Source organism: Streptomyces sp. NPDC007907 (assembly GCF_042959365.1).
In the GTDB taxonomy this organism is placed as follows: Bacteria; Actinomycetota; Actinomycetes; order Streptomycetales; family Streptomycetaceae; genus Streptomyces; species Streptomyces indiaensis.
In genome coordinates this window covers 331,725-389,395 of the sequence record NZ_JBIBKR010000008.1, presented here as the reverse complement: position 1 = coordinate 389,395, position 57,671 = coordinate 331,725, and the positions used below count along the sequence as shown (strand labels likewise).

Annotated in this window: 42 protein-coding genes (1 of these 42 only partly in view); 19 read left to right on the top strand and 23 right to left on the bottom strand. The window is 72.0% G+C overall.

Annotation, left to right across the window (positions count from 1 at the left end; all coding sequences use genetic code 11):
- Nucleotides 1–174: 174 nt before the first annotated feature.
- Nucleotides 175–4,257, bottom strand: a complete 4,083-nt coding sequence (locus ACFZDI_RS31235; protein WP_391255106.1) for a molybdopterin-dependent oxidoreductase — start codon at nucleotides 4,255–4,257, stop codon at nucleotides 175–177.
- 192 nt (nucleotides 4,258–4,449) lie between these two features.
- On the opposite strand from ACFZDI_RS31235, the gene ACFZDI_RS31230 reads away from it, so the two are divergent.
- From ACFZDI_RS31230 to argF, 9 genes are all read left to right on the top strand, one after another.
- A complete protein-coding gene (locus tag ACFZDI_RS31230; RefSeq protein WP_030838486.1) occupies nucleotides 4,450–4,845 on the top strand; it encodes a cell division protein SepF in 396 nt (131 codons plus the stop codon).
- A gap of 73 nt (nucleotides 4,846–4,918) precedes the next feature.
- A complete protein-coding gene (locus ACFZDI_RS31225) occupies nucleotides 4,919–6,094 on the top strand; it encodes an ATP-binding protein (protein ID WP_391255103.1) in 1,176 nt (391 codons plus the stop codon).
- On the top strand, nucleotides 6,087–6,446 hold the full coding sequence (locus ACFZDI_RS31220; protein WP_234847235.1) for a nucleotide pyrophosphohydrolase: 360 nt from the start codon (nucleotides 6,087–6,089) through the stop codon (nucleotides 6,444–6,446). The genes ACFZDI_RS31225 and ACFZDI_RS31220 overlap by 8 nt, the downstream gene beginning before the upstream one ends.
- A gap of 209 nt (nucleotides 6,447–6,655) precedes the next feature.
- A complete protein-coding gene (locus ACFZDI_RS31215; RefSeq protein WP_391255099.1) occupies nucleotides 6,656–7,126 on the top strand; it encodes a DUF6099 family protein in 471 nt (156 codons plus the stop codon).
- 584 nt (nucleotides 7,127–7,710) lie between these two features.
- Entirely contained in the window at nucleotides 7,711–8,634 is a 924-nt protein-coding gene (locus ACFZDI_RS31210; RefSeq protein WP_361109873.1) for an LLM class F420-dependent oxidoreductase, read from the top strand.
- 157 nt (nucleotides 8,635–8,791) lie between these two features.
- On the top strand, nucleotides 8,792–10,255 hold the full coding sequence (locus ACFZDI_RS31205; RefSeq protein ID WP_391255095.1) for a 3' terminal RNA ribose 2'-O-methyltransferase Hen1: 1,464 nt from the start codon (nucleotides 8,792–8,794) through the stop codon (nucleotides 10,253–10,255).
- Complete coding sequence (locus ACFZDI_RS31200; protein ID WP_391255092.1) at nucleotides 10,252–12,795, top strand: polynucleotide kinase-phosphatase; 2,544 nt, start codon at nucleotides 10,252–10,254, stop codon at nucleotides 12,793–12,795. Before ACFZDI_RS31205 ends, ACFZDI_RS31200 begins: the two co-directional genes overlap by 4 nt.
- Nucleotides 12,796–12,989: 194 nt before the next feature.
- On the top strand, nucleotides 12,990–14,213 hold the full coding sequence (locus ACFZDI_RS31195; RefSeq protein ID WP_234847230.1) for an arginine deiminase: 1,224 nt from the start codon (nucleotides 12,990–12,992) through the stop codon (nucleotides 14,211–14,213).
- Between the two features lie 93 nt (nucleotides 14,214–14,306).
- Nucleotides 14,307–15,314 (top strand): ornithine carbamoyltransferase, encoded by a 1,008-nt coding sequence (gene argF, locus ACFZDI_RS31190; protein WP_391255088.1) that lies wholly within the window; start codon nucleotides 14,307–14,309, stop codon nucleotides 15,312–15,314.
- Between the two features lie 65 nt (nucleotides 15,315–15,379).
- On the opposite strand, the gene ACFZDI_RS31185 is transcribed toward argF, so the two are convergent.
- On the bottom strand, nucleotides 15,380–15,835 hold the full coding sequence (locus ACFZDI_RS31185) for an ATP-binding protein (RefSeq protein WP_234847228.1): 456 nt from the start codon (nucleotides 15,833–15,835) through the stop codon (nucleotides 15,380–15,382).
- Between the two features lie 320 nt (nucleotides 15,836–16,155).
- Here ACFZDI_RS31185 and ACFZDI_RS31180 point away from each other — a divergent pair, with 320 nt between their 5' ends.
- The 4 genes from ACFZDI_RS31180 (at nucleotide 16,156) to ACFZDI_RS31165 (ending at nucleotide 21,634) form a co-directional block, all read left to right on the top strand.
- Nucleotides 16,156–16,983, top strand: coding sequence for an enoyl-CoA hydratase family protein (locus tag ACFZDI_RS31180; protein WP_234847227.1), 828 nt, complete (start codon nucleotides 16,156–16,158; stop codon nucleotides 16,981–16,983).
- Nucleotides 16,968–19,343 (top strand): bifunctional salicylyl-CoA 5-hydroxylase/oxidoreductase, encoded by a 2,376-nt coding sequence (locus ACFZDI_RS31175; protein ID WP_391255084.1) that lies wholly within the window; start codon nucleotides 16,968–16,970, stop codon nucleotides 19,341–19,343. Before ACFZDI_RS31180 ends, ACFZDI_RS31175 begins: the two co-directional genes overlap by 16 nt.
- Before the next feature lie 10 nt (nucleotides 19,344–19,353).
- Complete coding sequence (sigJ, locus tag ACFZDI_RS31170; protein WP_391255080.1) at nucleotides 19,354–20,304, top strand: RNA polymerase sigma factor SigJ; 951 nt, start codon at nucleotides 19,354–19,356, stop codon at nucleotides 20,302–20,304.
- A 115-nt stretch (nucleotides 20,305–20,419) separates the two neighbouring features.
- Nucleotides 20,420–21,634: an FAD-dependent oxidoreductase gene (locus ACFZDI_RS31165; protein ID WP_391255077.1), complete on the top strand. Its 1,215-nt coding sequence runs from the start codon at nucleotides 20,420–20,422 to the stop codon at nucleotides 21,632–21,634.
- Between the two features lie 21 nt (nucleotides 21,635–21,655).
- Here the strand turns inward: ACFZDI_RS31165 and ACFZDI_RS31160 are convergent, their stop codons facing one another.
- The 6 genes from ACFZDI_RS31160 to ACFZDI_RS31135 all read right to left on the bottom strand — a co-directional run bounded on the left by ACFZDI_RS31160 (nucleotide 21,656) and on the right by ACFZDI_RS31135 (nucleotide 28,103).
- Nucleotides 21,656–22,738, bottom strand: a complete 1,083-nt coding sequence (locus ACFZDI_RS31160; protein ID WP_391255075.1) for an ATP-binding cassette domain-containing protein — start codon at nucleotides 22,736–22,738, stop codon at nucleotides 21,656–21,658.
- 25 nt (nucleotides 22,739–22,763) lie between these two features.
- On the bottom strand, nucleotides 22,764–23,615 hold the full coding sequence (modB, locus tag ACFZDI_RS31155) for a molybdate ABC transporter permease subunit (protein ID WP_391255071.1): 852 nt from the start codon (nucleotides 23,613–23,615) through the stop codon (nucleotides 22,764–22,766).
- A complete protein-coding gene (gene modA / locus ACFZDI_RS31150; RefSeq protein WP_391255068.1) occupies nucleotides 23,612–24,427 on the bottom strand; it encodes a molybdate ABC transporter substrate-binding protein in 816 nt (271 codons plus the stop codon). Before modA ends, modB begins: the two co-directional genes overlap by 4 nt.
- 161 nt (nucleotides 24,428–24,588) lie before the next feature.
- Nucleotides 24,589–25,380, bottom strand: a complete 792-nt coding sequence (locus ACFZDI_RS31145; RefSeq protein WP_391255065.1) for a ribonuclease BN — start codon at nucleotides 25,378–25,380, stop codon at nucleotides 24,589–24,591.
- A gap of 284 nt (nucleotides 25,381–25,664) precedes the next feature.
- Nucleotides 25,665–26,477: a PaaX family transcriptional regulator C-terminal domain-containing protein gene (locus tag ACFZDI_RS31140; RefSeq protein WP_234847220.1), complete on the bottom strand. Its 813-nt coding sequence runs from the start codon at nucleotides 26,475–26,477 to the stop codon at nucleotides 25,665–25,667.
- Between the two features lie 15 nt (nucleotides 26,478–26,492).
- Nucleotides 26,493–28,103 (bottom strand): AMP-binding protein, encoded by a 1,611-nt coding sequence (locus tag ACFZDI_RS31135; protein WP_391255062.1) that lies wholly within the window; start codon nucleotides 28,101–28,103, stop codon nucleotides 26,493–26,495.
- A 129-nt stretch (nucleotides 28,104–28,232) separates the two neighbouring features.
- On the opposite strand from ACFZDI_RS31135, the gene ACFZDI_RS31130 reads away from it, so the two are divergent.
- Together ACFZDI_RS31130 and ACFZDI_RS31125 are read left to right on the top strand one after the other, a co-directional pair.
- Nucleotides 28,233–29,435, top strand: coding sequence for an acyl-CoA dehydrogenase family protein (locus tag ACFZDI_RS31130; protein WP_391255059.1), 1,203 nt, complete (start codon nucleotides 28,233–28,235; stop codon nucleotides 29,433–29,435).
- Nucleotides 29,432–29,830: a RidA family protein gene (locus ACFZDI_RS31125; protein ID WP_234847217.1), complete on the top strand. Its 399-nt coding sequence runs from the start codon at nucleotides 29,432–29,434 to the stop codon at nucleotides 29,828–29,830. Before ACFZDI_RS31130 ends, ACFZDI_RS31125 begins: the two co-directional genes overlap by 4 nt.
- Nucleotides 29,831–29,860: 30 nt before the next feature.
- Here ACFZDI_RS31125 and ACFZDI_RS31120 read toward each other — a convergent pair whose 3' ends face one another.
- From ACFZDI_RS31120 to ACFZDI_RS31095, 6 genes are all read right to left on the bottom strand, one after another.
- Entirely contained in the window at nucleotides 29,861–30,055 is a 195-nt protein-coding gene (locus tag ACFZDI_RS31120) for a DUF5999 family protein (RefSeq protein WP_391255055.1), read from the bottom strand.
- A 467-nt stretch (nucleotides 30,056–30,522) separates the two neighbouring features.
- Entirely contained in the window at nucleotides 30,523–30,822 is a 300-nt protein-coding gene (locus tag ACFZDI_RS31115; RefSeq protein ID WP_234847214.1) for a hypothetical protein, read from the bottom strand.
- A gap of 146 nt (nucleotides 30,823–30,968) precedes the next feature.
- Entirely contained in the window at nucleotides 30,969–31,730 is a 762-nt protein-coding gene (locus tag ACFZDI_RS31110) for a methyltransferase domain-containing protein (RefSeq protein ID WP_391255052.1), read from the bottom strand.
- An 89-nt stretch (nucleotides 31,731–31,819) separates the two neighbouring features.
- Nucleotides 31,820–33,034, bottom strand: a complete 1,215-nt coding sequence (locus ACFZDI_RS31105) for an aminotransferase class V-fold PLP-dependent enzyme (protein WP_391255049.1) — start codon at nucleotides 33,032–33,034, stop codon at nucleotides 31,820–31,822.
- A gap of 5 nt (nucleotides 33,035–33,039) precedes the next feature.
- A complete protein-coding gene (locus ACFZDI_RS31100) occupies nucleotides 33,040–34,359 on the bottom strand; it encodes a pyridoxal-phosphate dependent enzyme (RefSeq protein ID WP_391255046.1) in 1,320 nt (439 codons plus the stop codon).
- Complete coding sequence (locus ACFZDI_RS31095) at nucleotides 34,356–35,822, bottom strand: alanine racemase (protein WP_391255044.1); 1,467 nt, start codon at nucleotides 35,820–35,822, stop codon at nucleotides 34,356–34,358. The genes ACFZDI_RS31100 and ACFZDI_RS31095 overlap by 4 nt, the downstream gene beginning before the upstream one ends.
- A gap of 289 nt (nucleotides 35,823–36,111) precedes the next feature.
- On the opposite strand from ACFZDI_RS31095, the gene ACFZDI_RS31090 reads away from it, so the two are divergent.
- Nucleotides 36,112–36,660 carry a hypothetical protein gene (locus tag ACFZDI_RS31090; RefSeq protein WP_391255041.1) on the top strand — a complete coding sequence of 183 codons (549 nt, stop codon included), beginning with the start codon at nucleotides 36,112–36,114 and terminating at the stop codon, nucleotides 36,658–36,660.
- On the opposite strand, the gene ACFZDI_RS31085 is transcribed toward ACFZDI_RS31090, so the two are convergent.
- Entirely contained in the window at nucleotides 36,594–38,123 is a 1,530-nt protein-coding gene (locus ACFZDI_RS31085) for a UDP-N-acetylglucosamine 1-carboxyvinyltransferase (protein ID WP_234847207.1), read from the bottom strand. The genes ACFZDI_RS31090 and ACFZDI_RS31085 overlap by 67 nt on opposite strands.
- Before the next feature lie 84 nt (nucleotides 38,124–38,207).
- Nucleotides 38,208–38,408, bottom strand: a complete 201-nt coding sequence (locus ACFZDI_RS31080) for a DUF4236 domain-containing protein (protein WP_033308449.1) — start codon at nucleotides 38,406–38,408, stop codon at nucleotides 38,208–38,210.
- A gap of 302 nt (nucleotides 38,409–38,710) precedes the next feature.
- Here ACFZDI_RS31080 and ACFZDI_RS31075 point away from each other — a divergent pair, with 302 nt between their 5' ends.
- Nucleotides 38,711–41,509, top strand: a complete 2,799-nt coding sequence (locus ACFZDI_RS31075; protein WP_308287410.1) for an aconitate hydratase — start codon at nucleotides 38,711–38,713, stop codon at nucleotides 41,507–41,509.
- A 141-nt stretch (nucleotides 41,510–41,650) separates the two neighbouring features.
- On the opposite strand, the gene ACFZDI_RS31070 is transcribed toward ACFZDI_RS31075, so the two are convergent.
- The 6 genes from ACFZDI_RS31070 to ACFZDI_RS31045 all read right to left on the bottom strand — a co-directional run bounded on the left by ACFZDI_RS31070 (nucleotide 41,651) and on the right by ACFZDI_RS31045 (nucleotide 50,875).
- On the bottom strand, nucleotides 41,651–43,006 hold the full coding sequence (locus tag ACFZDI_RS31070; protein ID WP_391255036.1) for an extracellular solute-binding protein: 1,356 nt from the start codon (nucleotides 43,004–43,006) through the stop codon (nucleotides 41,651–41,653).
- Nucleotides 43,007–43,085: 79 nt separating this feature from the next.
- Nucleotides 43,086–44,387: a sugar ABC transporter permease gene (locus tag ACFZDI_RS31065; RefSeq protein ID WP_234847203.1), complete on the bottom strand. Its 1,302-nt coding sequence runs from the start codon at nucleotides 44,385–44,387 to the stop codon at nucleotides 43,086–43,088.
- Nucleotides 44,384–45,163 (bottom strand): ATP-binding cassette domain-containing protein, encoded by a 780-nt coding sequence (locus tag ACFZDI_RS31060; RefSeq protein WP_234847202.1) that lies wholly within the window; start codon nucleotides 45,161–45,163, stop codon nucleotides 44,384–44,386. The genes ACFZDI_RS31065 and ACFZDI_RS31060 overlap by 4 nt, the downstream gene beginning before the upstream one ends.
- A gap of 14 nt (nucleotides 45,164–45,177) precedes the next feature.
- Nucleotides 45,178–46,260 carry a substrate-binding domain-containing protein gene (locus tag ACFZDI_RS31055; protein WP_391255031.1) on the bottom strand — a complete coding sequence of 361 codons (1,083 nt, stop codon included), beginning with the start codon at nucleotides 46,258–46,260 and terminating at the stop codon, nucleotides 45,178–45,180.
- On the bottom strand, nucleotides 46,260–49,175 hold the full coding sequence (locus ACFZDI_RS31050; protein WP_391255268.1) for a SpoIIE family protein phosphatase: 2,916 nt from the start codon (nucleotides 49,173–49,175) through the stop codon (nucleotides 46,260–46,262). The genes ACFZDI_RS31055 and ACFZDI_RS31050 overlap by 1 nt, the downstream gene beginning before the upstream one ends.
- Nucleotides 49,176–49,798: 623 nt before the next feature.
- On the bottom strand, nucleotides 49,799–50,875 hold the full coding sequence (locus ACFZDI_RS31045; protein WP_234847200.1) for a lytic polysaccharide monooxygenase: 1,077 nt from the start codon (nucleotides 50,873–50,875) through the stop codon (nucleotides 49,799–49,801).
- A gap of 346 nt (nucleotides 50,876–51,221) precedes the next feature.
- Between ACFZDI_RS31045 and ACFZDI_RS31040 the strand changes: the two genes are divergently transcribed.
- Entirely contained in the window at nucleotides 51,222–51,650 is a 429-nt protein-coding gene (locus ACFZDI_RS31040; protein WP_234847237.1) for an MmpS family transport accessory protein, read from the top strand.
- A 514-nt stretch (nucleotides 51,651–52,164) separates the two neighbouring features.
- On the opposite strand, the gene ACFZDI_RS31035 is transcribed toward ACFZDI_RS31040, so the two are convergent.
- Nucleotides 52,165–55,962, bottom strand: a complete 3,798-nt coding sequence (locus ACFZDI_RS31035; RefSeq protein WP_391255027.1) for a GH92 family glycosyl hydrolase — start codon at nucleotides 55,960–55,962, stop codon at nucleotides 52,165–52,167.
- A 367-nt stretch (nucleotides 55,963–56,329) separates the two neighbouring features.
- On the opposite strand from ACFZDI_RS31035, the gene ngcE reads away from it, so the two are divergent.
- Nucleotides 56,330–57,671, top strand: the 5' portion of a protein-coding gene (gene ngcE, locus ACFZDI_RS31030; protein WP_234847198.1) for an N-acetylglucosamine/diacetylchitobiose ABC transporter substrate-binding protein. Its footprint extends 113 nt past the window's final position; 1,342 of the gene's 1,455 nt are visible here — the first part of the coding sequence; it begins with the start codon at nucleotides 56,330–56,332; the stop codon falls past the right edge of the window.

Below are 57,671 nucleotides of genomic sequence, written 5' to 3'. Positions count from 1 at the left end.
TCGCCGCGCACCGGTCCGGCCCCATGAAGCGGGCCAGGGCCTCGGTGACCGTCTCGGCGAGCGGGGCCGAGGCCTCCTAGAGCAGGTGGCGGCCCTTGTCCGTGAGGGCGACCGCGGCCGGACGACGGTCACCGCCAGTCTCCGCTTCAGCCGGGCCGCCGCCTGACACCCGGGTCAGTACACGTCCCGCACGTACCGCTTGTCCGCCGCCAGCTGCTTCACGTACGCGGTGGCCTCGGCCTCGCCCAGCCCTCCGTGCGCCACCACGATGTCCCGCAGCGCCCGGTCCACGTCCTTCGCCATCCGGGAGGCGTCGCCGCAGACGTAGAAGCGGGCCCCGTCGCGCAGCCAGTGCCACAGCTCCGGCCCGTGCTCGCGCATCCGGTCCTGCACGTACACCTTGTTGCGCTGGTCGCGCGAGAAGGCGGTGTCCAGCCGCGTGAGCGTGCCCTCGTCGAGCAGCGCCGTCAGGTCGTCCTCGTAGTAGAAGTCCGTCGCCCGGTGCTGCTCCCCGAAGAACAGCCAGTTCGGCGCCCGGTGACCGAGCGCCCGCCGCTCCTGGAGGAAACCGACGAAGGGCGCCACACCGGTGCCCGGCCCGACCATGATCATCGGGGTCGAGGCGTCGGCGGGCGGCCGGAAGTGCGCAGAGCGCTGCACGAACACCGGTACCTCCGTGTCCGGTTCGGCGTCCGCGAGGTACGGCGAGCAGACCCCGCCGCGCGCCCTGCCGTGCAGGTTCTCGTACCGCACCACGGACACCGTCAGCGCCACCCGGCGGGGGTCGACCAGGGGGCTGGAGGATATGGAGTACAGCCGCGGCTGGAGCCGGCGCAGCACCCCGGCCCACTCCTCGGCGCTGGCCCGCACCGCGTACTCGGCGAGCACGTCCACAGCCTGCCGCCCCCAACTCCACTGCGCCAGGCCGTCCTTGTTGTCCGGCCGCAGCAACCGGCGCAACTCATGCCTGTCCCGGGCGCGTTCGGCGACGAAGCGGAGCAGGTCGGGACTGATCCGGGTGATGTCGAGATGCCGGTGCAGCGCCTCACCGAACGGCACCTCACCGATACCGTCGACCGCCACGGCCGCCTCGGCGTCCACCCCTGTCACCGCGAGCCACTCCGCCACCAGCGAGGGCGCGTTGACCGGCCGCACCCCCAACGCGTCCCCGGCCTCGTACGCCAGGTCCGTCCCACTCGTGTCGAAGGTGAACCGCCGCACCTCCTTGCCCGCCCCGGCCCCGCTGAGCAGCCGGTTGCCGACGAGCCGGGCCGTGGTGACGGGCTTCGCCCTCGTCCGGGGCTCGGCGGCCGGGGCGGCAGCCGAGCCGCCCAGCGCCGACAGCACCTGGTCGAGCCACTGTCCGGCGGACGGCTCGAAGTCCGGTTCGCAGTCCGTGCGCGGGGCCAGCCGCACCCCGCCCAGCTCGTCGAGCCGCGCGTCCAGCCGCCGCCCGTGCCCGCAGAAGTCGTCGTACGAGGAGTCGCCGAAGGCCAGTACGGCGTACCGCACCCCGTCCAGCCGCGGGGCCCGCTCCCCGCGGAGCGCGTCCCAGAAGCCGGAGCCGTTGTCGGGAGCGTCGCCGTCCCCGAACGTGCTGGTGATGAACAGCAGATCGGCCGTGCGGGCGAGTGTGCCGACGTCGGCGTCGTCCATGCCGACCAGGGTCGTACGGTGCCCCGTCGAGGTCAGCCGCTCGGCGGTCGCCGTGGCGAACTCCTCCGCGTTGCCGGTCTGCGAGGCCCACAGCACCACGACCTCACGCCCGGGCCGCTCCGGCGGCGCGTCCGCCCCCGTCCGCGAGTACATGCCGGCCAGGACGCCGTTCACCCACAGCGCGTGCTCGGGGGAGAAGGGCGCGTCGGGCGGCAGCACCGGCACCCCGGGGGCGCCCGAGCCGAGCCCGGCGAGGAAGCCGGTGAGGTACCGGCGCTCCTGGGCGGACAGCACCGGGGGAGGGGACGGTTCGAGGCCGAAGGGATTCGCGGGGCTCGGCGTCACCGTCGTGGGCGTCAGGGCCGGCGCCTCCGGCGCGGACGCCGCTGCCCGAGGTGCGGGCGCGACTGCCTGAGGCGCGGGGGCCGCTGCCGGGGGTGCGGGTGCCGCCACCTTCGTCAGCGACACCGCACACGCTTTGAACTCCGGCTGGAACGACAGTGGATCGACCGCGTCGCTCGTCACGGCGTTGATGCTCAGGTACTCCCCGAACAGGTCGTTCCAGTGGAACGGCGCGAAGCAGCAGCCCTGCCGCACCCGATCGGTCACCACGGCCGGCAGCACGGCCCGCCCGCGCCGCGAGGCCACCTCGACGAGGTCGCCCTCGGCGGCCCCGAGCGCCGCGGCGTCCTCGGGGTGCAGCTCCACGAACGGCCCGGGGTTCAGCTTGGTGAGCTTGGCGACCTTCCCGGTCTTGGTGAGCGTGTGCCACTGGTGCTGCACCCGCCCGGTGTTGAGCACGAACGGATAGTCGTCGTCCGGCAGTTCGGCGGCGGGCAGGTGCGGCCGCGCGAAGAACACGGCCCGCCCGGAAGCCGTGGGGAAACGCAGCCCCTCCTCACCCACGTACCGGACCGGGTTGCGCTCCGGCCCGTCCTCCCGTGCGGCCGGCCACTGCACGGGCGTCTCCCGCAGCCGCTCGTAGGTCACCCCGCGCAGGTCCCAGCCGGTCTTCGGGTTCCGGAACCGCCGGATCTCCTCGAAGACCTGCTCGGCGCTGTCGTACGAGAAGCCCTTCCCGTATCCCATCGCGCGCGCCACCTCGGCGATGATCCGCCAGTCGGCCGTCGCCTCCCCGGGCGGGTCCGCGGCCTGCCGGGTCAGCGTGAGGTTGCGCTCGCTGTTGACGAACACCCCCTCGGCCTCGGTCCACATCGCGCCGGGCAGGACGACGTCGGCGTACGCGTTCGTCTCGGTGTCCGTGAACACGTCCTGCGTGACGACGAACTCGGCGGCCTCGAGACCCTCGATGACGGTACGGCGGTTGGCGACCGAGGCGACCGGGTTGGTGCAGATGATCCAGCAGGCCTTGATCTCCCCGTCGGCCATCCGCCGGAACATATCGACGGTGCCCTGCCCTGCCCCGTCGGCCCGCAGCGTCCCCGGCGGCAGCTCCCACACCTCCTCGGTGAACGCCCGCTCCTCCTCGACGAGCACCGACCGCTGCCCGGGAAGCCCCGGCCCCATGTAGCCCATCTCGCGCCCGCCCATGGCGTTGGGCTGCCCGGTCAGGGAGAACGGACCGGCGCCCGGACGGCAGATCGCACCCGTCGCCAGATGCAGATTGACCAGGGCGTTGGTGTTCCAGGTGCCGTGGGTGGACTGGTTGAGCCCCATGGTCCAGCAGCTCATCCACCGCCGGCCCGCCGCGCCGATGATCCGGGCCGCCTCGCGCAGGTCGTCCTCGGCCAGGCCGGTGATCCCGGCGACGGCGGCCGGGTGGTAGTCGGCGAGGAACCCGGGCAGGTCCTCCCAGCCCTCGGTGTGGGCCTCGACGAACTCGGGGTCGGTGTGCCCGTCCTCGTGCAGCAGGTGCAGCAGACCGTTCAGCAGCGCAAGGTCCGTGCCGGGCCGGACCTGGAGGAACAGATCGGCCTTGGCGGCGGTCGCGGTCCGCCGGGGGTCGACGACGATCAGCCTGGCGCCCGCCTTGACCCGCTCCATCATCCGCAGGAACAGGATCGGATGGCAGTCGGCCATGTTCGACCCGATGACGAGGAAGGCGTCAGCCCGGTCGAAGTCCTCGTACGACCCGGGCGGGCCGTCCGCGCCCAGCGACAGCTTGTATCCGGTGCCCGCGCTCGCCATGCACAGCCGCGAGTTCGACTCGATCCGGTTCGTCCCCACGAACCCCTTGGCCAGCTTGTTCGCCAGATACTGCGCCTCCAGGCTCATCTGCCCGGACACGTAGAAGGCGACCGCGTCCGGCCCGTGCTCGTCGACGACCGCCCGCAGCCGCGCCGCCGTCTCGGCGATCGCGTCGGCCACCGGCACCGGCACCGCCTCCTCGCCCCGGTCGTCCCGCACCAGCGCGCCGGTCAGCCGCCCGGGCGCGGCGAGCAGGTCGGCCGTGGTCGCGCCCTTGGTGCACAGCCGCCCCGCGTTCGCCGGGTGCGCCTTGTCACCGGACGCCTTCAGCACCGTGCGCCGCCCGTCCGGGCCCGTCCCCACGTCGAGCACGAGACCGCAGCCGACACCGCAGTACGAGCAGACGGTGCGCACCTGCCGCGTGTCCGGCCGGTCTCCGGGGGTCTGGGTCATGCCCCGACGGTACGAATCGCCCGTTACGCCTCTGTCACACGGCTTGATCAACGGGAGTTACGCCCGTCACACAGCCGCCTTCCGGCCGTTGTGAGGTGCAATGAGGTCGCGGAGCGTGTCACATTGGGCCGAACGGGTGACTCTGCGCAAGAATTGCCCGATGCAGACAGCGAGCGCGAGCCAGGACGGAGCATGCCGGTGAACAGCCACGATGTCACCGACGAACAGTGGGAGGGGCTCGCCCAGGTCGTGCCGCTGCGGGGCCGGGACGCCTGGCCGTCAGCCGTCGGCCACCGGTCCATACCCGAGGCCGAGACGGAGACCCGCCGCCGCTTCGTCGTCCTGCGCGTGAACGTCTTCGCCGACGCCCGGGACGTCGCCGAGCGGCTGATGGCGGGCGTCCCCGTCCTCCTCGACCTCACCGGCGCGGAGACGGAGGTCGCCAAGCGCGTCCTCGACTTCAGCACGGGCGTGGTCTTCGGCCTGGCCAGCGGAATGCACCGGGTGGACCGCAACGTGTTCCTGCTGACGCCGGCGGGCACCGAGGTGACGGGGTTGATGGAAGGGGCCGGGCTTCCCGGGGTGTAGGCCGTAACCCGATCGTAGGAACCCCTCGAAGACGGAACGGTTCGTCCCCCGCGCGGAACCCTACGGTCCGGACATGACCCAGCCCGCTCCGCCCACCGTGCCCGTACCCCCCGACCACCCCGATCCCGACCGTCCCGACCGCCCCTGCGTCACCGAATTGCGGCTGGCCGCCTTCACCACCCACCGCCGCGCCGCGTTCCCGCTGGGACCCTTCACCCTCCTCGCCGGTCGGAGCGGCTCCGGCAAGACCAGCGCGCTGCGGGCGTACGAGGCCCTCGCCCGGCTCGGGGGCGGCGCCGAGCTCGGTGCGGCCTTCCCCGATCCCGTCGCCTGCGTACCGGAGCGGGCCCGGCCCGACGCCCAGCGCCGGCGGGGCTTCCGCATCGGCTGCACGGCCGACGGCCCCGCCGGCCCCGTCCGCCTCGACGTCGCCGTACAGGCCGAACCCGAACTGCGCGTCGTGGGCGAGCGGTTGACGGCCGACGGCCTGATCCTCCTGGAGACCGCGCTGCGCGACCCGGGCAAGCGCGCCGTGCAGGCCGCCTGGCACACGGCCGGGCCGACGCCCGTGACCCGCGGCCCGCTCCCGGACGACCGGCTCGGCACCGCCCTGCTGCCCCTGCGCGTCGCCGGCACGACGCTCGGGCAGCGCAGGGTGCTGGCCGCGGCCGAGCAGATGGTGGTGGCCCTGCGCTCCGCCTTCGCCTGCGACCCACAGCCCGCCCTCATGCGCGGCCCCGTCCAGGCCGGCTCCGGCCGCCTCCTGGGCGGCTGCGGCAACCTCGCGGACGTGCTGTGGCGCACCCGCACCGAGTGCGGGCGACGGCACGCGCAGTTCGTGGCGGCGGCCCGGTCCGGCTGCGCCGGGCCGGTGACGGACGTGCTCGCCCGGCTGAACGACGACGGAACGGTCGCCGCCGCGGTCGACCGGGGCAACGGCCTCCACACGGACCTGGGCCGGTTGGGGCACGGCGAACTCCGCTACCTCGCCTTCGCGTTGGTCCTCCTCACCGGACCCGGTGTGCTGGAGGTCGATCCGGCTGGCGAGGTGCCCGCCGCACTCCAGACACTCACCATCCTCGCCGACGGCTTCGACCGGGGTCTGGACCCGCGGCAGCAACGGCAGTTGCTGGGCCTCGCGGCGCGGATGTGCCGGCGGGGGCACATCCGGCTCGTCGGCGCGGTCGGCGACGGCTCGTGTGCCGAGGGCACGGAAGGGGTCACGGTGGTACACCTGGACCGTGACTGATCCACTGGACGCATCGCAGCCCGGCCCCAGCGGCGAACCCCCGGACGTGGCGACCCTGCAGCGACGGCTGGCCGAATTCGCCGCCGCCCGGAAGTGGCAGCCGTACCACACGCCCAAGAACCTGGCCTCGGCCCTCAGCGTCGAGGCGTCCGAACTGGTCGAGATCTTCCAGTGGTTGACGCCCGAGGAGTCGGCGCGGGTGATGGCCGACCCGGACACCGCGCACCGCGTCACGGACGAGGTCGCCGACGTGCTCGCGTATCTGCTCCAGCTGTGCGAGGTGCTCGGCATCGACCCGCTGGCGGCACTGGACGCGAAGATCGACCGGAACGAACGGAGGTTTCCGATCTAGCGAGCACGTCCGGGCACGCCCCGGTTGTTTGGAGCAGAACAGTCCACTTGTACTCTCCGTAGTCGAATGACGGCCCGAATCCGAATTGTTGTCCGCAGATTTCCGCCTTCCTCTGGCTTTTCGTCTCACACCCCCTCACGCTGGGTAGTGAACAAGGGAGTGTGGGCGGACGGACGCGCGCAGCGCGTCGGACAAGACGGGGGCAGCGCATGGACGCGGTGCGGCTCATCGTGACAAGCAGGCGGTCCCTGGCGGCGGGCGGCGACGCGCGGGAGACCTTGGCCGAGGTGTGGCAGGCGCAGGCCCTCGCGCAGGCGATAGGCAGCCGCCTGGCGGTCGCCGGACCACCCGAACTGCGCGGCGAGGCACTGGGACTGACGGAGCTGGCGGGCCGGGGCTGCGGTGTCCTCGACCCTCCGGAACTCGCCCCCGGTGAGCTGCGGGCGGGCCAGCTCACCGAGTTGGGCGACGCCCGCCACACCCTGATGTACCTCGGCGGCCTCCTCGGCGAGGTCGGCATCGCCCTCGTCGCCCTGGCCAGCGCCGCCGACGACGAGGGCACGTACTGGCAGTGCATGGAGGCCATCGACGCCGCGGACGAGTCCCGCGACCGCGTCCTGGAGATGCTCCGCAGACTCGCCGACCGGGAACAGGCCCTGCCGGAGAGGGAGGCAGGATAGGGCGCCCGGTCAGGGGGTGCGTGCGGAGGCGGGCCTCCACGGCGCGTCGGTGCGTACGAACGGATACGCGCTGCGCGCGCCGCCGGGTGGGGGTGCCTGGCTCGCGCGCCCCTCCTCTTCGGCCGCGCGCTCGGCGTTCCCCGCCGCCCGGGGCCCATACCCCTCCGCCGTCTGCAAGTCCGCGTCCCTCGCCGCCCGAAGGTCCGCGTCCAGCGCCGACCGGTCGCGTCCTTCGCCGCCTGAAGGTCCGCGTCCAGCGCCGACCGGTCCGCGTTCAGCGCCATTTGCTGCAACAGCCCTTTCGGCTGCCCGGTCCCGCTCTGCTGCGGCACGGTCTCTCGGGCATTGACGGCCCCCTCGGCCCCCGGCCGGTGAAGCCGGCGCGGATGTCGCCCCGGCGATCCACCCCCCGGTGCGGAAGCCGGGGGCTCCGGATCCGCCCGAGCCAACGATCATCGCCGGAGCCGGTCACTGGCCAAGTCGCCCGGACCCCGGGGTAACGACGCAAATCTCCCCCGACCGGTGACCGGCCGGTCCCGGGGACCGACCTGCTGATCGCGCACTCCGGCGTGCAGGATTGAGGCATGGACCTCCGCATCTTCACCGAGCCCCAGCAGGGGGCGACCTACGACACTCTGCTCACCGTCGCCAAGGCCACCGAGGACCTCGGCTTTGACGCCTTCTTCCGTTCCGACCACTACCTGCGCATGGGCAACGTGGACGGCCTGCCCGGACCCACCGACGCCTGGATCACCCTCGCCGGACTTGCCCGCGAGACCAAGCGCATCCGGCTCGGCACCCTGATGACCGCCGGCACCTTCCGGCTGCCCGGCGTGCTCGCCATCCAGGTCGCCCAGGTCGACCAGATGTCCGGCGGCCGCGTCGAACTCGGCCTCGGCGCGGGCTGGTTCGAGGAGGAGCACAAGGCCTACGGCATCCCCTTCCCCAAGGAGAAGTTCGCCCGCCTCGAAGAGCAGCTGGAGATCGTCACCGGTCTGTGGGCGACGGAGGCCGGCAAGACCTTCGACTTCCACGGCTCGTACTACGACCTCACGGACTCTCCCGCCCTGCCCAAGCCGGCCCAGCCGAAGATCCCCGTGCTCGTCGGCGGCCACGGCCCGTCCCGCACCCCGCGGCTGGCCGCGAAGTACGCCGACGAGTTCAACATGCCCTTCGCCTCCGTCGAGGACAGCGAGCGCCAGTTCGGCCGGGTCCGCGCCGCCGCCGAGGAGGCGGGCCGCAGCGGCGACGACCTGACGTACTCCAACGCACTCGTCGTCTGCGTCGGCCGGGACGAGGCGGAGGTGGCCCGCCGGGCCGCCGCGATCGGCCGCGAGGCCGACGAGCTGAAGCGCAACGGCCTGGCCGGCTCCCCGGCCGAGGTCGTCGACAAGATCGGCCGCTACGCCGAGGCCGGTTCCAGCCGCATCTACCTCCAGGTCCTCGACCTGTACGACCTCGACCACCTGGAGCTGATCTCGGCACAGGTGCAGTCGCAGCTGTCGTAGCCGGTCCCGCCGGCCGCCCTCGATAACCGAAGGCGCTGGTGGGCACGGGTGTGCGAAGCTGTGGGACGTCGTCCTGCCGAGCCCCCAGGATCACCCTTCCTGGGGGCTCTCGCGCGTACGGCACCGAAACATCCACCCAGCCGGAGAGGCCCTCCGCATGTTCCTGACGATCACGACCACCGGCACGCCGGAACGTCCCGCCACCGACCTCGGCTATCTGCTGCACAAGCATCCCGACAAGGCGCAGGCGTTCTCCACCTCCTACGGCACGGCCCACGTCCTCTACCCCGAGGCGGAAGCCCAGCGCTGCACGGCGGCGCTGTTGCTGGAGGTGGACGCGGTGGCACTGGTCAGGCGTGGCAAGGGCAAGGGACGCGGCGGCGCCCCGGACGCGGTCCTCGCGCAGTACGTCAACGACCGCCCCTACGCGGCCTCCTCCCTGCTCGCCGTGGCGCTGAGCAACGTCTTCTCCAGTGCGATGAAGGGCGTCTGCAACGCCCGGCCGGAGCTGCCCGGACAGGCCAGGCCGCTGCGTGTCGAGGTGCCCGCGCTGCCCGCCCGCGGCGGCCCCGACCTCGTGCGGGGCCTCTTCGAGCCGCTCGGATGGGCCGTCACGGCGGAACCCGTGCCGCTGGACACCGCGTTCCCCGAGTGGGGCGACTCGCGGTACGTGAGCCTCGTCCTGGAGTCGGACACACTCACTGTCGCCGAGGCCCTGCGCCACCTCTACGTCCTGCTCCCGGTCCTCGACGATGCCAAGCACTACTGGGTCGCCCCCGACGAGGTCGACAAGCTGCTGCGCGTCGGTGAGGGCTGGCTGCCCGGCCACCCGGAGCAGCGGCTGATCACCAGCCGCTACCTCTCGCGCCGCTGGTCGCTGACCCGGCAGGCCACCGAGCGCCTGGAACTGGTGCGGCTCGCCGAGACCGACGACAGCGAGGTCGAGGAGATCGACAACGCCGTCGAGGCGGAGACCGAGGCCGAGGAGAAGCCGACCCCGCTGGCCGTGCAGCGCCGCGAGGCGATCGTCACGGCACTGCGGCAGGCCGGTGCCGCCCGGGTGCTCGATCTGGGCTGCGGTCAGGGCCAGTTGGTGCAGGCCCTGCTCAAGGACCCGGCGTTCACCGAGATCGTCGGCGTGGACGTGTCCATGCGGGCGCTCACCATCGCCTCCCGGCGGCTGAAACTGGACCGCATGGGCGAGCGGCAGGCCTCCCGCGTCCAGCTCTTCCAGGGTTCGCTCGCGTACACCGACGCGCGGCTCAAGGGCTACGACGCCGCCGTGCTCAGCGAAGTGATCGAGCACCTCGACCTGCCCCGGCTGCCCGCCCTGGAGTACGCGGTGTTCGGCTCGGCGCGTCCGAGGACGGTCCTCGTGACCACCCCGAACGTCGAGTACAACGTGCGCTGGGAGTCCCTCCCCGCCGGGCACGTCCGGCACGGCGACCACCGTTTCGAGTGGACCCGCGCCGAGTTCCGCGCGTGGGCCGAGGCGGTGGCGGAACGGCACGGCTACGCAGTGGAGTTCGTCGCCGTGGGCCCCGACGACTCCGAGGTGGGTCCGCCCACCCAGATGGCCGTGTTCACGATGACCACCCCGAAGGAGGCGAAGGCGGCATGACCGACGAGACGCAGGGGCGCGTGCTGCCCGTCACCGACCTGTCCCTGGTGGTGCTGATCGGGGCGTCCGGCTCCGGCAAATCCACCTTCGCCCGCCGGCACTTCAAGCCCACCGAGGTCATCTCCTCCGACTTCTGCCGCGGCCTCGTCTCCGACGACGAGAACGACCAGGGCGCCACCAGGGACGCCTTCGACGTCCTGCACTACATCGCGGGCAAGCGCCTGGCCGCAGGCCGCCGTACGGTCGTGGACGCGACCAGCGTGCAGTCCGACGCCCGCCGTCAGCTGATCGACCTGGCCAGGCAGTACGACGTGCTGCCGATCGCGATCGTGCTCGACGTGCCCGAGGAGGTGTGCGCCGAGCGCAACGCGGCCCGCACCGACCGCGCCGACATGCCCCGCCGGGTCATCCACCGCCACACCCGTGAACTTCGCCGTTCCCTGCGGCACCTGGAGCGCGAGGGCTTCCGCAAGGTGCACGTCCTGCGCGGTGTCGACGAGGTCGAGCACGCCACGGTCGTCACCGAGAAGCGCTTCAACGACCTGACCCACCTGACCGGCCCGTTCGACATCATCGGCGACATCCACGGCTGCTCGGCCGAACTGGAGTCGCTGCTGGCCAAGCTGGGCTACGTCGACGGCGTCCACCCGGAGGGCCGCACGGCCGTCTTCGTCGGCGACCTGGTCGACCGCGGCCCGGACAGCCCCGGCGTGCTGCGCCGCGTGATGGCGATGGTGAAGTCCGGCAGCGCCCTGTGCGTGCCCGGCAACCACGAGAACAAGTACGGCCGTTACCTGCGCGGCCGCAAGGTCCAGCACACCCACGGCCTCGCCGAGACCATCGAGCAGATGGCCGGTGAGAGCGAGGAGTTCCTCGCCGAGGTAAGGGAGTTCCTCGACGGCCTCGTCAGCCACTACGTCCTCGACGGCGGCCGGCTGGTCGTCTGCCACGCCGGTCTGCCCGAGAAGTACCACGGCCGCACCTCCGGCCGGGTCCGCAGCCACGCCCTGTACGGCGACACCACCGGGGAGACCGACGAGTTCGGCCTGCCGGTGCGCTACCCGTGGGCGGAGGACTACCGGGGCCGGGCCGCGGTCGTCTACGGCCACACCCCGGTGCCGGAGGCGACCTGGCTGAACAACACCATCTGCCTGGACACCGGAGCCGTCTTCGGCGGCAAGCTCACCGCGCTGCGCTGGCCGGAGCGCGAGCTGGCCGACGTCCCCGCGGAGCAGGTCTGGTACGAGCCGACGAAGCCGCTGCGCAGCGAGGCGCCCGGCGGGCAGGACGGCCGTCCGCTGGACCTGGCGGACGTGCGGGGCCGCAGGGTCGTGGAGACCCGGCACCAGGGACGCGTGGCGATCCGCGAGGAGAACGCGGCGGCGGCCCTGGAGGTCATGAGCCGCTTCGCGGTGGACCCGCGCCTGCTGCCGTACCTCCCGCCGACCATGGCCCCGACGGCCACGAGCCACGTCGAGGGCTACCTGGAGCACCCGGCGGAGGCGTTCGCCCAGTACAAGGACGACGGTGTCGCGCGGGTCGTGTGCGAGGAGAAGCACATGGGTTCGCGGGCGGTGGCCCTGGTGTGCCGCGACGCCGAGGCCGCACGCAAGCGCTTCGGCGTCGGGGGAGGGACCACCGGGTCCCTCTACACCCGCACCGGCCGCCCCTTCCTCGACGACGCCGCCCTGACCGAGGAGATCCTGGACCGACTGCGCACCGCGATCGGCGAGGCCGGCCTCTGGGACGAACTGGAGACGGACTGGCTGCTGCTGGACGCCGAGTTGATGCCCTGGTCGCTGAAGGCGTCCGGGCTCCTGCGGTCCCAGTACGCCGCCGTGGGCGCCGCGTCCGGCGCGGTGCTCCCGCAGGCGCTGAGCGCGCTGCGGAGCGCGGCGGACCGGGGCGTGGACGTGGCCGGCCTGCTCACCCGCACCGGTGAACGCGCCACGGACGCCGCCGCGTTCACCGAGGCGTACCGCCGCTACTGCTGGACCACGGACGGGCTCGAGGGCGTGCGTCTGGCGCCGTTCCAGATCCTCGCGGTCCAGGGGCGCAGCCTCGCCGGCCTGCCGCACGACGAGCAGCTCGCGCTGCTCGACCGGCTCGTCGAGCACGACGGCAGCGGCCTGCTGCAGACCACCCGCAGGCTCTACGTCGACACCGCCGACCCGGAGTCGGTGCGGGCCGGTGTCGACTGGTGGCTGGAGATGACCGGCCGCGGCGGTGAGGGCATGGTCGTCAAGCCGGTCGGCGCGGTGGTCCGCGACGGGCAGGGCCGCCTGGTGCAGCCCGGCATCAAGTGCCGCGGCCGCGAGTACCTGCGGATCATCTACGGCCCCGAGTACACGCGGCCGGAGAACCTCGCCCGGCTGCGGTCGCGCTTCCTCAACCACAAGCGGTCCCTGGCGATCCGCGAGTACGCCCTGGGCCTGGAGGCCCTGGACCGGCTGGCCGAGGGCGAGCCGCTGTGGCGGGTGCACGAGGCGGTGTTCGGGGTGCTGGCACTGGAGTCGGAGCCGGTGGACCCGAGGCTGTAGCCAAAGCCCGGCCGAGCACCCGGACACCGGGTGCTCGGCCGGGTGGGGTGGAGGAGGACCGTGGCGTCTTCACCGTGCGCCACCTGCGGAGCCGCGTCGCCGCGGCCCCATTGTCGTCACCCTGACGCGAACAGAAGCGCGTCGAAACGTGCGGGACGCGCGTCAACCCGGGCCTTGGCGGTCAGGATGGAGGCATGGCATACCACGTCCACTCCGAGGCCGGGCGCCTGCGCCGTGTCATCCTGCACCGGCCCGATCTCGAGCTCAAAAGGCTCACCCCCAGCAACAAGACCTCGCTGCTCTTCGACGACGTGCTGTGGGTGCGCAGGGCCCGCGCCGAGCACGACGGGTTCGCCGACGTGCTGCGCGACCGCGGTGTCGCCGTCCACCTCTTCGGCGACCTGCTGGCCGAGACGCTCGAGGTCCCGGCGGCCAGATCCCTCGTCCTGGACCGGGTCTTCGACGAGAAGGAGTACGGCCCGCTGGCGACCGACCCGCTCAGAGCCGCCTTCGAGAACATGCCCGCCCGGGAGCTGGCCGAGGTCCTGGTCGGCGGCATGACCAAACGCGAGTTCCTCGACGTGAACCCGGAGCCCTCCTCGGTGCGCTTCCACGTCATGGAGCTGGACGACTTCCTGCTGGGCCCGCTGCCCAACCACCTCTTCACCCGCGACACCTCCGCCTGGATCTACGACGGCGTGTCCATCAACGCCATGCGCTGGCCGGCCCGGCAGCGCGAGACCGTGCACTTCGAGGCGATCTACCGGCACCATCCGCTGTTCCGCGACGAGACCTTCCACGAGTGGTCCGAGGGGCAGGCCGACTACCCGTCGACCATCGAGGGCGGGGACGTGCTGGTCATCGGCAACGGGGCGGTGCTCATCGGCATGAGCGAGCGCACCACCCCGCAGGCCGTGGAGATGCTCGCGCACAAGCTGTTCGCCGCCGGTTCCGCCGAGACGATCGTGGCCCTCGACATGCCCAAGCGGCGGGCCTTCATGCACCTCGACACCGTGATGACGATGGTCGACGGCGACACCTTCACCCAGTACGCGGGCCTCGGCATGCTCCGCTCGTACACCATCGAGCCGGGCGTCGGCGAGAAGGAGCTGAAGGTCACCGACCATCCGCCGGAGCACATGCACCGCGCGATCGCCGCCGCCCTCGGCCTGGACAGGATCCGTGTGCTGACCGCCACCCAGGACGTGCACGCGGCCGAGCGCGAGCAGTGGGACGACGGCTGCAACGTCCTCGCCGTCGAACCGGGGGTCGTGGTCGCCTACGAGCGGAATTCCACCACCAACACCCACCTGCGCAAACAGGGCATCGAGGTGATAGAGATCCCGGGGAGCGAGCTGGGCCGCGGCCGGGGCGGGCCGCGGTGCATGAGCTGCCCGGTCGAACGTGATCCGGTCTAGGAGGCAGCCCCGGCCCCGAGAAGCTCGTATAGGCATGCTGTCTTTCGTATAGTATTCCAGCAGTCTGTGTCCCCCGTATCCCTGGAGCGCCCCATGGCGACTGTCCCGACCGCCCTCGCGGGCCGCCATCTGCTCAAAGAGCTGGACTTCACTGCGGAGGAGTTCCGCGGACTGGTCGAGCTGGCCGCCGACCTCAAGGCCGCCAAGAAGGGCGGGATCGAGCCCCGGTACCTCCAGGGCCGGAACATCGCGTTGATCTTCGAGAAGACCTCCACCCGCACCCGCTGCGCGTTCGAGGTCGCGGCCGCCGACCAGGGCGCCTCGACCACGTACCTCGACCCCTTCGGCTCCCAGATCGGGCACAAGGAGTCGGTCAAGGACACCGCGCGGGTGCTGGGCCGGATGTACGACGCCATCGAGTACCGGGGTGACAGCCAGCAGAAGGTGGAGGAGCTGGCGGCGCACGCGGGTGTCCCCGTCTACAACGGGCTCACCGACGACTGGCATCCCACCCAGATGCTCGCCGACGTGCTGACCATGACCGAGCACTGCGCCAAGCCGCTGCACGAGGTCTCCTTCGCCTACCTCGGTGACGCCCGCTTCAACATGGGCAACTCCTACCTGGTCACCGGCGCCCTGCTCGGCATGGACGTGCGGCTGGTCGCACCGAAGGAGTACTGGCCGGCCGAGGAGATCGTCGACCGGGCCCGCGCGCTCGCCGAGGCCAGCGGTGCCCGCATCACGCTCACCGAGACCGTGGACGAGGGCGTCCGCGGCGCCGACTTCGTCGCCACGGACGTCTGGGTCTCCATGGGCGAGCCGAAGGAGGTCTGGGCCGAGCGCATCACGGCCCTCACGCCGTACGCGGTGACCATGGACGTCCTGCGCGCCACCGGCAACCCGGACGTGAAGTTCCTGCACTGCCTCCCGGCCTTCCACGACCTCGGCACCAGGGTCGGCCAGGAGATCCACGCGGCCTACGGCCTGGAGTACCTGGAGGTCTCCGACGAGGTCTTCGAGTCGGCCCACTCGGTCGTCTTCGACGAGGCGGAGAACCGGATGCACACCATCAAGGCGGTCATGGTGGCGACCCTGGCCTGAAAACGGGCCGCGCACCGACGCTCACCCCGACCGGCGCCCGGCCTGAACGGGCCCCGGGCCGGCCCTCACGCCGACCGGCGCCGTTGAGCCGGTACCGCGGCCAGCCGGAACCAGACCGCCTTGCCGGACTCGGTCGGCCGGTGCCCGCAGGAGGAGCTCAGGGTGCGGATCAGTAGCAGCCCCCGCCCGTGCTCCTGCCAGGGGTCGGGCGGACCGCCGAGCGGACAGGTGAGGTCACCGGGCGGGGAGGGGTCGGTGTCGTGCACCTCCACCTGGCAGCCCGACGGCATCAGCTCCACGACCAGCTCTATCGGCGTCTCGCCCGTGGTGTGCTCCACGGCGTTCGCCACCAGCTCGGCCGTCAGCAGCTCCGCGGTGTCGCAGTCCGCCCCGTGCTCCAGCTCGGCCAGCGCCGTACGGACCAGGGCGCGGGCCACGGGCACCGCCGCTGTGGTGTGCGGCAGCGCGATGCGCCACGAGGCGGGGGCGGAGGGGAGTTCGTACAAGGCGGGTCCGTTCATGGAGCAGGAGATCCTGCTTTCAACCTGATGAATGGTACGGCGCCGCTCTTCGCAGACGTCCGAGGGGCACCGTCGGAGGCGCCCTTGCCTCCATGCCGGACGGCTTACCCAGGTGAACGCGCCGCCGCGCACCGCTGCTCCCGCCGTTACGCCGGTGTGGACGATCTGTGACGAATGTGACCGGGCCGGGTCGCGCCTGGCCCTCACCGAAGTCCTACCCGTACGGTCTATCGCGCACTCATGACGACAGTCACGGATGAGTGATAGCTTCGAGGGGTAGAGCTCAGTGAGGCAGTGCCCGCCCGAGGAGGCCGCACGTCATGAGTCCCTTCACCGGCTCCGCCGCCCGCACCCCCGGCTGGGAGCATCTGCGCGTCGACGTCGCCGACGGCGTCGCGACCGTCACCCTGGCCCGGCCCGAGAAACTCAACGCGCTCACCTTCGGCGCCTACGCCGATCTGCGCGACCTGCTCGCGGAGCTGTCCCGGGAGCGGTCCGTACGGGCCCTGGTGCTGGCCGGCGAGGGCCGCGGCTTCTGCTCCGGCGGCGACGTCGACGAGATCATCGGCGCCACCCTCGGCATGGACACCGCCCGGCTACTGGACTTCAACCGGATGACCGGGCAGGTGGTCCGCGCCGTCCGGGAGTGCCCGTTCCCGGTGATCGCGTCGCTGCACGGCGTGGCGGCGGGTGCCGGAGCTGTCCTCGCCCTGGCCGCGGACTTCCGCGTCGCCGACCCGACGACCCGCTTCGCCTTCCTCTTCACCCGCGTCGGCCTCTCCGGCGGTGACATGGGCGCGGCCTACCTCCTGCCCCGGGTCGTCGGCCTGGGCCACGCGACCCGCCTGCTGATGCTGGGCGACCCCGTCCGCGCCCTGGAGGCCGAGCGCATCGGCCTGATCAGCGAACTGACGGAGGAGGGCCGGGCGGACGAGACGTCCCGGCAACTGGCCCACCGCCTGGCAGAAGGCCCGGCCTTGGCGTACGCCCAGACCAAGGCACTCCTGACGGCTGAGCTGGACATGCCCTTGGCGGCCTCGATCGAACTCGACGCCTCGACCCAGGCCCTGCTGATGACGGGAGAGGACTACGCCGAGTTCCACGCGGCGTTCACGGAGAAGCGCCCCCCGAAATGGAGCGGACGATAGTGGACGCCCCCACAGGGGCGCGGGAAACTGCGCGACAGGCCGCAACGCACCCGCGCCCGCACCACGACACGAGCCACCCCCTGCGCGTCGCGATCGTCGGCGGCGGCCCCGGCGGCCTCTACGCCGCCGCCCTCCTCAAACGCCTCGACCCGAACCGGCACATCACCGTCTGGGAACGCAACGCCCCCGACGACACCTTCGGCTTCGGCGTCGTCCTCTCCGACGAAACCCTCGGCGGCATCGAACACGCCGACCCGGAGGTCTACCAGGCCCTCCAGCAGCACTTCACCCGCTGGGACGACATCGACATCGTCCACCGCGGCAGCCGGCACACCTCCGGCGGACACGGTTTCGCGGCCCTGGGCCGCAAGCGGCTGCTCGAAATCCTCCACACCCGCTGCCGCGACCTCGGCGTCGACCTGCGCTTCCACACCGAGGCCCCGGACGACCTCCCGCACACCCACGACCTGGTCATCGCCGCCGACGGTGTCCACAGCACCACCCGCGAGACCCATGCGGACGTCTTCCGCCCCCGGGTGACGTCCCACCGCTGCCGCTACATCTGGCTCGCCGCCGACTTCCCCTTCGACTCCTTCCGCTTCGAGATCGCCGAGACCGAACACGGCGTCATGCAGCTCCACGGCTACCCCTACGCCCCGGACGCCTCGACGGTGATCGTCGAGATGCGCGAAGAGGTCTGGCACGCCGCCGGTTTCGACGAGCTGGGCACGGCGGAGTCGATCGAGCGCTGCGCCAAGATCTTCGCGGAGGCGCTCCGCGGTCGCCCCCTGCAGTCGAACAACTCCACGTGGACGACGTTCCGCACGGTGGTCAACGACCGCTGGTCGCACGGCAATCTCGTCCTCCTCGGGGACGCCGCCCACACCGCCCACTTCTCCATCGGCTCCGGCACCAAGCTCGCCGTGGAGGACGCGCTGGCCCTGGCCGCATGCCTGGAGGAGCAGGGCTCGCTGTCCGAGGCCCTGGCCGCCTACGAGACGGAGCGGCGCCCCGTCGTCGCCTCCACGCAGCGCGCGGCCCGGGCCAGCCTGGAGTGGTTCGAGAACCTCCCCCTGTACGTGGACCAGCCGCCCCGCCAGTTCGCCTTCAACCTGCTCACCCGCAGCCGCCGCGTCACGCACGACAACCTGCGGCTGCGCGACGCCCGCTTCACGCAGCGGGTGGAGCGCGAGTTCGGCTGCCCGCCCGGCACGCCCCCGATGTTCACGCCGTTCCGGCTGCGCGGACTGACCCTGCGCAACCGGGTCGTCGTCTCGCCCATGGACATGTACTCGGCGGTCGACGGCGTCCCGGGCGACTTCCACCTCGTCCACCTGGGCGCCCGGGCGCTGGGCGGGGCCGGGCTGGTGATGACCGAGATGGTGTGCGTCAGCGAGCAGGGCCGGATCACGCCCGGCTGCGCCGGCCTCTACACCGGCCGGCAGGCCGAGGCCTGGAAGCGGATCACGAACTTCGTGCACGCCCAGGCACCCGGCACCGCCATCGGCGTGCAGCTCGGCCACAGCGGCCGCAAGGGCTCCACGAAACTGATGTGGGAGGGCATGGACGAGCCGCTGGAGGAGGGCAACTGGCCGCTCGTGGCTCCCTCCGCGCTGCCGTACAAGGAGTTCAGCCAGACGCCGCGTGAGCTGTCCCGTGCCCAGCTGACCGACGTCCGGGAGCAGTTCACGGCGTCCGCGGTGCGCGCCGCCCGGGCCGGCTTCGACCTGCTGGAACTGCACTGCGCGCACGGCTACCTGCTGTCCGGCTTCCTCTCCCCGCTGACGAACCGGCGCACCGACGCCTACGGCGGCTCCCTGGAGAAGCGGCTGCGCTTCCCGCTGGAGGTCTTCGACGCCGTACGGAACGTGTGGCCGGGGGAGCGGCCCATGACCGTCCGCATCTCCGCCGCCGACTGGGCCGAGGGCGGGACGACCCCGGAGGAGGCCGTCGAGATCGCCCGGGCCTTCGCCGCGCACGGCGCGGACGCGATCGACGTGTCGACGGGCCAGGTCGTGGCCGACGAGCGGCCGGAGTTCGGGCGGTCGTACCAGACGCCGTTCGCGGACCGGATCCGCCACACCACCGGCGTCCCGGTGATCGCGGTCGGCGCGATCTCCTCCTGGGACGACGTCAACTCCCTGATCCTGGCGGGCCGCACCGACCTCTGCGCCCTCGCCCGCCCCCACCTCTACGACCCCCACTGGACCCTGCACGCGGCGGCCGAGCAGGGCTACTCGGGGCCGGGCGCGCCCTGGCCGGCCCCGTACCGCGCGGGCAGCCGGCGCCCCCAGACGGGCCGCCTGGACGCCCCGAAGCCGCGACTGGATCTCGGAGGCGGTGACGCCCGCGGACGTTAGGATCCGTGGCATGCCCCTGACGCTGGACGACGTGGACCGGTTCGAAGCCTCCCGACCTCGCCTGGAGGCCGTGGCCTACCGGATGCTCGGGTCGGCGAGTGAGGCCGAGGACGCCGTCCAGGAGACGTTCCTGCGCTGGCAGGCCGCCGACACCGGCCGCATCGAGGTCCCCGAGGCCTGGCTGACGAAGGTGCTCACCAACCTGTGCCTCAACCAGCTCACCTCGGCCCGTGCCCGGCGTGAGACCTACGTGGGGCAGTGGCTGCCCGAGCCGCTGCTCGCCGGGGACCCGATGCTGGGGCCGGCCGACACCGCCGAGCAGCGCGAGTCGGTCTCGTACGCGGTGCTCGTCCTGCTGGCGCGCCTCTCCCCGAACGAGCGGGCCGTGTACGTCCTGCGCGAGGCCTTCGACTATCCGCACCGGGAGATCGCGGAGATCCTCGACATCACCGAGGCCTCCAGCCAGCAGATCTTCCACCGCGCGAAGAAGCACGTCGCGGACGGCAGGGCCCGTACCCGCACCGAGATCGACGAGGCCGCCGCCCGGCGGATCATCGGCGAGTTCCTCGCTGCCGCCTCCAGCGGCAAGACCGAGCCGCTCGTGCAGCTGCTCACCGGGGACGCCGTCGCGGTCGGCGACGGCGGCGGGAAGGTCCCCGCGCGCGCCCGGGCGTTCGAGGGAGCCCTCGCGGTCGCGAAGTTCATGCGGGGTCTGTTCAAGCCCAGCGCGGCCAAGCGTGCCCTGGTCGGCGGCTCGCCCGACGTGTACGCCTGGAGCGCCAACGGCGACCCCGCCCTCGTGGTGGTCCTCGACGGCCGGGTCATCGGCGTCATGTGCCTGGAGGTCGCCGACGACGGCATCATGGCGTTCCGCAACCAGGTCAATCCCGACAAGCTCGAACGCGCGACCCGCCTGTGGGCCGCGGACGACCGCGGAGAGCCCCTGCTCAGGGTCTTCTGACCCGACTCACCGCCATGTGACGTGGATCACATCGCGCTCCTGTCAGGAAACGGCGGGCCGCCCGGTTCAAGAGGCGAAACCCGCTGAAGACAGCCGTCATGACAGGAGCCACGCCATGCAGCACCGCATCGTCGTCCTCGGAGCCGGCTACACCGGAGCCACCGCCGCCGGGCGCCTCGCCCGGCGACTGCACCGAGAAGACGTCGCCATCACCCTGGTCAACGCCGAGCCCGACTTCGTCGAGCGCGTCCGGATGCATCAGCTCGCAGCCGGCCAGGACCTCGCGCCCCGGCCCTTCGACGAGATGTTCGAGGGCACCGGCGTCGCGCTGAAGCAGGGGAAGGTCACCGCCGTCGACGTGGACCGCAGGACCGTCACCGTCGCTGCCCCGGACAGCGCGGAAGGGCGGGAGGACGAGGTCCTGCCGTACGACACGCTCGTGTACGCCCTCGGCAGCGGCTGGAATGACCAGGGCGTGCCCGGCAGCGCCGAGCACGCCCACGACATCGCCGGCCGCCCCGGAGCGCTCCGGCTGCGCGAGCGCCTTTCCGGCCTGGCCGCCGGGGAGTCCGTGGTCGTGGTCGGCGGCGGCCTCACCGGGGTGGAGGCGGCGACCGAGATCGCCGAGGCCCGGCCGGACCTCGACGTCGCCCTGGCCGTCCGCGGCGGATTCGGCGACTGGCTCTCGCCCAAGGGCGGCGCGCACCTGCGCAAGACCTTCGACCGGCTCGGCATCACCGTCCACGAGCACACCGCTGTCACCGCCGTCGACGCCGACCGCGTCACCACCGCCGACGGCACGGCCCTCCCGGCCGCGGTCACCGTGTGGACCACGGGCTTCGCCGTCCACCCGATCGCCCGGGCCACCACCCTGGAGGTCTCCGGCACCGGGCAGATCGTGGTCGACCGGACCATGCGCTCCGTGTCGCACCCGGACGTGTACGCCGTCGGCGACGCGGCCCTGGCGATGGGCCCGGGAAACAAGCCGCTGCGGATGTCGTGCGCCTCGGGCGTCCCCACCGCCTGGCAGGCCGCCGACGCCATCGCGGCCCGGCTGACCGGCGGCAAGGTCCCGAACGTGCCGGTGCGCTACTTCAACCAGTGCATCTCGCTGGGCCGCAAGGACGGCCTGATCCAGTACGTCACCGCCGACGACCGTGCGAAGTCCGCGGCCCTGACCGGCCGGCTCGCCGCCCTCTACAAGGAGATCATCTGCAAGGGCGCGGCCTGGGGTGTCGCCCACCCGACGGTGCTGCCGGTGCGGCGCCGCCGCGTCGTGCGGGAGACCGCCGTCGTCCCGGAGGGCGCGCCCGTCAGGACGGCGGCCTGACCCGTGGGGACGCCGGCCGTCTCAGACCGGGTAGGCGTGGGTCTGCACCGCCTTCACGGTGGCCCAGACCTCCGCGCCCGGGTGCAGGCCGAGTTCGGCCGCGGCGACCGTCGTCAGGTCGGCGGCGAGGGGCAGTTCACCGGTGAGGTCGGCCCGGATCTGGTCGCCGTGGGTCTCCAGACCGGCCACCTCGCAGCGCCACAGGTTGCGGGCGCTGGAGCCGGTGGGCCGCTCGCGGTGCAGGGTGACCGCGCTCGGCGGGAACGCCACGTGGACCGGGCCGGACAAAACCTCGGTGGTGGTGAGGGCCGGGCCGTCGGCGAGCCGTACGGTGTGCCCGTCGGCCTCGCCCCGGTAGAGGTTCAGGCCGACCAGCCGGGCGATGTAGTCCGTGCGGGGGTGACGGGCGATGTCGGCCGGGGTGCCCTCCTGGACGACCCGGCCGTGCTCCACGACCACCAGCCGGTCGGCCAGCACCATGGCGTCGAGCGGATCATGGGTGACGAGCACGGCCACCGCCTCGAAGTCGGCCAGATGGCGCCGAAGCCCGGCGCGCACCTCCAGGCGGGTACGGGCGTCCAGGGCCGCCAGCGGCTCGTCGAGCAGCAGCAGCCGGGGCCGGGTCGCCAGGGCGCGGGCGAGGGCGACGCGCTGGGCCTGCCCGCCGGAGAGCCTGCGCGGCCTGGCAGCGGCGTGCTCCGTGAGGCCCAGCCGGTCGAGCCACTCCGCGGCCTGCGCACGGGCCTCGGCCTTGGTCGCGCCCTGGCAGCGGGGGCCGAAGGCGACATTGTCGAGGGCCGTGAGGTGGGGGAAGAGCAGGTAGTCCTGGAAGACGACCCCGACCGGCCGGGCCTCCGGCGGTGTACGGTCCAGCTCTGTGCCGTCCAGCCGCAGATGGCCGTCGGTGAGTGGGGTCAGACCGGCCAGCGCCCGCAACGCCGTGGTCTTGCCGGCGCCGTTCGGCCCGAGCAGGGCGACGACCTCGCCGGGTGCGACGGTCAGCGCCACGTCGAGGCGGAAGCCGCCGCGGTCCACGACGAGGCGGGCGTCGAGCCCGTCACCGGCGGTACGGGTGTGCGCGTCCTGCTCGTGGGTCTCGGTCATCCGGCACGCATCCAGTGGGTCTCGGTCATCCGGCACGCAGCCAGCGGTCGCGCAACCCCGCCAGCACCGCGATCGACACGGCCAGCAGCACCAGGCTGAGGGCGATCGCGGCCTCCGGGTCGCTCTGCAGGGCCAGGTAGACGGCCAGGGGCATCGTCTGGGTGCGGCCGGGGAAGTTGCCGGCGAAGGTGATCGTCGCACCGAACTCGCCGAGCGCACGCGCCCAGGCGAGAACCGCGCCCGCGGCGATGCCCGGCGCGATCAGCGGCAATGTGACCCGGCGGAACGCCGTGAAGCGGGACGCGCCCAAAGTGGTGGCCGCCTCCTCGTAGCGCGGGTCGGCGGCCCGCAGGGTGCCCTCGACACTGATGACGAGGAACGGCATCGCCACGAACGCCTCCGCGATCACGACCCCGGTCGTGGTGAAGGGCAGCGTGATCCCGAACCACGCGTCCAGCCACCGCCCGACGATGCCGTTGCGGCCGAGCGCCATCAGCAGCGCGACACCGCCGACGACCGGCGGCAGGACGAGCGGCAGGGTGACGAGGGCACGCACCAGGCCGCGGCCGGGGAAGTCGACGCGAGCCAGCAGCCACGCCAGCGGCACGCCGAGGACCAGGCTCACCGCGGTCGCCGCCGTGGCGCACAGCAGGGACAGCCTGAGGGCCTGCCACACCTCCGGACTGGTCAGCTGCTCGGGCAGGCCCTGCCACGGGGCCCGGGCGAGCAGGGCGACCAGCGGCACCATCAGGAAGGCCAGGCCGAGCAGCGCGGGGACCAGCAGGGGCAGCGGCACGCCCGTGCGGACACTCCGGCGCCGCGGACCGCCCCGGAGGGTGTCGGCCGCGGTGCGGGACTTGTCGAGCGGGGACGTCACGGCTTGAGGAATCCCGCTCCGCTCAGGACCTTCTGCCCCTCGGCGGACCGCACCAGGGCGATGAACGCGTTGGCGGCCTCGGCGTTCCGCGCGTCCTTGAGCAGGGCGATCGGGTAGTCGTTGACGGCGTCGGCGGACTCGGGGAACTCCACGCCCTCCACCTTGTCACCCGCCGCGCGCACATCGGTCTGGTAGACGACGGCGGCGTCGGCCTCCCTCAGCTCGACCTTGGTCAGCGCGGCCTTGACGTCCTGCTCGTAGGAGACGGGCGTGAGCTTCAGCCTGCTCGCGTCCAGGGCCTTCTGGGCGGCGGCGCCGCACGGCACCTCCTTGTCGCAGAGCACGACCTTCAGGTCCGGCCCGGTGAGGTCCCTGAGGCTGGTGACCTTGTGCGGGTTGCCCGGCAGGGTGGCGATCTCCAGCTTGTTGCGGACGAAGGTCGCGGGCGTCCCCGAGGCGTCACCGGCGCCCGTGACGATCTTCATCGTCTTGGGGCTGGCCGCGGCGAAGACGTCGGCCGGGGCGCCACCGGTGATGCTCGCGGCGAGGGAGTCGCTGCCGCCGAAACTGAAGGTGACCTCGGTGCCGGGGTGCTCCTTCTCGAACTGCTTGCCCAGCGTCGTGAAGCTCTCCTTCAGCGAGGCCGCGGCGAACACGGTCACCTCGCCGGAGAGCCTGCCCGGCCCTGAGGGGTCCGGCTTCGCCGAGGAGTCCGAGTCGGACGAGCAGGCACTCAGCCCCAGCAGGGCGGCGGCTCCCACCGCGGCCACCTGGAGCGGGCGGCGGGGCGGGCGCACGGTACGGGTCGGCACGGGTCTTCTCCCTCGGGTGAGTATGCGCCGATGATAATGCCGCAGATGCAAGGGGAAAGGTCCCTGTGGGTTCGCATGAGCCGGGACTGTGATCTCCAGGGGTGGCATGTGCGTTCGTACGGAGGTGTGGGCCGGGGCTCTGGAGGAGCAGGTCGGGGTGCCTACTCGGTGCGGTCGCGCCGCCAGTGGTGTTCGAGGGCCCAGCGGCCGAGGAGTGCCCCGCCGTAGACGACGTAGCCCACGCCGATGAGCCAGGACTCCACGACCAGGACGACGCCCATCGCCCCGTAGCTGATCGCGTTGGTGACGATGAGGGGGGTGAAGACGAAGTAGGAGAACATGCGCAGCCCGCCCAGCCCCAGCATGGTGGCCAGTGCACCCGGGAGCAGATCACGCCAGCGGACCTGCCCGCCCAGCAGGAAGCGTTGCCCCCACCAGAAGAACAGCACACCGGACGCCGAGCTCAGCGCGATCCGCTCCGGCCCCGAGACGAGGCTGCGTGTCTGCACCTCCTGGTACAGGTACGCGGTCATCGCGATCATCCACACCGCCTGCCGCCAGACGCGGTGCCACGGCCCCGAGGGCAGGCCCCAGATCCGCTCGTAACCGTTCTGCACGCTCCCGCCGAAGGCGATGCCGAAGACGGCGAGCGCCACACCGCCGAGCGCGCTCGTGGTGCCGATGACCTTGCGCGGCGGGCTGATGATGTCCGTGAGCACCCGCGCGGACCGCCCCGACAGCCCCATGCCGTCGGCCAGCCACGAGGCGAAGCCGCCGCGTCCCAGGGGGTCGGCGGCGGCGACCACGATCAGCAGCGGCGCCAGCGTCACCAGCGCGAGCGTGGCGAACCCGGTGGCCCGGTGCATCAACTCCACCTCACGGCCCCGCCGGACGAGGGTATGGGCACCGGCCCGCTCCCACCCGCCGTGCACCGAACGCCCCAGCCGCCTCACGTCAGCCGACCCGCTTGAACGCCCGCCGCTCTCGGGACCCGACCCGCACGAATCCCCGTCGCGCCCGGAGTCCGATCCATCCGGACGTCCGCCGCGCCCGGAATCCGACCCGCGCGAACGCCCGCCGCTTCCGGGAACCGCCCCGTGCGAACGCCCGTCGCTCTCGGTGGTGTGGTGACGGTCATGCCTCGGCCCGCCTCCCGCTCCGTGCTCCGTCCGCTCGCGGACATCGTTGACCGTTCGGCGGCGGGGCAAACGCCGCAAACCGGGCGGCACCCGCCGGATCAGAGTCCGACGAACTCCGCCCCCGCGTCCCGCAGCCGCTCGTGCAGCCCCCGGAACACCGCCGACGAGCGGGCCCCCGGCCAGTCCGCGGGAAGCAGCTCGGACGGCAGGCCCGGGTCGGTGTAGGGGAGGTGACGCCAGGAGTCCAGGGCCAGCAGGTAGTCCCGGTAGGCCTCCTCGGCCGGGGTGTCCTCCCGCTTCTCCCAGTCGTGCAGGACGCGCGCGTGGCGGTCGAGGAACGCCTCGTGCTCCTTGGCGATGGCCGCCAGGTCCCACCACCGGGCGACGGCCTCTGCGGTCGGGGCGAAGCCCAGGTGGTCACCGCGGAAGAAATCGACGTACCCGTCCAGCCGCAGCCGCTGCAGCGTGTGCCGTGTCTCCTCGTACAGCCGCGCGGGCGCGATCCACACCCCCGGAGCGGCCGTGCCGAAGCCGAGCCCGGCCAGCCGGGAGCGCAGCACGTGCCGCTTCTGCCGCTCCGACTCCGGCACCGAGAACACCGCGAGCACCCAGCCCTCGTCCTCGGGCGGGGCGGCGGCATAGATGCGGCGGTCACCGTCGTCGAGCAACTGACGGGCGTCCGGGGACAGTTCGTAACCGGCCGCGCCCTGTGCGGTGCGGGCCGGTACGAGCAGTCCGCGTCTCTTCAGCCGCGACACCGAGGAGCGTACGGACGGGGCGTCCACGCCGGCGGCGGCCAGGAGCCGGATCAGTTCGGCCACCGGCACGGGGCCCGGCACGAAGCGGCCGTACGCGCCGTAGAGCGTGACGATGAGAGACCGTGGTGCATGCTGGTCGGACACGTTGATCATCTTAGGTCGTACGGATCATTCGCGGTCGCGTTCCGGTACCCCCGGTGCACGCAGTCTGAACCGCTGGAGCTTGCCGGTGGCCGTGCGCGGCAGCGCGTCCAGGAAGACGATCTCCCGCGGGCACTTGTAGGGCGCCAGTTCGCCCTTCACGAAGGCACGCAGCGCCTCGGCGTCGCGCCGCGCGCCCTCCTTGAGGACGGCGAAGGCCAGCACGACCTGACCGCGGGCCTCGTCGGGCCGGCCCACGACCGCCGCCTCCACCACGTCCGGGTGCCGCAGCAGCGCGTCCTCAACCTCGGGGCCGGCGATGTTGTACCCGGCCGAGATGATCATGTCGTCGGCGCGGGCGACATAGCGGAAGTAGCCGTCGGGGTCGCGGACGTAGGTGTCGCCGGTGACGTTCCAGCCGCCGCGCACGTAGTCCCGCTGCCGCGGGTCGGCGAGGTACCGGCAGCCGACCGGCCCGCGTACGGCGAGCAGCCCCGGCTGTCCGTCGGGTACGGGTTCGCCGTCCTCGTCCTGCACGCGCGCGTGCCAGCCCGGCACCGGAACGCCCGTGGTCCCCGGGCGGATCCGCTCGTCGGCGGCGGAGATGAAGATGTGCAGCAGCTCGGTGGCGCCGATGCCGTTGATGACGCGCAGACCCGTGCGCTCGTGCCAGGCCTGCCAGGTCGCCGCGGGCAGGTTCTCGCCGGCCGAGACGCAGCGGCGCAGGGAGGACAGGTCGTGCCCGTCGAGCTCGTCGAGCATCGCACGGTACGCCGTCGGGGCGGTGAACAGCACGGAGACCCGGTGCCGGGCGATGGCGGGCAGCAGCTGCCGGGGGCCTGCCTGTTCGAGGAGCAGTGCGCTCGCTCCGGCCCGCAGCGGGAAGACCACCAGTCCGCCGAGGCCGAAGGTGAAGCCCAGTGGGGGGCTGCCCGTGAACACGTCGTCGGGGACGGGCTTCAGGACGTGCCGCGAGAAGGTGTCGGCGATCGCCAGGACGTCCCGGTGGAGGTGCATGCAGCCCTTGGGGCGGCCGGTGGTGCCCGAGGTGAAGGCGATCAGTGCCACGTCGTCGGCCGCCGTCGCCACGGCCTCGTACGGGGTTCCGGGCGCCGGGCGTCTGAGGAGGTCGTCCGGGGCGTCCCCGCCGTAGGCCGTGATCCGCAGGCCCGGGACCTCGGCCTTGGCGAGGTCGTCGACGGCCCGGATGTCGCACAGGGCGTGCCGCACCCGGGCGATCTCGCACATCGTGCTCAGTTCGTGCGGGCGCTGCTGGGCGAGCACCGTGACCGCCACGGCCCCCGCCTTCAGCACCGCCAGCCAGCAGGCCGCGAGCCAGGGGGTGGTGGGGCCGCGCAGCAGCACCCGGTTGCCGGGGACGACGCCGAGTTCGCCGGTGAGCAGATGGGCGATGCGGTCCACCCGGGTGCGCAGGTCGCCGTACGTCCACGGCTCGCCGGCGTTGGTGAGGAAGGCCGGGCGCTCGTCGGGCGGGCCGTGCAGCAGTTCGGCGGCGCAGTTGAGCCGTTCGGGGTAGTGCAGCTCCGGCAAGTCGAAGCGGAGCTCGGGCCATTGGTCCGGGGGTGGGAGATGGTCCCGGGCGAAGGTGTCGACGTGGGCCGTGCCCCGTGGATTCATACGGTTCGCCCCCTATGGCGTGGTGGGCTCGCCCCTGGAGCGTATCGTGTTGGTGACGACAGTCAACGGTCCGCGATAGCCTCGGAGTGGCCCGGCCGGAACGCAGGGTGGCGGAGAAGGGACCGGCGAATGACCGCATTCTCGCTCGAACCGGTACAACTCGCCTGGTGTGCGGAACTGCGCGCCCTGGCAGCGGAGCGGCTCGGCCCGCTGGCCGACAAGGGGGAAACGGGGCGGGTGAACCGCGCGCTCGTCGCCGAACTCGGCAGCCTCGGACTGCTCGGACGCCTGTTCACCTCGGGCGCGCTCGACCTGTGCCTGATGCGGGAGTCCCTGGCCTACGCCTGCACGGAGGCCGAGACGGCCCTGGCCCTCCAGGGCCTCGGCGCCCACCCGGTCCACGCGTACGGCACCCGGGCCCAACGCGACCGGTGGCTCCCCGGGGTGACAGCGGGCACGGCGATCGCGGCCTTCGCCCTGAGCGAGCCGGGCGCGGGCTCGGACGCGGCGGCGCTGGAGCTCCGGGCGGAGGCGGACGCCGCCGCACAGGACGACCGGGCATCGGACGCCCCACCGTCCGCCGCCGATCCGGCACTCACCGCCGCCCCCGACGGCCCCGCACGCTGGCGGCTCAGCGGGGAGAAGTGCTGGATCTCCAACGCCCCCGAGGCCGACTTCTACACGGTCTTCGCCCGCACCACCCCGGGCGCCGGGGCCCGGGGCGTCACCGCCTTCCTCGTGCCCGCCGACCGTCCGGGCCTGACCGGCCGCGGTCTCGACATGCTCTCGCCGCACCCGATCGGAGCCCTCGACTTCGACGCCGTACCGGTGACGGCCGACGACGTGCTCGGCGAGACCGACCGGGGCTTCCGGGTCGCCATGGGGACGCTCAACCTGTTCCGGCCCAGCGTCGGCGCGTTCGCGGTCGGCATGGCGCAGGCGGCCCTGGACGCCACCCTCGCCCACACCGCCGGGCGGGACGCCTTCGGCGGCAAGCTCAAGGACCTGCAAACCGTCGCGCACCAGGTCGCCGAGATGGCCGTGCGCACGGAGGCGGCCCGGCTGATGGTCCACGCGGCGGCGTCGGCGTACGACGCGGACGCCCCGGACGTGCCCAGGCGCTCCGCCATGGCGAAACTCCTCGCCACCGAGACCGCGCAGTACGTCGTCGACACGGCCGTCCAGCTGCACGGCGCCCGGGCCCTGCAGCGCGGCCATCTGCTCGAACACCTCTACCGCGAGGTGCGCGCCCCGCGTATCTACGAAGGGGCCAGCGAGGTGCAACGCGGCATCATCGCCAAGGAGTTGTACGCCCGTCAGGAGGCCCGGTGAGCACCGAGCGCGTCAACCCGCCCGAGCTGTCCCCGCCGGCCGGCTTCTCCCACGCCGTGGTGGCCTCCGGGTCGAGGGTGGTGTTCCTCGCGGGCCAGACCGCCCTGGACGCCGACGGCAAGGTGGTCGGCCGTACTCTGCCCGAGCAGTTCGAGCGGGCCCTGACCAACCTGCTGGCCGCCCTCGCGGCGGCCGGCGGCACCCCGTCCGACCTGGCCCGTGTCACCGTCTACGCCACGGATGTCGAGGCGTACCGCGCGCACGCGTCCGAACTGGGCCGTCTGTGGCGCGAGTCGGCCGGCCGGGACTACCCCGCCATGGCGGTCGTCCAGGTCGTCCGGCTGTGGGACAGCGAGGCCATGGTGGAGCTGGACGGCTTCGCGGTCCTGCCGTAGGGCCTCGGGCGGCCCGGGCCGAGGCTCCGGTCAGGCCGCGACGGCCAGGTGGACCGCCGCCATCCGGCGGGGCTGCACCACGCGCCCGTCCGGACGCAGTTCGCCGGTGTCGTCGAAGACGACCGTCCCGTCGCACAGCAGGTTCCAGCCCTGCTCGGGGTGGGCCGCGACGACGTGCGCGGCGGGGGAGTCGGTCGCGGGGCACTGGGGCTGGTGGGCACACATGGCGCACCTCCACGTCGGTAGGGCCATCCGAAGGGTTCGTATGACTCGTACGGACCGACCATCCCGCCGTCCCCCAATGATCGGAACGGCCCGGCGGGAAGCGTGACACGCCCCGGACATACCCGGGACGGTTCCACGACGGCCGGTGCGGACTCGCCACCGCGAAGGGGTGGGGATGACCGGTGCCGACCCACCGGGCCGGTACGAGGGGAAGCCGCAATCCCACCCCTTCGCGAGGTTTCCCTCATGCCTGTGCGACCTCTTCTCGGCACGGCGGCCGGGCCGCGCTGCTCCTGCTCACGGAGGCGGGTGCGGCGCCCGCCCCCCGCCTCCGTCCCCGACCCGACCGGCTCCGTCACGGTCGACGCCGTGGGCATGCGCGCCTGCTGGTGTGCGACGAGGTGACCGCGACGCTCGCCGCCTCCACCGCCGCCGCCCGGGGCGCGTCCGTCGACGACCCCGGAGGGTCAGTGGTCGTCCCAGTGGCCGTCGTGGGCCGCGTGGCGGTGGCCGTCGTGCACGTAGTCCGTGTGGTCGCCGTGCCGCACGGCCTGGTGACCGCAGGTGTCGCCGTGCTCGTGGTCGTGGTTGCGGTGCACCGTGTGGCCGGTGTTCGCGCACTCGTCGGCGTGTCCCTCGTGCATCCGGTGGATGTGGCCGTCGTGGGCGTAGTCGGTGTGGTCGCCGTGGGGGAAGGCGAGATGACCGCAGTCGTCGCCGTGGGTGTGCCCGTGGTCGTCGTGGGTGGCGTGCTCGGCGGTGGTCATGGGGGCTCCTCGCGTGGACGCGTGACCGCTCGCGGGGCTCGCGCCGGGACCGGTGGGGCGATGTCGACGTGGAGCGGTCTCCGCATGCAGTGTCGGAGCATCCGCCCCCGGCCGCACCCGGTGCGGGGCGTGCGAGTGAAGCGCTGCTAGCGCACCGCGACGACCACGCAGCTGTCGCCGTACTGCCACACCGGGCCGGCCTGGGCGAAGCCCGCCTGCCGGAGCAGCTCCACATGGGTGGGGAGGGGGAGCTCCGCGGGGCGGCCGGTGCCGGATGCCGCGCGGCGTCGGCGCTCCGCGAGCAGGTCGGTCAGCTCCGGGTCGTCACGGACCCCGGCCCACCAGGAGTCCCAGTCCTCCTGCGCGAACACGCGCTGCCGGTCGGCCCGGCACCGCCCGACGTGGGCGGCGATCCGGGCGGGGCCCGCCTCGCCCGGCGGGAGGTGGTCGCCGTTGACGAGAACGCCCCCGGGGCGCAGCAGCACGGCCAGCTGCCGGTAGGTGGCGAGCAGGGTGTCGCGGTCGAGGTAGTGCAGGGCCGTGGTGGAGACCGCCGCGTCCAGGGGCCGGTCCAGGTCCAGGGCCCACGTCCAGCCGGGCGCGCCGATCTCGGCGTCGACGTAGCGGGCCGCGTCCGGGTGGTGGGTGCGTCCCAGCTCCAGCAGGAGGGGGTCCCGGTCCACGGCCACGATCTCCGCGTCCGGCAGCCGTCGGACCAGCCGGGCCGCGAGGGAGCCGGGCCCGCAGCCGAGGTCCACGACGAGGGGGCGGGCGGCACACCCCGCCGTGGCGTGCTCGACGACATCGGCGATCACCGTGAACCGCTCCTCGCGGTCGACGGCGTACCGCTGCTGCTGGAGCTCCCAGCGCTCCACCCATCGCTCCGCCGTCGCCAGACTCAGCCCCATCCGGTCGCGCCACCTCGCCGTATCGCCCTGACTCCTGCCGGGCCGAGCCTACAGGTGGAAACGGTTCCCATTACGCGTAGTGGACCGTGTCATGGAAGTGAGGCGAGAACCGACAGCAGCCGGTCGATCTCCTCAACGGTGTTGTACACATGCAGACTCACCCGCACCGAACCGGTCTTCTCGCCCGCGTCCCCCTGGCAGTGATGGTCGGAGCGGACCATGAAGCCGTGGCTGAACAGGATGAACCCCAGATCGCCCGAGTCGATGGCACGGTGCCGCAGGGTCACGATGCCCAGGCGGCGCTGCACGGCCGTGTCCGCGGCCAGGCTGAGCGGGCAGCCGAGGATCTCATAGGCGTCCAGCCGGCGCAGTCCCTCCGTGAGCCGGGTCGCGAGGTCGGCCGTCCAGCGCTCGATCCGGTCGAGGCCGGCCCCCTCCAGCCAGTCCAGCGCCGCTTCCAGCGAGACGATGCCCACCGTGTTCGGGGTGCCGCTCCAGCCCCCGGGCACGAACGCCGGCCCCCGCGCCTGCCGGGCCCACACCGCCCCGGAACCGGGCAGGGCCAGCGCCTTGTGCCCGGAGAACACGACGAAGTCCACGTCCAACTCGGCCACCGAGAAGGGCAGATGGCCGACGCTCTGCGCCGCGTCCAGGCAGATGACCGCCTCCGGTCCGACGGCCTCGCGGATCCGCCGCACATTCATGTCGCCGCCGTACACGTGGTGCACATGGGTGGTGGCGACGAACCGGGTGCGCGCGCTCGCCCGTTCGGCCAGCACCCGGTGGTCGTAGTCCCCGGAGCCGCTCTGGTACGGCATCGGCACCAGCCGGATGCGCACGCCCTCGCGGGCCAGCAGCCGCTGGGCCTCCCGCCACGGCGCGATGTTGGCCTGGTGGTCGGCGTCCGGGACGACGATCTCGTCCCCGTCGCGCAGGAAGCCCGGCAGCCAGTCACGGGCGACGGTCCGCAGCCCCTCGGTGGTGCCGCCCGTGAAGTGGACGGCGGAGCTTTCCGGCCGGGGGTCGCCGAGGAACCGTGCGACGCGCTCACGGGTCCGCTCGACCAGCTCCGTGGTCCGGTTGGCCCAGGTGTAGGTGCCGCGCGCGGCGTTGGCGTTGGACGTGGTCAGGTACGACTGCACGGCGTCCAGCACGGCCCGCGGTTTCTGCGCCGTGGCCGCGCTGTCGAGGTACGCCAGCTCGGGGTGCCCGGTGACGATGGGGAACTGGGCGCGCAGCGCCCGCTGCCACGCGTGCCCATCCTCGGGCGGGATCGGTTCCTGGGGCGGTATCGGTGCGGTCATGCCGTTCAGTCCCGCACCAGGGGCGCGCCCGCGTCCCGCCAGGCGATGATGCCCCCGGCCAGGCTGCGCACGTCCGGGTGGCCCATCCGCGTCAGCAGCGCCGCGTAGCGCGCCGACTGCTCGCCGACCGGACAGGCCAGCAGCACCGGCCGGCTCCGGCTGAACGGAAGTCCGCCCCGGACGAGTTCGGCGAACAGCTCGTCGACGATGTTGACCGACCCGTCGATGTGCAGCGCCGCATACGCGTAAGGGCTGCGCAGGTCCACCACGAGCGGCCCGTCGGTGTCGATCCAGCGCCGGGCCTCGGCCACGGTGACCGACGGCGCCCCGCGGACCTCGGCGTCGGTCACGTCGGCCGGCGCGTTCTTCCGCGGCGGCCGGCCCAGCAGATCGGGGCGCCGCTGCCGGACGTAGCTCAGATAGCTCTCCACCCGGTCGCAGACGATGAACACCGCCGTCCGCCGCTCGGCCGACTCCTCGTCGACGGCGCGCAGGTGACGGACCGCGCCGAAGTAGGCGGCCCCGCCGGTGGGCCCGCAGAGGATGCCGCAGCGGCGGTTCAGGGTCAGCATCCCCTCGATCGCCTCGTCGGAGCCGACCGTCTCCATCGTGTCGTACGTCTCCGGGTCGAACAGGCCGACCTCCTGCACCTCGTCGATGGTGCGGATCCCCGGGATGAAGTCGGACTTGGCCGAGACCAGCCCGACCACCCGTACCGACGGATCCTCCTCGCGCAGGGCGCGCGCCACACCCGTGGACGAACCGGCGGTGCCCACACAGGCGACGAACCAGTCCGGGACCCGGCCGTCCAGATCCTTGACGATCTCCGGCCCGGTACCGGTGAGATGAGCCTCGGTGTTGCGCGGGTTGAAGTACTGGTCGGTGTGTAGATAGGCGCTGCCGGAGGCGGCCAGCGTCCGGTGGAACAGGGTCAGCGGATCGTCCGTGGCGGTCGGGTCGAGGCACTCGCTCTGCCCCGGCAGCTCCTCGATCTCCGCGCCGAGCAGCAGCAGGAGGTCCTTGATCTCCGGCACCCGCATCCGGTTGGTGACGCTCCTGAAGCCCAGGCCGTGCATGCCCGCGATGACCGCGAGGGCCTTGGCCGTGTTGCCGCTGGACAACTCGACCACCTGGCTGCCGTGTTCCACCGCCTCCGCCAGCAGTGGTCCCGCCATGCTCCAGGCGGCCCGGTCCTTGACCGAGCCGAAGGGGTTGAGCATCTCCAGCTTGGCGTACAGGTCGATGGTGCGCAGGCCGTGCACGGCCGGGTCTATCCGCACCAGAGGGGTGTTGCCTATCGCCTCGGTGATGCTGTCGTACCTCACGGGGCTCCCCTCGAGGGCGTGATCGGCCAGTACTGGTCGTCGAGGCACCAGCGCCAGGCGTCGCCGTCCTCCCAGGCGGCGACCTTGCGGGCGGCGGGCTGGTGCTGGGCGCGCGTGGCGTGGAAGTCCATGGCGTAGCCCGCGGTGTTGGCGAAGGCCAGCAGGTCACCGGGTTCGGGGCGGCGGGGCAGGAACACCGTGCGCCGGGTGATCAAGTCGCTCTCCAGACAGAGGCTGCCGAAGAGGTGCACGGCGACGGGCCCGCCGCCCGGCCCGGCCCGGCCGCGGGGGACGACGACCGGGTCCATCAGCACCCCGTGGTCCTCCAGGGCGATGTCGTCCGCCTTCGCGGCCAGCCGTACCCGAAGTGGCCCCCCGGCCATCGGGTCACGCACCTCCAGGACCCGCGCCAGCGAGAGTCCGCACTGGTCCAGCAGCGCCCGGCCGGGCTCGCTGTGCAGGTCGTACAGGTGCTCCAGCAGCAGCGCGGCCAGCGGGCGCCCGCCCATCGAGGCGGCGGGCCGGCCCAGCAGCTCGTCCAGATAGGCGGCGCCGGCGACGGGCCGGTGGGCGGGGTACACACCCAGCGTGCCGCGCAGGGTGCCCGACTCGCTGCGCAGCCCGTAGCCGTGCCCGCCCCACGTCAGTGGTGGGCGCCGGCCGAGGACGGCCTCGGTCAGCCCGCTCGTGTACGCCTCCCACTGCTCCCGCTCGGCGAGATAGCTGACGCCGAACCCGCCGCCGATGTCCACCGCCCGCGGCCGTAACCCCCGGGCACGGCACAACTCCAGCGCGCCCAGGCATCCTTCGAGGGCGGTCGCTTTCTCACTGACGCTCGTCGTGTCCAGGTGGAAGGCCACCCCCGCCGCGTCGACCGCGTCGGCGTGCCGCTCGACCGCCTCCAGCAGCAGCTCCGACTCCCCGACGGGGGTGCCGAACCGGCTGCGCCGGCTCAGCACCTTCACGCCCGACGCCTCGAAGCCCGACAGCCGCAGCAGCACCCGCACCGGTGCGAGGGCGTGCTTGCGCACCAGGGCCGCGAGCTGGTCCAGCTCGGCGACGGCGTCGACGCCGACCGTGACGCCCGCGCGGGCCGCCAGCCACAGGAACTCGGGGTTCTTCGGCCCCGTGGCCATGATCCGGCCGGCGCCGAAACCGGCCCCCAGTGCGTGCTGCAACTCGCCCAGCGACGCGACGTCCACGCCCGCGTCCGTCGCGGCGAGCCGCCTCAACAGGGCACTGGACCGGTTGGCCTTGTGGGCGTAGAAGACCTGGCCCGACAGACGGTGCGCCCGGTACACCGACCGGAACCGCTCCAGGTTCTCGGCGATCTGGTCCGGCACCACGACGTGCAGAGGTGAGCCGAGCGCGTCGACGAGCGAGTGCAGCGTGCCGTGTGCCGCCGTGAGCGACCTCAGCCGTGGCTCCAGCCGCGGTGCGAGGTACAAGGGCCGGCCGTCCATGCGCGCTCCCCCTCCTGAAGCCGCAGCACCCGGCATCCGGGCACGTCGGACACTCCCCGCGTTTCGCCGTATGACCCCTATCCATTCTTCGGTCGCTTTACGCCCAGTAAGACCCGGGCCCGGGCCTTGCGCCGGAGTGAGGCGGATCAGGGACCGGGCCGTGGCGCGCGCCGGGCGCGAGGCGACGGCGTCAGCGTCCGCGGTCCGCCCGCCCCGTGCCGCACGCATGCGCCCGACGCCCCGGCGGTACCCCGGCCGGAGACCGGCACCGACCCGTCCGAGGAGGGACGTGGACCGGCACCCGCTGCGGCTCACCACCCCCGTCAAGCAGCACGTCTTCGACGGCCGGGCCATCGCCGAACGGCTGGGACGCACCGGCCTGCCCGACGGGCCGGTCGCCGAGACATGGGAGGTCAGCGACGTCGAGGGCGACGCCTCGACCGTCCTGGACGGCCCTCTCGCCGGGCCCATCCTGCGGCAGATCACGGCCGAGCACCCGGAGGAACCGCTCGGCTCCCGGCTCCCGCCCGGCCCCCGATTCCCGCTGCTCACCAAGTTCATCGACGGCTGCGGCGCACTCCCCGTGCACCTGCACGCCGACGACGCCACCGCCCGGCGCCCGGAGGGCGAACCCCACGGCAAGACGGAGGCCTGGCACGTCCTGAACGCCGCTCCGGGCGCGACCGCCCTGGTCGGCGTACGCCCCGGCGTGGACCGCGACACCCTGCACCGGGCGCTGCCGGTCCGCCGGAGGCTTGACCTAGGGCGGTCTCAGATATCCCGGAACGTCTCGATCTGCGCCCCGATCGAGTTCAGCCGCTCCGCCAGGTCCTCGTAACCCCGGTTGATGACGTACACGTTGCGCAGCACCGACGTGCCCTCGGCCGCCATCATCGCCAGCAGGACGACCACCGCGGGGCGCAGGGCCGGCGGGCACATCATCTCGGCGGCGCGCCAGCGGGTCGGGCCCTCGACCAGGACGCGGTGGGGGTCCAGGAGCTGGAGGCGGCCGCCGAGGCGGTTCAGGTCGGTCAGGTAGATGGCGCGGTTGTCGTAGACCCAGTCGTGGATGAGGGTCTTGCCCTGGGCGACCGCCGCGATGGCCGCGAAGAACGGGACGTTGTCGATGTTCAGGCCCGGGAACGGCATGGGGTGGATTTTGTCGATCGGCGCCTCCAGCTTGGAGGGCCGGACGGTGAGGTCCACCAGCCGGGTACGGCCGTTGTCGGCGAAGTACTCGGGCGTGCGGTCGTGGTCGAGGCCCATCTCCTCCAGGACCGCGAGCTCGATCTCGAGGAACTCGATGGGCACGCGGCGGACCGTCAGTTCCGACTCCGTCACCACGGCCGCGGCCACCAGGCTCATCGCCTCGACCGGGTCCTCGGAGGGTGAGTAGTCCACGTCGACGTCGATGATGGGCACGCCGTGCACCGTGAGCGTGGTCGTGCCGATGCCGTCGACCTTGACGCCGAGGGCCTCCAGGAAGAAGCACAGGTCCTGGACCATGTAGTTGGACGAGGCGTTGCGGATGACGGTGATGCCGTCGTGCCGGGCGGCCGCGAGCAGGGCGTTCTCGGTGACCGTGTCGCCGCGTTCGGTCAGGACGATCGGGCGGTCGGGGCTGATCTCGCGGTCCACCCGGGCGTGGTACAGGCCCTCGGTGGCGGCGATGTCCAGGCCGAACCGGCGCAGTGCGATCATGTGCGGCTCGATCGTGCGCGTGCCGAGGTCGCAGCCGCCGGCGTACGGCAGCTTGAACTGGTCCACGCGGTGCAGCAGCGGGCCGAGGAACATGATGATGGAGCGGGTGCGGCGGGCCGCGTCCGCGTCGATCGCCGCCAGGTTCAGCTCGGCCGACGGCACGATCTCCAGGTCGACGCCGTCGTTGATCCACCGGGTGCGCACGCCGATGGAGCCCAGCACCTCCAGGAGGCGGTACACCTCCTCGATACGGGCGACGCGGCGCAGCACCGTGCGCCCCTCGTTGAGCAGCGAGGCGCACAGCAGTGCTACGCAGGCGTTCTTGCTCGTCTTCACGTCGATGGCACCGGACAGCCGGCGCCCGCCGACCACCCGCAGATGCATCGGACCGGCGTAGCCGAGGGACACGATCTCGCTGTCGAGGGCCTCCCCGATGCGCGCGATCATCTCAAGGCTGATGTTCTGGTTGCCGCGCTCGATCCGGTTGACGGCGCTCTGGCTGGTGCCGAGCGCCTCGGCCAGCTGCGACTGAGTCCAGCCACGGTGCTGCCGGGCGTCACGGATGAGCTTGCCGATGCGTACGAGGTAGTCGTCTGCCATGAGGCTGAGGTTATCTCAGATATGAGATGAGGCCCGGCCGGGGGGTCCGAACGGGTGACGGGACGTCAATCCCGCCCGGCCGGCTCAGTGTCGACGCGCCTTGGTGGTGCGCCGCCAGCCGAAGGGTCCGGGCAGGTCCATCGACGTCGTACGGCGCCCCGTGCTGCTGCGGGTGTATCGCGGGCCGTTCTTTCCGCCGCCGGTGGTGATGGACCAGGAGCGCTTGTTGATGTTCAGTCGCACCCCCGGAAGGATCCGGAAACTCTTGCGGAACGTGAGCGGCATGCCTGTCTCCTCTCCTGTGTGTGCGTGGCCGTCTGTCTGTGTGGTGCGTGGATGTCTGGTTCGGATACCCGGGAAAAGGGCGTACATGGCCGCCGGGGGGGGCGCCGGGGCATGACCATCCGGCGCTCGTGTACTAGAGTTATCTCGACATCGAGATATCTGCCGAGAGAGCACCGCAGCCGCACGCCGCCATCGAGTCCGGCGGTAAGGGTTACCTAACTTAGCCTTACCTTAGCGGATCGGCCAAGATGCCGTGGCGGCAGGATCGTGGTGGTACGCGCACATCAATGAAGGAGACTGTCGTGTCGGCGAACAGCTTCGACGCCCGCAGCACGCTGCAGGTGGGCGACGAGTCGTACGAGATCTTCCGGCTGGACAAGGTGGAGGGCTCGGCCCGCCTTCCCTACAGCCTCAAGGTCCTGCTGGAGAACCTGCTCCGCACCGAGGACGGCGCGAACATCACCGCCGACCACATCCGTGCCCTCGGCGGGTGGGACTCGCAGGCCCAGCCCAGCCAGGAGATCCAGTTCACGCCGGCCCGCGTGATCATGCAGGACTTCACCGGCGTTCCCTGCGTCGTGGACCTCGCGACCATGCGTGAGGCCGTGAAGGAGCTGGGCGGCGACCCGGCGAAGATCAACCCGCTGGCGCCGGCCGAGCTGGTCATCGACCACTCCGTGATCGCCGACAAGTTCGGCACGAACGACGCCTTCAAGCAGAACGTCGACCTGGAGTACGGCCGAAACAAGGAGCGCTACCAGTTCCTGCGCTGGGGCCAGACCGCCTTCGACGAGTTCAAGGTCGTCCCGCCCGGCACCGGCATCGTCCACCAGGTGAACATCGAGCACCTGGCCCGTGTCGTGATGGTCCGCGACGGCAAGGCCTACCCGGACACCCTGGTCGGCACCGACTCGCACACCACCATGGTCAACGGCCTCGGCGTGCTCGGCTGGGGCGTCGGCGGCATCGAGGCCGAGGCCGCCATGCTCGGCCAGCCGGTCTCCATGCTCATCCCGCGCGTCGTCGGCTTCAAGCTGACCGGTGAGCTGCAGGCCGGCACGACCGCCACGGACCTCGTGCTGACCATCACCGAGATGCTCCGCAAGCACGGTGTCGTCGGCAAGTTCGTCGAGTTCTACGGCGAGGGCGTCGCCGCCACCTCCCTCGCGAACCGCGCCACCATCGGCAACATGTCGCCGGAGTTCGGCTCCACCGCGGCGATCTTCCCGATCGACGACGAGACCATCAACTACATGCGGCTCACCGGCCGCAGCGAGCAGCAGCTCGCGCTGGTCGAGGCGTACGCCAAGGAGCAGGGCCTCTGGCTCGACCCGGCCGCCGAGCCCGACTTCTCCGAGAAGCTCGAGCTCGACCTGTCGACCGTCGTGCCGTCCATCGCCGGCCCGAAGCGCCCGCAGGACCGCATCGTCCTCGCCGAGGCCGCCCAGCAGTTCGCCAAGGACGTCCTCAACTACGTCGAGGCCCCCGTCGCGCAGAGCCCGGCCGCGGCCGCCTCCCCGGTCGACGAGGCCAGCGCCGAGTCCTTCCCGGCCTCCGACGCCCCGGCCTACGGCAGCCAGGAGAACGGCGCCGGCGCGCCGCAGCACGGTGAGGGCACCGGCGCCGCGGTTCCGTCCAACCCGGTCACCGTGACGGCCCCCGACGGCACGTCGTACGAGATCGACCACGGCGCGGTGACGGTCGCGGCCATCACCTCCTGCACCAACACCTCCAACCCGTACGTCATGGTCGCCGCCGCGCTGGTGGCCAAGAAGGCGGTGGAGAAGGGCCTGACCCGCAAGCCGTGGGTCAAGACCACCCTCGCCCCGGGCTCCAAGGTCGTCACCGACTACTTCGAGAAGGCGGGCCTGACCCCGTACCTCGACAAGGTCGGCTTCAACCTCGTCGGCTACGGCTGCACCACCTGCATCGGCAACTCCGGCCCGCTGCCGGAGGAGGTCTCCAAGGCCGTCAACGACCACGACCTCGCGGTCACCTCGGTCCTCTCCGGCAACCGGAACTTCGAGGGCCGTATCAACCCCGACGTCAAGATGAACTACCTGGCGTCCCCGCCGCTGGTCGTCGCCTACGCGCTCGCCGGCTCGATGAAGGTCGACATCACCCGTGACGCCCTGGGCACCGACCAGGACGGCAACCCGGTCTTCCTGAAGGACATCTGGCCCTCCGAGGCCGAGGTGAACGACGTCGTCGCCAACGCCATCGGCGAGGACATGTTCTCCAAGTCCTACAGCGACGTCTTCGCCGGCGACGCCCAGTGGCAGGCCCTGCCCATCCCGACCGGCAACACCTTCGAGTGGGACGCCGAGTCCACCTACGTGCGCAAGCCCCCGTACTTCGAGGGCATGGCCCACGAGCCGGCCCCGGTGGAGAACATCTCCGGCGCCCGCGTGCTCGCCAAGCTGGGCGACTCGGTCACCACGGACCACATCTCCCCGGCCGGCGCCATCAAGGCCGACACCCCGGCCGGCCAGTACCTCACCGAGCACGGTGTGGAGCGCCGCGACTTCAACAGCTACGGCTCCCGCCGCGGCAACCACGAGGTCATGATCCGCGGTACGTTCGCCAACATCCGCCTGCGCAACCAGATCGCGCCGGGCACCGAGGGCGGCTACACCCGCGACTTCACGCAGGACGGCGGGCCGGTGTCGTTCATCTACGACGCCTCCCGCAACTACATCGAGCAGGGCATCCCGCTGGTCGTCCTGGCCGGCAAGGAGTACGGCTCCGGCTCGTCCCGCGACTGGGCCGCCAAGGGCACCGCGCTCCTCGGCGTCAAGGCCGTCATCGCCGAGTCGTACGAGCGCATCCACCGCTCGAACCTCATCGGCATGGGCGTCCTGCCGCTGCAGTTCCCCGAGGGCCAGTCCGCGGCGTCCCTCGGCCTCACCGGTGAGGAGACCTTCGACTTCACCGGCGTCGAGGAGCTCAACAACGGCACCACCCCGCGCACGGTGAAGGTCACCACCGACACCGGCGTCGAGTTCGACGCGGTCGTCCGCATCGACACCCCCGGCGAGGCGGACTACTACCGCAACGGCGGCATCATGCAGTACGTGCTGCGCAGCCTGATCCGCAAGTAACGGGCAAGCGGACGGGTAAGGCAGTTCGCGGGCCGCGTCCCCGGGTGACCGGGGGCGCGGCCCGCGCCGTTCACAGGCGGGCCCGGTGTGCGGGGGCCGGGCCCGGTGCGCGGCGGCCGGGCACAGGGGCCGGCGGCCGGGTCACTCGCCGCGGTACTTCGCCGCCGCGGCCTGGGCGAGGTCCTGCGCCTTGTCGAGGGCCGCGTCCACGGACTGCCGGCCGGCGATGGCCACGGCGATCTGCTCGGACACCGCCGTTCCCAGCACGGCGAACTCGGGGATGCCCAGGAAGCCGATGCCGGTGTAGGGGCGGGGACCGACGCCCGGGTCCTTCGGGTCGGCGGAGTCCGTCGCCGCCGTGTACTCCTGCCGGTACCAGGCACCGGCCGCCTGCCGGTACTCGGGCTTCTCGTAGAGCGATCTGCGGTTCCCGGCGGGTGCCGAGGTCCAGCCCATCTCCCGTCCGACCAGTTCCTGGAACTGCTTGGAGGAGGCCCAGGAGATGAACTCCCAGGCGGCGTCCTTCTTCTCGGAGGCCTGCTGGACGCCCCACGCCCAGGTCCACACCCAGCCGGCCTTCTCGGTCTTCTCGTGCGGGGCGGGGACATAGCCCACCTTGCCCTTGACCGGGGAGCTGTCGGCCTCGACCGACGAGGCCAGCGACGTGGCGTCGTACATCATCGCGCACTTGCCTTCGACGAAGCTGTCGAGGATCTCCAGCACGCCCATCCTCTCGGCGCCGGGCTGGCCGTGGGAGCGCAGCAGGTCGACGTAGAACCGGACGGCCTGCTTGAACTCCGGTGAGGTCAGGCGGGCGTTCCAGTCCATGTCGTACCAGGCGCCGCCGAAGGTGTTGACGACCGTGTTGATCGGGGCCAGGTTCTGCCCCCAGCCGGGCAGGCCGCGCAGACAGATGCCGCTCGCGCCCTCGGAGCCGTCGACCCGGGCGGCGAGGTCGGCGACCTGCTTCCAGGTCGGGTTCGCCGGCATCGTCAGCCCGCTCTTGCGGAACAGGTCCTTGCGGTACATCAGGAAGGACCCCTCGCCGTAGAACGGCTCGGCGTACAGCCTGCCGTCCTCGCCGGTCAGCGAGGACACCAGGTTCGGGAAGACGTCGTCCTGGTCGAAGTCCGCGTCGGCCTTCACATAGGAGTCCAGCGGGGCGAGCCAGCCGTTGTCCGCGTAGATCGGCACCTCGTACGCGCTGACGCTCGCCACGTCGTAGGTGCCGGCCTGGGTCGCGAACTCGCGGTTCATCTTCTCCCGCGCCTCGTTCTCCGGCAGCAGCGTGTAGTCGACGGTGATGCCGGTCTGCGCCGTGAAGTGCCGCTTGGTGAGCTTCTTCAGGGTCTGGATCTGCGGCACGTCCGTCGCGAGCACACTGAGATCGGCCTGCTTCCCGCCGCCGGGCAGGTCGGTGTCACCGCACCCGGCGAGTACCAGACCGGCGGTGACCGCGACGGCCACGGTCACCTGAGTGAGGCGGCTGCGTTTCATGACATCTCGCCGCATACCCGGCTTTCCGTTCCTTAGGCATTCATCGCAACAGGGGATGGTCAGCAGATTTCCGGTGCCGTCAGGGTCGGCCGCGTCCGGCCTGGGCGCGTCTGGACAGCGCGTCGGCGGCCACGGCGGCCAGCAGCACCCCGCCGGTGATCATGAACTGCACCGCGTCCTGGACGCCCAGCAGCCCCATCCCCGAGGCGATCGACTGGATGACCACGACACCCAGCAGCACCGACCAGGGCGAGCCCCGCCCGCCGAACAGGCTCGTCCCGCCGATGACGGCCGCCGCGATCGCGTTGATCAGCAGCATCCCCGAACCGGCGGCACGGGCCGTCGTCGGGCTCGCCGAGGTCAGTCCCGACGCCACGAACAGCCCGCCGAACGCGGCCAGCGTCCCCGACACCATGAACATCGCGATCCGCACCCGTTCCACCCCGATGCCGGCCCGCCGCGCCGCCTCCACCCCTCCGCCCAGCGCGTACACCCGCCGGCCGTAGCGGGTGCGGCGCAGCACGTAGTCGGAGACGACCAGGACCACCAGGAAGATCAGCAGCGCCAGCGGCAGCCCCTGGAACCGGTTGAGGGTGTACGCACCGGCGAAGGCCACCACCGCGAGCAGACCGGTGCGCAGCCAGATGTCGCCGCCGTGCCGGTAGGGCATGCCCGCCGCCCGGTGGCGGCTGCGCCTGCGGCGGGAGGCCAGGGCGTACCCGGCCGTGCCGAGCGCGGCGACCGCGTACGCCACCAGGTGGTTGCCGAAGTGCCGGCTGGTGAGGGAGGCGACCAGGCCCTCCTCGTCGATGTTGATGGTGCCGCTCGCCCCCAGCAGGTAGAGCGTCAGACCGTTCCAGATCAGCAGCCCGGCCAGCGTCACCACGAACGCGGGCACGCCGAGCCAGGCGTGGAAGAACCCGTGGAAGGCGCCCACGGCCGTCCCGGCGGCCACGGCCACGATCACCGCCAGCCACTCCGGCACCCCCTGGTTCACGTTCAGCACGGCGAACGCCGCGCCCGCCAGACCGCTCACCGAGCCGACCGACAGATCGATCTCCCGGATCAGCAGCACGAACACGATTCCGACGGCCACCAGCCCGGTGCCGACGATGTCCACGCTCAGATTGGACAGGTTGCGCGGCGAGAGGAACTTGTCGTCCAGCCCCTGGAAGACGATCCAGATCACGATCAGCCCGGCGACGACCAGGAGCGGCCCCCGCTCACCGTCGCGCACACCCCCGCTGACCGCCCGCGCGTACTCCCGCACGCTGTCCCGCCAGCCGCGGGCGGTGGCCCGCTGCTCGCCGCCGGCGGCCACCGGCCCGGCGCTGCCCGGCCCCGCCGGTCCGCCGTCCCGGTGCGGTCCGCCGCGGCTCACGGCCACGCCTCCTCGTCCCCCTTCGCACGATGGGCCACGGCGTTGTCGGCGGCCCCGGTCACGGACGAGATGATCTGCTCCTGGGTCACGGTGCTCACGTCGAACAGACCGTTGTTGCGACCCAGGCGCAGCACGGCGACCCGGTCCGCCACGGCCTTGATGTCGCCCATGTTGTGACTGATGAGGATGATCGCCATGCCGCGGTCGCGGACCTCCTCGATCAGGTCGAGCAGATGGCTGGTCTGCTCCACGCCGAGGGCGGCGGTCGGTTCGTCGAGCAGCAGCACCTTGGGGGAGCCCATCAGCGAGCGGGAGATCGCGACGGCCTGCCGCTGCCCGGCCGACAGCGCGGCGACCGGCATCCGCACGTCGGGGATGCGGATCGACAGCGCGCGCATCAGGTCACGGGCACGGCGCTCCATCTCCACCTCGTCCAGGACGCCCACCCGGTCGATCTCGCGGCCGAGGAAGAGATTGCCGACGACGTCCAGGTTGTCGCACATGGCGAGGTCCTGGTAGACGGTCGCGATGCCCAGGGCGTGGGCGTCGTGCGGGCGTTTGATCTGGACGAGACGCCCCTCCCACTCGATGACACCCCGGTCGGCGGGGCTGACCCCGGAGATCACCTTGATCAGCGTGGACTTGCCCGCCCCGTTGTCGCCCGCCAGGGCCACCACCTCACCGGCCCGCACCTGCAGATCGACGTCCACCAGCGCCTGCACACCGCCGAACCGTTTGGTGATGCCGCGCAACGCCAGGACGGGGGGATGGGCCACGGGGACCACCTCGCTCACCGGGTGAGTCCGGCCCGGGCACAGGCCGGGCGGAGCTTCGGGGTGCAGATCTGGTCGAGCGTGTAGACACCGCCCCGGACGAGCGTCCGCCCGATCGTCTCGCGCGTGACCGCGGTCGGGGTGAGCAGGATCGCCGGGACGTCCTTCGTCGTGGGGCTGTCCACCTTCGTCGTGACCAGGGAGTCGATGTCGTCGCCGCGCGCCAGGGCGACCGCCATCGCGGCCGCCGCCTCGGCCTCCAGCCGGAACGGCTTGTAGACGGTCATGTACTGCTCGCCCTCGATGATCCGCCGCACGGCGTCGAGATCCGCGTCCTGACCGGTCACCGGCGGCAGCGGCGAGACCCGGGCGCTCTTGAGAGCCGAGATGACACCGGCCGCGATGGAGTCGTTCGCCGCGAGCACCCCGTCGATCGCGGCCGGACCGAGGTCGTTGATCGCGGCGGACATGTGGTCGTGCGCGTTCTCCGTACGCCACCCGAGGGTGTCGTACGACTTCAGGATGCGGACCTTGCCCTGGAGGACGGACCGCGCTCCGCCCTCGTACCAGGCGGCGTTGGGGCTGGACGGGTCGCCGTTCATCATGACGACACCGCCGCCGTCGGCCCTTGCGCTCATGCCCGCCAGGAGCGCCCGGCCCTGGAGCCTGCCGACCCGGGCGCCGTCGAAACTGACGAAACCGGAGATCGGGCCCTCGGCGAGCCGGTCGTAGGCGACGACGGGGATGCCCTCGCGCTGTGCCGCGTGGACCGAGGAGCGCAGGGCCTTGGGGTCGACGACGTCCAGCAGCAGGACCGAGACACCCCGGGTGATCATGGAGGTCATCTGCTGCCGCTGGCTCGCCGCGTCGTTCTCGGCGTTGGCGTACAGGAGCCGGCACTCCGGGCAGAGCTCCTCGAGCCGCTTCTCGATCATGGGCCTGTCGGACTTCTCCCACCGGGGCACGGCCCGGCTCGGCAGCAGCAGCCCGACGGTCGGTTCGCCCTCGCCCTCCCCGCCGCCGTCGGCGCACGCGGTGAGGGACACGGCGAGGAGGACCGCCAGCAGCCCGGCGGCACCGCGCAGACCCAGACCGCGCATCAGCGACCTCCCTCGGGGGACCGGTCCCGGTGCGGGGGCGCGGACGGCTCCGCGGCCCCGTCACCGATGTGCTCCATGGCCCGGTCGAGACCGACGGCCTGCTCGCCCTCGCGTCCCCCCGTCCGGTCGTCGTCATGGCTCCGGCCCTGCTCGCGGGTCCTGCGGCGGTCCCGGTTGCGGCCCAGGCCCCAGGTCCGGTCGCGGCCCAGACCCCAGCCGCGGCCCGGTCTGCGCTCCTCCTCCGGCTCGGTCTCCGGCTCCTCTTCGGGCTCCTCACCGGGCTCCGGCCCCCGGCGGGTGACCACGATCTCGCTCCACACCTGCTTGCCGCCGCCCACCGGCACCGAACCCCAGGCCGCCGACACGGCCTCGACCAGGAAGAGCCCCCGCCCGCCCGTCGACTCCCAGTCCACGACCACCGGCTTGGCCGGCGCCCGCGGTGAGGAGTCGCCCACCGTCACCCGCAGCCGGTCCGCCGCCAGGGTCAGCTCCACCCGGACCGCGCCCTGCGTGTGCACCAGGGCGTTCGTGACCAGCTCCGACACCACCAGCAGGACGGTGTCGGCCTCCTCGGTGATGCCCCACGAACGCAGGGTGCGCGCACTGAACCGGCGGGCGTGCATCACCGCGTCCGGCAGCCGCCACACCACCCAGCCCGCCCGTACCGGCCGTACCCGCATCCCGTCGTAACGCAGCAGCAGCACCGCCACGTCGTCCTCGCGCCGCCCGGCCTCGCCGAGCAGGGCGTCGGCCATCCGGCCCGGGTCGGCGGGATCCGCCGCCGCGAGCGCCCGGCGCACGATCCGCATCCCCTCGTCCACCTGGAGGTCCGCCGACTCGACCAGACCGTCCGTCACGAGCGCGAGCACCGACCCCGGGGCGAGCGCGAGGGCCGTCAGCGGGAACTCGGCCTCCGCGAGGACACCCAACGGGAGTCCACCCTCGACGGCGATCTCCTCGGTGCTGCCGTCGGGGTGCCGCACCAGCGGGGCCAGGTGCCCGGCCCGGACGAACAGCGCGTTGCCCTCCTCCATGTCCAGTTCGGCGTAGCAGCAGGTGGCGAACAGGTCGGTCTCCATGCCGACGAGCAGCCGGTTGGCGTGCGCGACGACCACGTCCGGCGGATGCCCCTCCACGGCGTAGGCACGGACCGCCGTACGCATCTGGCCCATGATCGTCGCGGCCCCCGCGCTGTGGCCCTGCACGTCCCCGATGACCAGGGCGACCTTGTTCTCCGACAGTGCGATCACGTCGTACCAGTCACCGCCCACCTGGAGTCCCCGCCGGGCGGGCAGATAGCGGGCCACGGCCGTGCCGCCGGGCAGCCGGGGGAGCCGGCGCGGCAGCAGACTGCGCTGGAGCATCGTCGCGAGCTCCTGCTCGGCGTCGTAGGCGTGCGCGCGCTTCAGGGCCTGACCGACCAGGCCCGCGGTCGCGGTCAGCAGGGCCCGCTCCTCGGGGGCGAACTCGTGGGGGGTGTCCCAGCCGACCAGACACACCCCGGCCACCCCGCTCCTGGCCGGCAGCGGCAGCACGGCGACCCCGCCGGGGCCGATCCCCGCGAGCCCCGGTTCCAGCTCCGAACCTGCCGGCCACAGACTCATCCGCCCGTCCCGCAGCGCCGCCTGGAGCGTGGGCAGGGCGGTGACCGGCGCGTCGGGCCACTCCGAGCGCCACTCCCGGCGCCACAGCTCCGGCCAGGCGCCGGCACCCGGCGGATCGAGCACGGTGACCGCCAGCCGGTCCTCCAGCAGTTCGGCGAGCGCCACCCGGTCGGCGCCCAGCGGCTCGCGCAACGCGGCGACGACGACACGGCTGACGTCCCGGACGGTCGTGGCGTCGTCGAGCGCGGCCGTCAGCCACTGGATCCGGGCCACGTCGCTGGCGCTGCGGCGCAGCACGGGCGCCGCGCTGACCACGCCCAGCACCCGCTCCGGTGCGCCGTCGGAACCCTTCAGCACCCGGCAGTTGAGCCGCAGCCAGCACAGTTCACCGGTGGGCCGCCTGATGCGGAACTCCAGCTCACGCCGGCCCGGGGTCTGCGCGGACGGCTCGATGACCGACATCAGCGCGGGGACGTCCTCCGGGACGCTCACCGACAGCAGCGTGTCGGTCTTGCCGTCGAAACCGCCCTCGGGGATGCCGACGAGTTCGAGCAGGGCCGGGTCCGTCTCGACCAGCCCGGTGCCGGGCGACAGGGCGAAGGAGCCCACCCCCATGGCGCGCATGGCCGAGTCCAGCAGTGGCGAGGGCGCCGAGCGGTCGGCCTCGCCCCGCAGCCGCGCGGCCACGGCCTCGGCATAGCGCTCCAGGAACTCCCGCTGCTCGGCCCCGAACCCCTCCCCGGTCTCTCCCACCACGACGAGACACCCCAGCCACCCGCCCGCGGCCCCCAGCGGCACAACACCGAACGGGGCGGAGGCGGCCAGGCCTCCCTCCGCCCCGGCGAGCACCACGCTCGGGAGCCACACGGGCCGCCCCCGCAGATAGGCCTCGGCGACGGCAGGAGCACCGCCGCCCGCGCCCGGGCCGACGGGAGCTTGGCGGGGACGGGCACCGGGGGAGGGACCACCGTGGGCAGGGGCCCGCGAAGCCGGGTCGTGGGACGGGTGACCGCGGGCAGCGGATGGTGTCGCTTCCGGCGTCGGCCCGGGGGAGCGGCCACCGGGGGCGGAAGCTTCGCGGGGACGGGCCCCGTGGGAGGGGCCACCTTGGGCAGCGGCCTCCGGCACCGGCCCGGGGGAACTGCCGGATCCCGCTCCGGGAGATTTCCCGGGAGCGGGCAGCGTCACCCGTTCCGGCAACCGGTACCACTGTTCGGCCTCGGCCCCGGCGGACTCCACCAGCCGGAGTTCGGCCCCGTCCTCGCCGCGTACGTACACCGCTGCCAGCGCCACCCCGGCGAACGCCAGCAGCCGCGCCCGGGCGGCCTGCTCCGGGGCGGGACGAGACGGACCGGTGCCCCCGTCCCCGGGCGCCCGAAGACCGGGGATCGCGGCCCGGGCATCGCCGTCATGGGGCATGTCCGCATCCACCTCCCGTCCATCCCGCAGCCACCGGCAGGTGGGAGTCCCCGGGACTCAGGCGACGACGACGCGGGCACGGGACCGGCGGCGCGGGGGTCGCGCCTCCCATGGCGGATCCACGCCGCACATGAGCGGCAGGGCACCCACACAACAGAATCGCACACCTGGATATCTCGGACACATGGGGCACCCGGCCTCCGTTCCCGGGCCGGACGCCCCCGAGGGAGCCGGCCGGGCCGGACCCCTCGGGCGGCCGGCGCTCTCACCGTCGGCCGGGCGCCGTCACCGTCGGCCGACGAGGCCGCGCACGTCGTCGACCCCCATCAGCCGGGCCACGGCGAGGTACGCCGCCGCCATGGCGACCGTCCCGGCCGTGAGACGCACCGCGCCGGACCAGGTGCCGGTGCCAGGTGACGCGATACAGGCCCGGGCGGCCGCCCGGGCCTGTATCGGGGACCCGGTATCCGACGCTCGCCGGCCGCCCGGGCCCGCCCCGTACGGAGGTTGGAGGTTCAGCCCACCCGGCAGGGCAGACTGCTCGTACTGTCACCTCCCGAACCGGAGACGGTGTAGCCGAACGTCGTGCTCCCGCCCGGCGCAAGGGAACCGTTCCAGTTGGCGTTGTGGACCATCACCGCCTGGCCGTTGTAGGTCGCGCTGCCGCTCCACAGGCTCTCGACCCTCTGGCCCGCCGGGAGCGTCCAGTCGACCATCCAGCCGAGCATCGGCACCGTACCGGTGTTGGTGACGGTCACCTCGGACTGGTGGCCGCCGTTCCAGGTGCCCGTGGTCCTGCGGGTGGCCGTGCAGGTGCCGGGCACCGGCTCGGACGGGTTGCCCGGCTCCTTGATCCCGGTCACCTCGCCCTTGCCGCCGTCGAAGACCACGTCGGAGCAGGAGTAGAAGGTTTCCTGGCTGTCGGAGCGCTGCCAGACCATGTAGATGATGTGGCGCCCCGACTTGTTCTCGGGGAGCCTGCCCGTCCAGGAGTAGTTGGCCTCGACCGTGCCCGGGGAGCCCTTCAGCGGCGGGTGGTCGACACTCAGGAACGGCCGCTCCTCCATGTCGTTCCAGGTGAGCGCCTTGGTCGGATCGAAGCCGTCCTTCGTGATGTAGACGTGGAACCAACCCGGGTGCGCCGCCCAGGCGTTGTACGAGAAGTCGACGGTCGCGCCCGAGGTGAGATGGGTGAGCGGCCAGTCCTTGCCGGGCGTGTTGAACCCGGTGAAGTTGGTGTTGCCGCCGCTGCACAGCTCGCCGTCCGGCACGAAGCCCCGCGTGCGGCCGGCGCCGTCGGAACGGAGCACGGAGAACCAGTTGTAGAACGGCGTGGTGCCGCTGACCTGCTGCGCGGCCCGGCAGGCGGGATTGACCGGCTTGATCTCACCGGTGCCGGTCAGCCCGTCCTGCCAGCACAGGAAGGTGCGGCTGCCGGGCTTCATGGGGGTGCCGTGCGCCTCCGCCTCACCACCGGCCGTCATGACCAGGCCGATGGCCGGGACGGTGACCAGGAGGGAGAGCAGCACGAGGAAGAGGGCTCTGGCCCGGGCGGGGAGCGCCGGTCGGGGCAGCGTGGATCCTCCGGGCATTCTTGTCAGGATCATGACAGTGTCATCCGTTTCGTGGGGGTACGGGCCTGCGGATGTGGGTGCACGGATGCGCGGGATGGGAGCGACTCGCGGGCGGGTTCCGGTCCACCGTTGATGGGAGCGCTCCCACCCCGCCTGTTGCGGAAGTTAGCGCCCGGCGGCGCAGATGTAAACGGCTCCCGTGCGAGGACCTGGGCGGGCTCCCCCGTCGATGCGGTGCCGAGGGCGGCCCCGCACGTCACGTCGTCGCCTATGTCGATGACCGGGAGCGGTTGCTCCAACAGATCGGCGCACAAAGGAAGTTGACTTGACCCTCCCTTTGCGATTGGCTGCGGGCCCGACCATCATGATCCGGGGGGATCCTTTGACGCGCGTTGTCCGTGCAGCCGTCTGTTCCGTCGCCGCCGCAGGCCTCGCCTTCGGCCTCACCGCATGCTCCGAAGCGGTGGACCAGGTCGACAAGGCGGTGGACGAGACCTACGAAGTCACGTACGAGGTCACGGGGAAGAACGTCGACTCGATCGAGTTCCACGGCGGCGGGGGCAAGGCCATGGACCCGAAGATCGAGTCGGTCTCGAAGCCCGAGCTGCCCTGGAAGAAGACGGTGACGCTGCGCGGCATCATGCCGGCGGCGGTCATGCCGGTCGCCGCCGACCCCGAAGGCGCCGAGGTCAGCTGCAAGATCGTCTACAAGGGCAAGGTGATCGAGGAGCAGAGCGCGAAGGGACTGGTGAGCGCCGGCGGCTGCACCGCGGAGTCCCCGGTCACGGGGTGACGTAGAGGGCGCGGCAGGGGGGCGCGGCCTGCGGGTGCGCCACCGCTGCTGGGCATGTCCGTGCGCCCAACGACGCTTCGCACGCAGCCGGTTGATGCCTCCCGCGTACCGCTGATCCCGTGTGGTTCCGGCCAGCCCGAGGCACACTCGCCGTCGGTCCGGTGGAGGCCTCACGTTTGCCGCTGACCCCCGTGTCCGGTCGTCCGCCCGACACCGCCCGCAACCAGTCCGGTTGGCGCCGCACCTCCACCGCGTCGCCGCACTCGTGCCCGTTGAACGTAGGGCGTACAGGGGCCGGGCCGGACGGCTCGTTCGACCTGGCCCTCGGCCCCGAAGTGCCGGCGGGCCTCGGCCACCTCCCGTGCGCGGTCTCCACCCGTGGGCCCGAGCCCTGGATCAGGGTCCGCCGGCTGCCGACCGCCCGGAAGGCGGCGGGCGGCAGCCAGGCCGGGTCCACGCCCTCCGGGAGGACGGGCACGGGAAGCGGCATCGGCCCCCAACTCGGCTGCTCTGCTCAGGCGAGCAGTTCGACTTCCGCCAGGGTGGCCTCACCGTCGAGGACCAGGCGGTACCTCTCGTACGTAGCCGGCGACCTCACGGAGAACGCGCGGGTCTGTCTGTCCCACGCGAAGGACTCCCCGGAGCGCCGGTCCAGCGTGCGCCAGTTCGTGCCGTCGGAGGAGCCCTGGAGCGTCCATCCGGCCGGTGCCTTCGCCCGGTCCGCCGACGAGGTCAGCGTGTACTGGACCGCCTCGGCGCCCTTCGGAACCGGCAGGTCCACGGAGGTCACCGCGGCGTCCGTCGCCGACGTGTCGTCGAACAGGGCGCCGTCGCCCTTCAGCACGTCCGCACGGGGCGTCGGCACCCCGTCGTCCCGGGTGATCGACACGGGCGCGGCGTGCTCGCCCGTGCCCCAGGACGACGGCCGCGCGCCCATGTCGAACTCCAGGACACCGCCCTTGGCGACCAGCGCGTGCGGCAGCGAAGTCTTGGTCCACGCACGGCCGTTGACCTTCAGCCCCTGCACGTACACGTTCCGCGCGCTGTTCCGCGGCGCCTTCACCACCAGCTCGCGCCCGTTCTCCAGATGCACGGTCGCCTTCGTGAACAGGGGCGAGCCGATCGCGTACTCACCGCTGCCCATCACCAGCGGGTAGAAGCCGAGGGAGGAGAACAGGAACCAGGCCGACTGCTCGCCGTTGTCCTCGTCGCCGTGGTAGCCCTGCCCTATCTCACTGCCCGTGTACAGGCGGGACAGCACCTCGCGGACGTTCTTCTGCGTCTTCCAGGGCTGCCCGGCCGCGTCGTACATGTACAGGGCGTGGTGGGCCACCTGGTTGGAGTGGCCGTACATGCCCATCCGCACGTCCCGCGCCTCGGTCATCTCGTGGATGACACCGCCGTAGGAGCCGGTGAACTCGGGGGAGGCCGTCTCGGGGGTGGAGAGGTACGCGTCCAGCTTGTCGGCGAGGCCCTTGCGCCCGCCGTAGAGGTTGGCCAGGCCCCGGCTGTCCTGTGGGGCCGTGAAGGCGTATCCCCAGCCGTTGGTCTCGGTGTAGTCGTGGCCCCAGACGCGCGGGTCGTACTTCGACGACTCGACCCGCCAGTCGCCCTTGGCGTTCCGGCCCTGGAAGAACCCGGCCTTCTTGTCGAAGAGGTTCACATAGTCCCGGGCGCGGTTCAGGAAGTACTCCGACTCCTCCTTGTAGTGCCGCTCACCGGTCTCCTCGTACAGCTTCCGGCCCATGCGGGAGATGCCGTAGTCGTTGAGACAGCCCTCCAGCGCCCAGGACAGGCCCTCGTGGGTCTCGGTGCCGGTGTAGCCGAGGAAGGGGGAGGTGGTCATGCCCTTGCGGCCGACGCCGGGGTTGGGCGGCACGACCGTCGCGTTCTTCACCGCCGCCTCGTACGCCGTCTCCCCGTCGAAGTCCACGCCCTTGACGTACGCGTCGGCGAACGCCACGTCCGAGGACGTGCCCGTCATGAGGTCCGCGTAACCGGGGGAGGACCAGCGTGAGGTCCAGCCGCCGTCCTTGTACTGCTGCACGAACCCGTCGACCAGCTCACCCGCCCGCGACGGAGCGAGGAAGGAGTACGCGGGCCAGGTCGTCCGATAGGTGTCCCAGAAGCCGTTGTTGACGTACACCTTGCCGTCGACGATCTTCGCGCCGGTGTGCGTCGGGGTGTCCGGCTTCGGCATGGGGGAGAAGGGCGAGGCGTACTGGTGCGTGCCGCCGACCTTCTCGAAACCGGAGTTCGGGTACAGGTACAGCCGGTACAGGCTGGAGTACAGCGTCGTCAGCTGGTCGGGGGTCGCACCCTCCACCTCGACCTTGCCCAGCAGCCGGTCCCACTGCCGCTGGGCGCTCTTCTTCACCGCCTCGAAGGACCGGCCCTCGGGGATCTCCTGGCGGAGGTTGTCCTCGGCCTGATCGAGGCTGATCAGCGAGGTCGCCAGGCGCAGGGTGACGGTCCGGTCGTCGGCCTCGAAACGCAGGTGGCCCTTGACACCGCTGGAGTCGCCCTTCGTCACCGGCTTGTCGAACGCGCCGTACACGAAGAGCCGGGTCGCGCCCGTCGACAGCCCGGACTTCACGTCCGAGTAGCCGGTGACGACGCCGTTCTCCTTGTCGAGGGTCAGCCCTGCCTGGTCCGTCACGTTGTCGAAGAGGACGCTCGCGTCGTCGCCGGGGTAGGTGAAGCGCAGCACCGCCGCGTGGTCCGTCGGCGCCATCTCGGCCTTCAAACCGTTCTCGAACCGCACCCCGTAGTAGTACGGCCGAGCCGTCTCGTTCTCGTGCCGGAAGGCCAGCTCCCGCGCGTCCCGCCCGTACTCCGGGGTCCCGGCGGCCGCCGAAGGCATCACCTGGAAGGTCTGCCGGTCGCCCATCCAGGGGCTCGGTTCGTGGCTCGCGCTGAACGCCTGGATCGTCGGCAGGTTGTCCGCGTTGTTCGCACGCGCGTAGTCGTACAGCCAGCTCAGCGAACCGGCGTTGGTCACCGGAGTCCAGAAGTTGAAGCCGTGCGGCACGGCCGTCGCCGGGAAGTTGTTGCCGCGTGAGAAGCCGCCGCTGGAGTTCGTGCCGCGGGTCGTCACCGCGTAGTCCGACAGGTGCGCCTTCGGCCGCTCGGGGGCGACGGATCCGATGCTCACGTCGTCCAGCCAGCCCCGGAACTTGGCCGGGCCCTCGGGGGAGTCGTACGCCACCAGGATCCGGTCCACAGTCTTCCCGGCCGCGACCGAGCCGATCCATGCCGCCACGTTGTTCCACTGGTTGACGTAGAGGATCTTCGCCGCGCCCTGTCCCCGCGGGGTCAGCGGGAAGCCGTGCTGGTCGGTGGCGCCCAGGTCGCTCAGGTGGGTGCCGTCGGTGAAGGCGAGGTCGACGGATACGTTCGTGGCGTCGTAGTCCAGGTCACCGTCCGCCATCGACGGGAAGATGCGATAGGCCAGCCGCGTGTCCCGGCCGACGGCCACGTTCACGTCGAAGATCTTGTTGTGCGAGTACGCCCGGCCTTCCGCGGTGTGCCGGCCGGCGTACCGCAGGGCGCGCTTTCCGGTGAACCCGGCGCCCGCTTTCGCGGTGGGGGAGCCGCTCGGGCCGCGGTCGACCAGGGAGAGCATGTCCGGTGGGACGGGCCCGTCGGTGCCGCCCGTGGACAACTGGAGGTCGGCGAGCTGGAGGATGTCGCCGCCGTTGTTCCGGGTGACGTCCAGCCGGAAGTGCCGGTACTCACCGGGTTCGGCGAAGTCGTACGTCTTCGTCTGGAACCGCTCGGAGAAGGACTCGCCGGAGCGGGCGTCGAGCGTCTTCCACTCCTTGCCGTCGGCGGAGCCCTTCAGGGTCCAGTCCCTCGGGTCGCGCTCGTCGTGGTCGTTGGCCGACGTCAGCGCATAGCGTGCTAATTTCACCGGTTTGTCCAGATCAAACTCGGCCCAGCCGGTCGGTGCGAAGGCGAGCCACTTGGTGCTCGGCTCGCCGTCGACGAGGTTCTCCTTCACCTCGCCGCCGCCCGTGTTCTCGGCACTCGCCCGGACGTCGGTGACCTGACCGGTCACATTGCCCGGTATGCCGCTGCTGTAGCCGCCGTCGACTCCGGAGGCCCGCTTGGTGCCGTCCGGGCCGGTGTCGACGGTGTTCACCCAGTCCGGAACCGGGTCGTCCGCCTCGAAGGAGGACGCGAATTCCCGATCGGTTTTTCCCGGGGCCTGCGGCAGTGCGACCGCAATGCCCTGCGAACCCAGGGTCAAAGCGAAGGCGGTCGCCGACACGACCGCCGAACCCCATCTGTGCCGAGCTTTCCGCTGCATCAACGGGTACCCTCCCTGCGCAGTGGACAACGTTGTCACCTTCGATGCGCAAGGACCAGTAGTTGCCCAAGTGGCGAGGAGTGTCAAGGGTGTTGCCTGCGGCATTCGGGCGCGGCGACCGGGATATTTCCGGCGGAGCACCCGCAGGCCCCGCATACTTCCGCGAGGTCTCAACTCGGATAAGACCCACGGCCAACCTTGCGTTCGATCTTGATCCGCTGGCGTGAAGTGGACTATACCTGTCGGACGCTTCACACGATCCGCACGTCAGCACCCGCACTTCCTGCACGACCCAGCTTGACCCGATCGCGGTGCCGGGAGGGATCCGGTTCACCGCCTGAGTCCTGGAGAAGGCGAGGACTTGAGCATGGGATCCACTTCCGCCGAGCACCACGGCACCGAAGGCGTCGGCCGCCGTGATCTGATCAAGAGGTCCGCCGCGCTCGGGCTGATCTCCGTCCCCACCATGAGCTTCCTGTCCGCCTGTGCCAGTAGCGGCGGCGACGACAGCGGGGACAAGGCCAAAGCAGGCAAGAAGACCGCGAAGAACCCGCTCGCCGTCAACGACACGGCCGGCATGGAATTCGTCCTGTTCGACGGTGGCTTCGGCAAGGAGTACGCCGAGGACGCCGTGAAGATCTACGAGAAGAACTTCCCCAAGGCCTCGGTGAAGTTCTCCGCCACCCAGAAGATCCAGTCCACGCTCCAGCCCCGCTTCAACCAGGGCACCCCGCCGGACCTCATCGACAACTCCGGCGCCGAGCAGATGGACATGGGCGTCCTGGTCGGCAAGAACCAGCTCACCGACCTCACCCCGCTGCTGGACGCGCCCTCCTACGACGACCCGAACAAGAAGGTCCGCGACACGCTGCGCCCCGGCATCGTGGAGATGGGCCAGTTCGACGGCGAGAAGGTCTGGATCCTCTACTACGCCTACACGGTGTACGGCGTCTGGTACTCGCAGAAGGCCCTGGACTCGCTCGACGAGCAGTACCCCGAGACCTGGGACCAGATGCTCGCGGTCTGCGCCAAGGCCAAGAAGAAGGGCATGGCGGGCTGGACGTACGCGGGCAAATACCCCTACTACCTCCCCTTCTCGCTCTACCCGATGATCGGCAAGGTCGGCGGCCGCGAAGTCCTCGACGCGATCGACAACCTGGAGCCGAACGCCTGGAAGCACCCGGCCGTCAAGGCCTGCTTCGAGGCGTACTACGAGCTCTACAAGAAGGGCTACGTCCTCAAGGGCACCCCGGGCCTGGACCACATCCAGTCGCAGACCGCGTGGGCCGAGGGCAAGGCGCTGTTCATCCCCAACGGCTCGTGGGTCGAGAACGAGTCGGCGAACGTCATTCCGAAGGACTTCGACCTGGCCGTTTCCGCGCCCACCGGCCTCGACTCCTCGGACAAGCTGCCGTTCGGCACCATCTGGGCCTCCGGCGGCGAGCCCTTCATCGTCCCGGCCAAGGCGAAGAACGCCGCCGGCGGCATGGAGCAGCTGCGCATCATGCTCAGCGAGGCCTCGTCGAAGAACTTCACCGGCAAGGTGAAGTCGCTGACCGCGTACAACGGCGGCACCGACGGCATCGCTCTCACCCCCGGTCTGAAATCCGGTGTCGCGGCACTGGACAAGGCCGGCGAGAACGTGGTGAATCCCCGTATGCAGGACTGGTACGTGCAGTTGCAGAAGGAGAAGATCGGCGTTTCCGGCC

What these genes read in the sequence shown, in the direction of transcription:
- ACFZDI_RS31235 (WP_391255106.1), bottom strand. Translation starts at nt 4,257, where the DNA reads ATGACCCAGACCCCCGGAGACCGGCCGGACACGCGGCAGGTGCGCACC.
- ACFZDI_RS31230 (WP_030838486.1), top strand. Translation starts at nt 4,450, where the DNA reads ATGCCGGTGAACAGCCACGATGTCACCGACGAACAGTGGGAGGGGCTC.
- ACFZDI_RS31225 (WP_391255103.1), top strand. Translation starts at nt 4,919, where the DNA reads ATGACCCAGCCCGCTCCGCCCACCGTGCCCGTACCCCCCGACCACCCC.
- ACFZDI_RS31215 (WP_391255099.1), top strand. Translation starts at nt 6,656, where the DNA reads ATGGACGCGGTGCGGCTCATCGTGACAAGCAGGCGGTCCCTGGCGGCG.
- ACFZDI_RS31210 (WP_361109873.1), top strand. Translation starts at nt 7,711, where the DNA reads ATGGACCTCCGCATCTTCACCGAGCCCCAGCAGGGGGCGACCTACGAC.
- ACFZDI_RS31205 (WP_391255095.1), top strand. Translation starts at nt 8,792, where the DNA reads ATGTTCCTGACGATCACGACCACCGGCACGCCGGAACGTCCCGCCACC.
- ACFZDI_RS31200 (WP_391255092.1), top strand. Translation starts at nt 10,252, where the DNA reads ATGACCGACGAGACGCAGGGGCGCGTGCTGCCCGTCACCGACCTGTCC.
- ACFZDI_RS31195 (WP_234847230.1), top strand. Translation starts at nt 12,990, where the DNA reads ATGGCATACCACGTCCACTCCGAGGCCGGGCGCCTGCGCCGTGTCATC.
- argF (WP_391255088.1), top strand. Translation starts at nt 14,307, where the DNA reads ATGGCGACTGTCCCGACCGCCCTCGCGGGCCGCCATCTGCTCAAAGAG.
- ACFZDI_RS31185 (WP_234847228.1), bottom strand. Translation starts at nt 15,835, where the DNA reads ATGAACGGACCCGCCTTGTACGAACTCCCCTCCGCCCCCGCCTCGTGG.
- ACFZDI_RS31180 (WP_234847227.1), top strand. Translation starts at nt 16,156, where the DNA reads ATGAGTCCCTTCACCGGCTCCGCCGCCCGCACCCCCGGCTGGGAGCAT.
- ACFZDI_RS31175 (WP_391255084.1), top strand. Translation starts at nt 16,968, where the DNA reads ATGGAGCGGACGATAGTGGACGCCCCCACAGGGGCGCGGGAAACTGCG.
- sigJ (WP_391255080.1), top strand. Translation starts at nt 19,354, where the DNA reads ATGCCCCTGACGCTGGACGACGTGGACCGGTTCGAAGCCTCCCGACCT.
- ACFZDI_RS31165 (WP_391255077.1), top strand. Translation starts at nt 20,420, where the DNA reads ATGCAGCACCGCATCGTCGTCCTCGGAGCCGGCTACACCGGAGCCACC.
- ACFZDI_RS31160 (WP_391255075.1), bottom strand. Translation starts at nt 22,738, where the DNA reads ATGACCGAGACCCACGAGCAGGACGCGCACACCCGTACCGCCGGTGAC.
- ACFZDI_RS31140 (WP_234847220.1), bottom strand. Translation starts at nt 26,477, where the DNA reads ATGATCAACGTGTCCGACCAGCATGCACCACGGTCTCTCATCGTCACG.
- ACFZDI_RS31135 (WP_391255062.1), bottom strand. Translation starts at nt 28,103, where the DNA reads ATGAATCCACGGGGCACGGCCCACGTCGACACCTTCGCCCGGGACCAT.
- ACFZDI_RS31130 (WP_391255059.1), top strand. Translation starts at nt 28,233, where the DNA reads ATGACCGCATTCTCGCTCGAACCGGTACAACTCGCCTGGTGTGCGGAA.
- ACFZDI_RS31120 (WP_391255055.1), bottom strand. Translation starts at nt 30,055, where the DNA reads ATGTGTGCCCACCAGCCCCAGTGCCCCGCGACCGACTCCCCCGCCGCG.
- ACFZDI_RS31115 (WP_234847214.1), bottom strand. Translation starts at nt 30,822, where the DNA reads ATGACCACCGCCGAGCACGCCACCCACGACGACCACGGGCACACCCAC.
- ACFZDI_RS31110 (WP_391255052.1), bottom strand. Translation starts at nt 31,730, where the DNA reads ATGGGGCTGAGTCTGGCGACGGCGGAGCGATGGGTGGAGCGCTGGGAG.
- ACFZDI_RS31105 (WP_391255049.1), bottom strand. Translation starts at nt 33,034, where the DNA reads ATGACCGCACCGATACCGCCCCAGGAACCGATCCCGCCCGAGGATGGG.
- ACFZDI_RS31095 (WP_391255044.1), bottom strand. Translation starts at nt 35,822, where the DNA reads ATGGACGGCCGGCCCTTGTACCTCGCACCGCGGCTGGAGCCACGGCTG.
- ACFZDI_RS31085 (WP_234847207.1), bottom strand. Translation starts at nt 38,123, where the DNA reads ATGGCAGACGACTACCTCGTACGCATCGGCAAGCTCATCCGTGACGCC.
- ACFZDI_RS31080 (WP_033308449.1), bottom strand. Translation starts at nt 38,408, where the DNA reads ATGCCGCTCACGTTCCGCAAGAGTTTCCGGATCCTTCCGGGGGTGCGA.
- ACFZDI_RS31070 (WP_391255036.1), bottom strand. Translation starts at nt 43,006, where the DNA reads ATGAAACGCAGCCGCCTCACTCAGGTGACCGTGGCCGTCGCGGTCACC.
- ACFZDI_RS31055 (WP_391255031.1), bottom strand. Translation starts at nt 46,260, where the DNA reads ATGCGCGGTCTGGGTCTGCGCGGTGCCGCCGGGCTGCTGGCGGTCCTC.
- ACFZDI_RS31045 (WP_234847200.1), bottom strand. Translation starts at nt 50,875, where the DNA reads ATGCCCGGAGGATCCACGCTGCCCCGACCGGCGCTCCCCGCCCGGGCC.
- ACFZDI_RS31040 (WP_234847237.1), top strand. Translation starts at nt 51,222, where the DNA reads ATGATCCGGGGGGATCCTTTGACGCGCGTTGTCCGTGCAGCCGTCTGT.
- ACFZDI_RS31035 (WP_391255027.1), bottom strand. Translation starts at nt 55,962, where the DNA reads ATGCAGCGGAAAGCTCGGCACAGATGGGGTTCGGCGGTCGTGTCGGCG.